This window comes from Bacillus yapensis, from assembly GCF_005280205.1.
Taxonomy (GTDB): domain Bacteria; phylum Bacillota; class Bacilli; order Bacillales; family Cytobacillaceae; genus Robertmurraya; species Robertmurraya yapensis.
Window position 1 is genome coordinate 1 of sequence record NZ_SUND01000024.1, and the last position, 53,477, is coordinate 53,477.

The window sequence follows — 53,477 nt, forward strand, 5'->3', positions numbered from 1 at the left end:
ATAGTCCGGTGGCGATAGCGAGAAGGTCACACCCGTTCCCATACCGAACACGGAAGTTAAGCTTCTCAGCGCCGATGGTAGTTAGGGGCTGTCCCCTTGTGAGAGTAGGACGTTGCCGGGCAAAATCGAAAGAGTATCCAATGAGGTACTCTTTTTTGTATGTGAAAAGATTGTCCGTAAGGACAATGAACAAATAGAAACAAAGTAAAAAGTAAAAAATCGAGGTTGGCTAGGACCAAGGAGGTCAAGGAAGCGAGGGAGAGAAGCCTGGAGCGTACGATGTACGCGAGGACTGAACGAGCGAAGCTGACGAAGAGATCCGACGGTCATAGACGACCGGAGTCCGAACGCGGAAGTTAAGCTTCGGCGCCAATGGTAGTTAGGGGCTGTCCCCTTGTGAGAGTAGGACGTTGCCGGGCAAAATCGAAAGAGTATCCAATGAGGTACTTTTTTTTTGATCGAAGCTTGAATAAAGATGAGTGTGAATTTATTACATTGAAAAATAGGAGGAAAAATTCCGGCTAAATCAGGAATTTGACTTACTGCTCTATAAATAAGCGGAATTTTTCCGGTTAAGCTATACATTTTTCAAGATTTTAAGGCTTATTAGGTTATTTAGCGGAAAATCTCCGCCTATTTCACGTAATATCTATTATTTTTTTAAAATAAACGGAATTTCTCCGGTTAAGTGGCTATAGTGACTACACCTGACGAAGAGATCCGACGCTCCCTAAAAAAAGCCCAAATCTTCTTAGTCTAGGAAAATAGAAGACTAATATCGACATGAAAAAAAGCCCCAATCAGGGCTACGTCTTTACGAATAAATTTCAGGTGTATTAATTTTCTTTAGTTTTTTTAAGTAATATTTATATTGAGGGTCTCTTGTATCCGTTGAAATAATGCTTTTTTCACAATGTGAGCAGATAAAAGATGTGTATAGATGAATGCCCTCATCTTTTGATTGATCGCAAATGACACATAATTCCCCAGGGTATTTTTTTGCTAATGACGAACTCAAGATAACTCCACCTCCACACAACTATTCTGCCCATAAATCCCCTATTCTATAACAATTTTTTGAATATTCGCGTGCTAAAAGGAGGATAAAGTCCATAATAAAAACTTGATGAAGAGGTTAATCTTAGTTTATGTTCCAAATTCGCATTCGTTGTATGTCTTCTTGAAGATTTTTAGATTAATTGTTCTTCATATTTGATAAAATGGATATTGGTGATAAAATGAATCAGTTTGATGTGCCTTTATTTGAGGCTTTGAGAAAACATAATGAAAAAAAGCCGATTTCACTACATGTTCCAGGACATAAAAATGGTTTGCTGTTACAGTCGACTCCCTTTTTTCAAGAAATACTGGATATCGATGTAACAGAATTAACGAATTTAGACGATCTTCATTCTCCTGAAGGAGCTATTTTAGAAGCTGAACAACTTTTAGCTGATGCATATAAGGCGGAGCGAAGTTTTTTTCTTGTGAATGGGTCTACAGTTGGCAACCTCGCGATGATGATGGCGACCCTGAAAAAAGGGGACATTGCTTTTATTCAGCGAAATTGTCATAAATCAGTACTAAATGGAATTGAACTAACGGGGGCACAACCTGTACTTCTTGGTCCAGAGCAGCATGAAGACTGCGGAGTGGCAGGAGGGGTATCTCTTGATACGATTAGAAAAGCCTATACGTTATACCCGGAATGCAAAGCGATTATTTTAACCTATCCGAATTATTATGGCATAACCTTTAATTTGAAAGAGATTATTCAATTTGCTCATGAAAAACATATACCGGTACTCATTGACGAGGCCCATGGGGCACATTTTATTGGAGGCGAGTATTTTCCGCCATCTGCTGTCGAACTAGGAGCAGATGTAGTTGTGCAATCTGCTCATAAAACATTGCCTGCGATGACAATGGGGTCGTTTTTGCATGTCAACAGCGAGTATGTTTCTATAGAGAGTGTGAATCACTATTTACGAATCTTACAATCAAGTAGCCCATCTTATCCGATCATGGCATCTTTAGATTTGGCACGGAGTTATATTGGAACCTTTGAAAAAGAGGACGAGCACTTTTTAAAAGAAACGATTGAAGCTTTTAAGAAGGAACTCAAAACTTTAGATTTTGTGAAGGTATTAGAATTCCCGATTCACCAAGGAGACCCATTAAAACTGACGCTGCAATCACGCTGCGATAAGACAGGCTTTGAATTACAGCGTATATTTGAGGAAAAAGGAATTTATACAGAAATGGCGGATCCGAATAACGTCTTGCTCGTATTGCCATTGCTGAAAAAGAATATGCTTTTTCCATTTGATGAAATCATGGAACAATTAAGGGCGATCAATCTAACAGCAATTCAAGAAGATCGAAAGAATGTTTATTTTTATAAGGAAAAAATCTCGACACTACATAGGGAGCATTCAAATCAGGAAGAATATGTTCCGATTGCGAATGCTGAGAACTCTATATGTGCAGATACGATTATACCTTATCCACCTGGAGTTCCACTTTTACTAAAAGGGGAAATGATCACAAAAGAGGATGTGAAAGGCCTCACTCATTTGTTGAATTCAGGAGCGAGATTCCAAGGTGGGCAGCAATTAACACAAGGAATGCTGAAAATTTTTTCACAGAAAGAAATTTAAGAATGACCTAGCGCCATGCGCTTTTCTTAGTAAAATTGGAGGATTACAATGACTAGAGGTTTATTTATTACGACAGAAGGTCCTGAAGGGGCTGGCAAAACAACAATTCTGCAGATGCTTATAGAGAAATTGCAAGCTGATGGCGTGAAGGTATTATATACAAGAGAACCAGGCGGAATTGAAATTGCTGAACAAATTCGCAATGTTATTCTGGATAAAAACAATATAGCGATGGATCCGAGAACGGAAGCTCTACTATATGCGGCAGCACGAAGACAGCATTTAGTGGAAAAAGTAGAGCCTGCATTAAAAGAAGGTTATATCGTACTATGCGATCGTTTCATCGATAGTTCTCTAGCCTATCAGGGGCATGCGAGAAAGCTAGGCATCGATGAGGTATATAGCATTAATCGTTTTGCAATTGATGATATGATGCCAAATCTAACTTTGTATTTTGATATAGAGCCGGAAGTCGGTCTTGAAAGAATTAATAAAAGCAGTGAGCGAGAGGTTAATCGACTCGATTTGGAAAACCTTCAATTTCATCAGGATGTGCGTGAAGGGTACCAAATTTTATTAAAGCGATTCCCAGAAAGAATGTATAAAATCGACGCTGGGCAAACCATTGATGTTGTATTAGAAACAGCTTATCAGAAGGTAAAGGGGTTACTTTAATCCTATTCCAGAACAGACATGTCTTAAAGTTGAATCTTTAAGGCATGTTTGTTTATATAGAATCTGTTGGTTTTGTAAATTCCTGTTATAATAGACATAATACAAACGGAAAATTAAAGGAGCTGGTATTATGAAGTTGATTATAGCAGTGGTGCAAGACAAGGACAGTAATCGATTATCAAGTGCCCTAATGGACCATAATTTTCGTGCGACAAAACTAGCAAGTACCGGCGGGTTTTTGAAATCGGGGAATACGACGTTCTTGATTGGAACTGAGGATATTCGGGTTGATAAAGCGTTACAAGTTATTAAAGAAAATTGTCAGGCACGGGAGCAAATGGTTGCTCCAGTTTCACCGATGGGTGGAAATGCCGATACTTATGTCCCGTATCCCGTCGAAGTAGAAGTTGGTGGAGCTACCGTGTTTGTATTGCCAATTGAACAGTTTCATAATTTTTAATCTGAAATAAATGTAAGAGAGATGATAGATGTGAGTACGTGGGATACCTTAGAAGAAATGCAGCCAAACGTTTTGAAAATGTTAAAGAATAGTATAAACAAAGGTCGGTTAGCCCACGCTTACTTATTCGAGGGGATGCGAGGGACTGGGAAGAAAGAGGTTAGTATGCTTCTTTCGAAGAGTCTTTTTTGTACGGCTCCAATTGATGGATACATGCCCTGTGAAGCTTGTCATAACTGTAAAAGGATCAATAGTGGCAATCATCCTGATATTCATGTGGTTGAGCCAGATGGGGCTTCCATTAAGAAGCATCAAATCCAGTCTTTGCAGGAGGAGTTCTCGAAAACAGGGGTTGAGTCGAAGCGGAAGGTGTACACGATTGTCCATGCTGATCGGATGACAGTAAACGCTGCGAATAGCTTGTTGAAGTTTTTAGAGGAGCCAACATCGGAGACGACAGCGATTCTATTAACCGAACAAGCCCAACAAATTTTACCAACCATTCTATCACGTTGCCAAATTGTGACTTTCAAACATTTATCTCCTGAGCATTTGATTCAAAAATTGATAGATCGAGGCGTTTCAGAAAGAAAAGCACCAATCATTGCACAACTTACCAATAATTTGGATGAAGGACTTCTTCTAAGTAATGATGAATGGTTTGCACAAGCCCAAAGCATAGTGGTAAAATTATATGAAGTATTAAGAAAAAATCCACTTGAAGCTTTGGTTGCGCTTCAAGAAAATTGGTTCTTACACTTTAAAGAGAAAGAGCAGATCGATCAAGGACTAGATTTATTACTACTAATCCTCAAAGATTTATTATATATACAGCTCGGGAAGCAAAACCAGGCTGTTTATTTGGACGAGAGCAGTCGTCTTGAACAATTTGCTTTGCAAACTTCTGGACAGCGTCTAGCCCATCAGATGACGGCTGTATTAGACGCTAAGAGAAAGCTGCATGCAAATATGAATCCGCAGCTGCTTATGGAGCAGCTTGTGCTAGAATTGCAGGAGGGATCTACCTTTGTATAATGTTGTAGGTGTCCGCTTTAAAAAAGCGGGGAAAATATATTATTTTGATCCCGGAGATCTCTTAATTCAGAAGGACGATTTTGTAATCGTGGAAACGGTTAGAGGAGTAGAGTATGGGAAGGTCGTCATTGGTCCTAAGCATGTTGAAGAACATGATGTTGTCCTCCCACTCAAAAAAGTTCTGAGAATTGCCGATCAAAAGGATCGTATGATCGTAGAGGAAAATAAGCAGTCCGCGAAGGAAGCTTATGAGGTTTGTTGTGAAAAGGTTGATCTTCATCAGCTTGATATGAAGCTTGTTGATGTCGAGTACACCTTTGATCGGAATAAAGTGATCTTTTATTTTACAGCGGATGGTCGGGTTGATTTTAGAGAATTGGTGAAGGATTTAGCTGCCATTTTTAGAACTCGCATTGAGTTAAGACAAATTGGTGTCCGCGATGAAGCGAAGATGCTTGGTGGAATTGGCCCATGTGGTCGTATGCTGTGCTGTTCTAGCTTCCTCGGTGATTTTGAGCCTGTATCCATCAAAATGGCGAAAGATCAAAATCTTTCTCTTAATCCAACAAAAATCTCTGGATTATGTGGTCGTCTCATGTGCTGCTTAAAATATGAGAATGATGAGTATGAATCAGCCAAGGAGCAGCTTCCGGATGTTGGTGAAATTATTGGCACACCAGCTGGTCTTGGCAAAGTTGTTGGTTTAAACATTTTAGAACGTATACTTCAGGTAGAAATGATAGATCAAGAGCGTGTCCTCGAATATACACTGGATGAAATATTAAAGGAAGGCGCTATGTAGGAATCCACAGACGATTGAGGTGGAAGCGTGAATAAAAAAGAAATCTTTGATTCAGTGAGTAATATGGAAGAGCGAATTGGGCAGCTGTATCAACAGCTTGGTGAGTTAAAAGAGCATTTAGCGGAAATACTGGAAGAGAATAACTCATTGAAGCTAGAAAATGTTCATCTAAGACGTCGGCTAGAACATACAACCTCTGATGTAGAGCAATTGGATCAAAATCAGAATCAAAAGAAATTATCTGGGAATCCAGATGAAAAAATCGTAGATATCGGGGAAGGATATGATAATTTAGCCCGACTCTACCAGGAAGGTTTCCATATTTGTAATTTACATTTTGGAAGTCCTCGTAAAGAAGGAGATTGTCTTTTCTGCCTATCTTTTCTTAATAAAAAATAAGTTGGTCTTCCCCACACGGGAAGGCTTTTTTTTCAACTAGGAGGTTCAAAATGGTTCAATTGAAAGATGATGAGCGTCTGGATTATTTATTGGCAGAGGATTTACGAATTATCCAGAGCCCATCGGTTTTTTCCTTTTCTTTGGACGCTGTGCTACTCGCAAGATTTGTCTATGTCCCCATTCAAAAGGGAAAGTTAATTGATTTATGTAGCGGTAATGGGGTGATTCCGCTTTTTCTTAGCGCTCGTACGAAGGGCGACATTACAGGGGTAGAGATTCAAGAACGACTCTATGATATGGCGCTAAGAAGCATTGAATATAATCAACTTGAAGATCGTATTCAGATGATTCATGGGGATATTAAGGATATGCCACGTGAGCTAGGGAACGGAAAATATGATGTGGTGACGTGTAATCCTCCCTATTTTCCAACGCCATCTAAGGAAGAGATTAATGCGAATGAACATCTGGCTATCGCTCGCCATGAAATTTATTGTACGTTAGAGGATACGATTCGTGTGGCAAGTCAGTTGGCTAAACAAGGTGGGAAGGTGGCCTTTGTTCATCGTCCAGGGCGATTAGTGGATATTGTCACGCTCATGCGTCAATATCGATTGGAGCCAAAAAGAATTCAACTTGTGTATCCAAAAAGGGGCAAGGAAGCAAACACTCTTTTAGTCGAAGCAATCAAGGATGGGAAATCTGATTTAAAAATACTTCCCCCGCTATATGTATACGAAGAGAACAATGAGTACACACCGGAAATAAAGGAAATTCTCTATGGGGATAAAGCATAGTAGAGAAAATAAAGAGATTTAGGTGAACGATAATGTGGCAGCAAAAAAGCTTTGAAAATGAACAAACGAAAGGGATATTATATTTAATCCCTACGCCAATTGGAAACTTAGAAGATATGAGCTTTCGAGCGATCCGACTTTTAAAAGAAGCGGACGTAATCGCAGCGGAAGATACAAGAAATACAAAAAAACTTTGCAATCATTTTGAGATTGCCACGCCAGTTGTCAGCTATCACGAGCACAATAAAGAGACAAGTGGAGAAAAGCTGATTGAGAGGTTGAAGGACGGTGCTAAAATTGCACTCGTGAGTGATGCCGGAATGCCAACGATCTCCGATCCTGGCTATGAATTAGTTGTAGCAGCAACAAATGAGAATTTAACGGTCGTGCCTCTTCCAGGAGCAAATGCAGCTCTTACAGCTTTGATTGCATCAGGTCTATCAACGCAGCCTTTTTACTTTTACGGTTTTTTACCAAGACAGAAAAAGGACAAGAAGCGGGAGCTGGAGGAGTTATCGAAATTAATGTCTACGGTGATCTTCTATGAGTCTCCGCACCGTTTAAAGGAAACGTTACAGCTTATGTTGGATGTGTTTGGAGATCGAAAGGTTTCGCTTTGTCGAGAGCTAACGAAACGTTATGAAGAGTTTATTCGTGGAACGATGAGCGAAGTTCTTGAATGGGCGCAATCTGATGAAGTTAGAGGAGAGTTCTGTATCATTGTTGAAGGAAGTCATGAGAGGGCAGAAGAAGCCAATGTATGGTGGGAATCTTTATCTCTAGTCGAGCATATTGAACACTATATTTCCGAGAAAAACTATTCCTCCAAAGAGGCGATCAAGCAAACCGCGAAAGATCGAAACTTGAATAAAAGAGAAGTATATCAGGCGTATCATATTGAAGAATAAGAAAGGCTCCTCATGAAAGAGGAGCCTTTGAATATTTAATTAAGCTTTAACAGTGAAAGCGTCTTGGATTTCTTTTACTAATTTTTCTGCACCGTCACGGCTTAAGATTAACTTACCGTCAGCGAATGTCATGTTGTCATCAGAAACTTCACCAGTTACTTGGCAAGTCATGTTTGGTAAGTATTTCTTTAGAATGATACGCTCGTCATCTACGTAAATTTCTAAAGCATCTTTTTCTGCAATTCCTAATGTACGTCTTAATTCGATTGGAATAACCACGCGACCAAGTTCATCAACCTTACGAACAATACCTGTAGATTTCATTTTAAAATCTCCTCTCAATCTCCAAAAATATATTTTTCTCTATCTATTTTTCGTCATAATTCGACAAATTTTTCTCTAATCCAATAATAACAGTAATTCCCATAAACGTCAATAATTTTATCTGTATTTTTTTAGTAATTATTGGATCATTTGTTACATAGATTTTACATCGGGTCTTTTGTATATTTCAAGAACAATGAATTAAATATCCGAAAAATTATTATATTCAGTAACTTGTTAAATCGATTCTGTTCGACAACTTTCGACATAATTCTTCGTTATTAGTGTTTGCTCATATGCACCTCCCTTTTGAATTGCAAGAATATACTTGTTCTGTTTGCACATTTTCTTATTTTTAGGTATATTTTGATGATAGAATAGGTAAAGATGACGAGTGTATTTCTTCATAAATATAAGAATGTATAATTCTCAACTTTGAGAATTGTCTAGCTCCAGCGCCTATCGCCTAGCAAACTTCGGGTCACCTCCCTACGATAAGTCAACTATGAATTGCTCACGCAATTCAAGTTTCCTTTATCTCAGTCGATGCCCCTCCAGTTTGTACGGCGATGAGCAAGGCGCTTGCGCTTTCCTATATAGAAAGTATTCGTCGAGACTATATTTTTTTTATCCCTATAAGGAGGGAAAATGATGCAGGAACATTCAAAAACGTTTTATCTAACTACCCCAATCTATTATCCAAGTGGAAATCTACATATAGGGCATGCGTATACGACAGTTGCTGGAGATGCGATGGCTCGTTATAAACGCATGTGTGGATTTGATGTCATGTACTTAACGGGTACGGATGAGCATGGTCAAAAAATCCAGAAAAAAGCAGAGGAAAAAGGTGTCACACCGCAAGCCTACGTTGATGAAATTGTGGCAGGTATCCAAGATTTATGGAAGAAGCTTGATATTTCTTACGATGATTTCATTCGAACTACTGAAGTTCGACACAAAGAAGTAGTAGAGAAAATTTTTGCTCAGCTATTAGAGCAAGGAGATATCTATTTAGACGAATATGAGGGCTGGTACTGTACACCATGTGAATCATTTTTCACGGAAAGACAATTAACAGACGGCAACTGTCCGGATTGTGGAAGACCTGTTGAAAAAGTGAAAGAGGAGTCTTACTTCTTTAAAGTGAGCAAGTATGCAGACCGCTTGCTACAATACTATGAAGAAAATCCAGAGTTTATCCAACCAGAATCTCGTAAAAATGAAATGATTAATAATTTCATTAAGCCAGGATTAGAAGATTTGGCTGTATCTAGAACGACATTTGATTGGGGCATTAAGGTGCCTGGCAATCCGAAGCATGTTATTTATGTTTGGATTGATGCCTTATCCAACTATATTACGGCATTAGGTTACGGTACTGACAATGATTCGAAGTATCAAAAGTTTTGGCCTGCTGATGTACACTTAGTCGGAAAGGAAATTGTTCGTTTCCATACGATTTATTGGCCAATTATGTTAATGGCTTTAGATCTACCGCTTCCGAAAAAAGTATTTGCTCATGGCTGGCTTTTGATGAAGGATGGAAAGATGTCCAAGTCAAAAGGGAATGTCGTTGATCCTGTGACGTTAATCGATCGTTATGGTTTAGATGCACTTCGCTATTATTTACTACGTGAAGTTCCATTTGGATCTGATGGGGTATTCACTCCAGAAGGATTTGTAGAGCGAATTAACTTTGATCTTGCCAATGATCTTGGAAATCTTCTAAACCGTACAGTTGCGATGATCGATCGCTATTTCGATGGTGTTATTCCAGCATACAAAGACTCAAACACAGAGTTTGATCAACAATTGCGTCAAGTGAGTGAAGAGACTGTTCAAAAATATGAAGAGTCAATGGAGAAGATGGAATTCTCTGTTGCGTTAACAACTGTTTGGCAGTTAGTGAGTAGAACAAACAAATATATAGATGAAACACAACCTTGGGTGTTAGCGAAGGAAGAAAAATTTGAAGAGCTAGGTTCTGTAATGGCTCATTTGGTTGAGTCTCTAAGAAGAACAGCGATTTTATTACAACCGTTCCTTACTCGTACTCCAGGAGAAATTTTCAATCAATTAAGTGTGAATTCTCCAGAACTTACTTCTTGGGAAAGCCTAGCTCAGTTCGGTGCGATTGGAGAAGGCGTCAAGGTGGCAAAAGGAAATCCTATTTTCCCACGTCTTGATATCGAAGAAGAAGTTGCTTTTATTAAAGAGAAGATGCAAGGAGCGCCAACTCCAGCCCCAGTGGAAGAGATAAAGGAAGAGAAGCCTGATAGTGAAGAAATCACGATTGATGATTTTATGAAGGTTGATTTACGTGTTGCTCAGGTGATTCAAGCAGAGCCGGTTAAAAAGGCAGATAAATTATTAAAGCTTCAATTAGATTTAGGATATGAAAAGCGCCAAGTGGTTTCTGGAATTGCTCAATATTATAAGCCAGAAGAGTTAGTAGGCCGCAAAGTCGTTTGTGTGACGAACCTTAAGCCTGTGAAGCTTCGTGGAGAGCTTTCTGAAGGAATGATTTTAGCAGGTTCTAAGGATGGACAGTTATCATTAGCAACCATTGCAGAAGCACTTCCTCTTGGTGCTCGAGTAAAATAAAGTTTTGTGATCTAGCTTCAGCGGCTAGCCCCTGGTTGAAAAATAAAGAACATTTTTCATTGGTCGCTTCAGACTAGAGAACGAGGTCAAAAAACGACCTCATCCTCTGGTCTTCCAGCGCTTGTCGGGGCTGGACGAGCCGCTTCCGCTTTTTGATAGACATAGAAATGTTTCACGTGTAACAATTTACGCGAGACATTTCTATGTTTTTCTTTTATAGGAATAATAATGACTGCTGTTAAAATAGGATTCTTGATAAAAGATGTATATATGGAGATAATTTTTGAGAGATAGGAACTATTTTATTGAGATAATGAAACGGAAGGTTATATAAAAGTAACTTAAGAGTAAAGAATGATACAAAAAAATAATATTAGTCTTGAAGGGAGAATTTTGATGTTATTTGACACACACGCACACTTAAATGCCGAACAATTTGACGAAGATCTACACGAAGTAATCGAACGAGCTCAACAGGAAGGCGTAGAGAACATGGTCATTGTTGGCTTTGATCGTCCAACGATTACAAGAGCGATGGAGCTCGTAGAACAGTTTGATTTTATGTACGCAGCTGTTGGTTGGCATCCTGTTGATGCAATTGATATGACAGATGAGGATTTGGCTTGGATTGAAGAGCTTGCGAACCATCCCAAAGTTGTAGCGATTGGGGAAATGGGGTTGGACTACCATTGGGACAAGTCTCCGAAGGACATACAGAAGGAAGTATTCCGAAAGCAAATTCAACTGGCGAAAAGAGTGAAACTTCCAATTGTCATTCATAATCGAGAAGCAACGGCTGATATTGTAGAAATCCTAAAAGAAGAAGGCGCTAGTGAAGTAGGGGGAATCATGCATTGCTTTAGCGGAAGTGTAGAAGTAGCAGAAGAGTGCATAAACATGAATTTCTATATTTCATTAGGTGGACCAGTTACATTCAAGAATGCACGGAAACCAAAAGAGGTAGCAGAAGCCGTTCCACTGGACAAACTTTTAATTGAAACAGATTGCCCGTATTTGGCTCCTCACCCTCATCGCGGAAAACGCAATGAGCCAGGTTATGTTAAATTAGTCGCAGAGGAAATTGCAGCTCTTAAAGGGATCACTTATGAAGAAGTTGCGAAAAAAACAACCGAAAATGCCAAGAAATTTTTCGGCATTAAATGATATAGAATGCTGTCGAATTAGGATGAGGCTTGTCCAATTAAATTCTCATTCTAAAAAGTTCTACATGTCTCCTTTTCTTCATAGGATAACCGTGTCGATAACTCTCTCTTTTCATCTATGGATAAATTTTGCATAATAGGGAATATGTTCAGGGGAGGAGTAGATGGGTTGACATCAAGAGGTTAAGTCTATATAATCACTCGAGAGAGAAGGAGGCGTTTTTCATCGTAATCAAAAACATGAAAAACCTGTTTTCCAAGTCTTTGAGTAAAAAGAAATTGACCGTTATTTTAGCTAGTTTCGTAGTTTTTGCTGCAGCCTTTGGGTTTGTATTCTACGAAACAACGAAAACAACAGTAGCACTTACGCTAGATGGTCAAGAAAAAGTCGTTAAGACACATGCAGCAACAATAGAAGAAGTATTAAAAGAGTTAGATATTTCACTTCACTCAGAAGACTATGTATCACCATCAGCCGATACGAAAGTAAAAGAGAATCTTAAGGTTGTATGGGAACCAGCAAAACAGGTCCAAATGGTAAAGGGAAACGAAAAGAAACAAGTCTGGACAACAGCCGATACGGTTGGAGAGTTTTTAAAAGAGCAAAAAATAACCTTGAGCGAGCATGATAAGGTTCAACCCACAATAGATTCAAAAATTAAAGACGATCTACATATTCAAGTAGATAAGGCTTTTTCTATAACACTCTCTGACGGTGGGAAAGAAAAGCAGGTATGGTCAACTTCGACTACGGTCGCTGACTTTTTATTACAACAAGGAATCACGCTAAATGAATTAGACCGTGTAGAACCAACTAAGGACGAATCCGTCACAGAAGAGACTAAAGTTATGGTCACTCGAGTTGAAAAAGTCACCGATGTAGTGGAAGAACCAATTAAATTTGCTGTTGTGACGAAGAAAGATCAAGCCCTGACAAAAGGAACAGAAAAAACAATTACCTCAGGTCAAGAAGGACTCGTTAAGAAGGAATTCGAAGTTGTTCTTGAGAATGGTAAGGAAGTATCGCGAACGCTACTGAATGAAACGACTGTGAAAGAAAAGCGTGATAAGGTAGTGGCAGTTGGTACAAAAGTAATTGCACAAACGGTATCTCGTGGTGCAGAAAACGTAAGTAAGGAATTCTATGTGAGCTCGACAGCGTATACAGCTAACTGTAATGGTTGCTCTGGAACAACGGCAACGGGTTATAATTTAAAAGCGAACCCGAATGCGAAAATTATCGCAGTTGATCCAAGTGTCATTCCATTAGGAACAAAGGTGTATGTAGAAGGGTACGGTTATGCCGTAGCTGCTGATACAGGTGGATCCATCAGAGGCAATAAGATTGATGTATTCTTTTCATCAAAATCAGATGCTTATCGATGGGGCAGAAAAACTGTAAAAATTAAAATTTTGAACTAGCTACTAATACATTTAGTTTAGATATATTTAAACCTTACTTACTATTAGGTTTGTTTTTGAGCAGGGGGGTATCCTCTGCTTTTTTTGTTATTTTTGTGATGTTCTTTGTTTTTTTGCTCATTTTTCATTACACTTATATAGACGAACAACATTACAAAAATGTTTCAATTATTTATCAATTTTTTCATAAAAAATGATCAAAGAAAAGCTTTCGAGATTTAATGGAGGAAATATGAAGATTAAAGAAATCATCGTCGTAGAAGGTAAGGATGATACGACAGCGATAAAAAGGGCTGTTGAAGCAGATACCATTGAAACCAATGGTTCGGCCATTAATGAAGAGACGATTGAAAAAATAAAGCTCGCTCAAGCAACAAGAGGCGTGATTGTTTTTACAGACCCGGATTTTCCTGGTCAAAAAATTAGACAAACGATAACTGCTCACGTGCCAGAATGTAAACATGCATTCATTCCCAAAGAAGATGCTCTGCATAAGCATGGTAAGGGAGTGGGCGTCGAACACGCATCACCTGAAGTCATACGCAATGCACTAAAGGATGCTCATCTGATGGCAGATGATGCAGTCGAGGAAATCTCTCAGGAGGATTTACTAATCGCTGGTTTGATTGGTGGTACTGGCTCAAAGGAGCGGAGAGAAAAGCTTGGGAAACTCCTTAAAATTGGTTATACCAATGGAAAACAGCTACATAAACGGCTTCAGATGTTTCAAATCACCCAAAATGACTTTGCGCAAGCGATAAAAGTGATACAGCAGGAGGAGAAAGATGAATAAGGATATTGCAACGCCTGTCAGAACGAAGGCAATCTTAGAAAAGCATGGATTTTCTTTTAAGAAAAGTCTAGGACAGAATTTCTTAATCGATACAAATATATTAAATCGGATAGTAGACCACGCCAATTTGACAGAAGAGTCAGGTGCGATTGAAATTGGGCCTGGTATTGGTGCTTTGACAGAACAATTATTACGTAGAAGTAAAAAAGTAGTCGCGTTTGAAATTGATCAGCGATTATTGCCCATTTTAGAGGAAACACTTGCCCCTTACCCAAATAAAAAAATCATTCATCAAGACGTTTTAAAAGCGGATGTAGCATCGATTGTTGCGGAGGAATTCGCTGGGATTGAGGATGTTATGGTAGTCGCGAATTTACCTTACTATGTGACCACGCCGATCATTATGAAATTGCTCGAGGACAAGCTTCCGATTCGAGGAATTGTCTGTATGCTACAAAAAGAAGTGGCGGAGCGTATTGCTGCGAAACCAGGGAACAAGGACTATGGTTCACTGTCGATCGCTGTTCAGTACTATACAGAAGCTGAAACCGTTATGATCGTTCCAAAAACGGTTTTTGTACCACAACCCAATGTTGATTCAGCAGTTATTCGTCTAACCGTTAGAGAGACGCCGCGCGTGTCTGTAAAGGATGAGGCATTTTTCTTCACTGTGACAAGAGCAAGCTTTGCTCAGCGGAGAAAGACGATCTTAAACAATCTTACGAGTCAGCTCCCTTCTGGAAAAGAGAAGAAGGAACAAATTCTCACTTCCTTAAGTGAAGCGAATATCGAACCAACAAGACGGGGAGAAACCCTCTCTATTGAGGAATTTGCAGTCCTTAGTGACGCGCTATATCCTTACTTTAACTAATTTCACTTTGGCTACACACTGGAGGTTCTTGATAGAGCCTCCTTTTTTTATTGTCCGACAAAAGCACATGTTTCTAGTCAAATGCATATTTTGAAATAAAGTGATCACTGTTTTTAGTGGAGTTACAGAGGGAAGGTTACCGACTATTACCTCTATGAATAAGAAGCTAGAAGGCTCTACTTGGACGAATTGGAGTGACTTTATGTGACGATTAACCTCATGGACATTGTCGGAAGAATTTCTTATAAATGCGATATTCTGTTCCGAGTCATTGATATTAAAGAAGAAAACGGTCAAAAAGTTGCTGTCTTGTATGGTGAGGATTTTCGTTTAATAGCTGATGCTCCTTATGAAGATCTGTTGGTCATTGACCAATCAAAGCGGATGCAACTGACACGAGAATTTCGCTCTCTTGAGGAACAGTCCTATCGGTTGTTCCAACAGGATATAGATTTGTTGCAACAGAAACAAGAGTATGCAACGACTGATGGCTATACAAAAAAGGTCAGCTATTTTCAAATGCCTGGGCGAGTCCTTCACATTGATGGGGATCCAACTTATTTAAAGAAATGCTTGAGCCTTTATGAGAGGATTGGTATTCCGGTAACAGGAATCCATTGCAACGAGAAAGAGATGCCTCAGAAAATTGGGCAGCTTATTGAATATTACCGTCCAGATATCCTAGTAATTACAGGACATGACGCTTATTCGAAATCGAAGGGCTCCATTACCGATATCAATGCATACAGACATTCGAAATACTTCGTTCAAACGGTTATAGAGGCGCGTAAAAAAATTCCTAATTTAGATCATCTCGTGATTTTCGCTGGTGCTTGCCAATCCCATTTTGAATCCCTTATTCATGCAGGAGCCAATTTTGCCAGTTCACCAACACGGGTGAATATACATGCTTTAGATCCTGTTTATATAGTGGCGAAAATTAGTTTTACCCCCTTCATGGAGAGAATCAACGTATGGGATGTGCTGAGAAATACGTTAACAGGGGAAAAGGGACTAGGTGGCGTCGAGACGAGAGGGATTTTAAGAACTGGAATGCCGTATACCGCAGAAAACCAAGAATAAATTTTTCGACAATAATGATTCAAAAAAACGAGTGGGGGAGTCTATCCTCCACTTTAGTTAAAATGCTATAATCCGCATCATTATACTATTTTGTATAGCTATACATATTCTTGTCAAAACAGGAAAGTATATTAAGGAAATGAGAGAAAACTTAAAGAGGTAAGTTATTTTCGCTAACGCGAAGTGAGAAGGAAGGTTATTTTCGCTAACGCGAAAAAACCTAATTGTAGAAAATTAGAAAAAAATGTGGAATAAAATATATTGACAATCATTTTTAAACACTGTTATAATTTATATTTTTGTGTTTGACTTTATTGTGTCAGTGTGTTATACTTTACATAGTGAGGTGGACCGAATGGCAAAAACTTTAGTTGATATTAAGAAAGCCCTTGATTCAAATTTAGGGAAAAGATTGTTGCTTAAGGCCAACGGTGGACGTAGAAAGACGATTGAACGTTCAGGTATTTTGGCTGAGACTTATCCATCCGTATTTGTGATTGAGTTAGATCAGGATGAAAATGCATTCGAACGTGTATCGTACAGCTATGCAGATGTACTTACAGAAACGGTTCAAATTACCTTCTATGAAGATACAACAGGACAAGTAGCGTTAAGCTAAGTTATATTTGAGTGAGCAGTGAACATAGGTTTGCTGCTTTTTATTTTTTTCAGAAGCTTAATTTCACGAATATGTAATCTTCTGTATTCTGCGCATCCACATCTAGCTCCAGCGCCTAGCCCCTCGAGGTCGCTTCAGACCAGATGATGAAGTTGAAGAACAAACTTCATTATCTGGTCTTCCAGCGCTTGTCGGGGCTGAGCAAGGCGCTTCTGCTTTTGAACTATTGCACATGTTTTATCCTTTCGTTATTCATAATAAGAGTACGTAGTGAAGAAAGGAGCTGTTCGTTTTGGGCAGAAGACGCGGCGTTATGTCAGAGGGCTTAAAAGAAGAGCTTGCGAAAGAGTTGGGCTTCTATGATGTTGTCCAGAAAGAAGGTTGGGGCGGCATTCGTGCAAAAGATGCTGGAAATATGGTTAAGCGAGCAATCGAACTCGCAGAGCAGCAACTAGCCAATAAGCAATAACCTTTTTAGAAAAAAATGAATTCACTACGTTAAAGCCAGGGCTACTAGCCCTGGCTTATTCTATTTAGTATACTTTCATAATGGAGAAGGATAGACTTATGCGAAAGGTTAAAGAAAGTTCTTTTTGCGAATTGTGAAGAAGAGCACGTCTATATAAATTGTTTTATGGTACAATAGGACGAAAAATGGATGAATTTCTCACGTCATGTCCATACATATAATATTAAGGTGGAAAAAAGGGGTTAGAGGAAAGCTATTTTCGCTAGCGCGAAAAAGCATAGCTATTTTCGCTAAGCCGAAAAAGCATTGTTATTTTGCTAACGCAAAGGATAAAGGAAAATTATGTTCGCTAATGCGAAAAATATTAAGGAAAGTTATTTTGCTAGCGCAAATATAAAGGAAAATTATTTTCGCCAAAGCGAAAAAATTCAAGTAGGTGGATTTTTTGAAGGTTTTATTGAAGGCACCAGCCAAAATTAATTTATCATTAGATGTTTTACATAAACGTCCGGATGGCTATCATGAGGTTGAAATGATAATGACAACGATTGATTTAGCTGATCGGATCGAACTCACGTTGTTATCTCAGGACACAATTAAGATTACTTCACAAAATCGTTTTGTTCCGGATGATCAACGTAATCTCGCTTATCAAGCAGCGAAATTATTGAAGGATAAATTTCAGGTAAAAGAAGGCGTGCAAATAAACATAGAGAAAACGATTCCTGTTGCAGCTGGCCTTGCAGGTGGAAGTAGTGATGCAGCGGCCACTTTAAGAGGGTTAAATAAGCTCTGGAAGCTTGGCTTGTCCATGGACGAGCTAGCCGTACTTGGTGCGGAAATCGGTTCGGATGTTTCTTTTTGTGTGTACGGTGGGACGGCACTCGCGACAGGCAGAGGAGAAAAGATTGAGCATCTTCCTGCTCCTCCAAGCTGTTGGGTCGTTCTAGCAAAACCATTGATTGGGGTTTCAACGGCAGATATTTATCGTCGCCTTCAAATGAACGGGGTTTCTCATCCCAATACAGCAGGGATGATTGAAGCGATTCGTCAGCAGGATTTTACAGGTGTTTGCAAAAATGTTGGCAATGTTCTAGAGGATGTTACGTTGAATGTGTATCCTGAGGTAGCACAAATCAAAGACCAAATGCACCGATTTGGTGCAGATGCTGTTCTGATGAGTGGCAGTGGACCAACAGTATTTGCCTTAGTCCAACATGATTCAAGAATGCATCGTTTATACAATGGATTAAGAGGGTTTTGTGACCAGGTGTTTGCGGTTAGAATGCTAGGGGAAAGGCATACTCTTGATTAGATCCGTATATTAGTGATATATTAACGATAAAATATTCGGATTAAAAGGAGGTTTGACCAGTGAAATTTCGTCGAAGTGAACGCCTGATCGATATGACGAATTATTTACTAGACCACCCTAGAGAACTCGTATCTCTGTCATTTTTTTCAGAAAAGTATGGGTCAGCAAAATCCTCTATTAGTGAGGATTTAGGAATTATTAAAGAAGCCTTTGAGCATAGGGGTATCGGCACATTACAAACGGTTCCAGGAGCAGCAGGTGGGGTTAAGTTTTATGTGAAGGTTTCGGAAGAGGAAGCAAGACCCTTTGTTCAGGAACTATGTGATTTAATTGCGAATCCTGATCGCCTTTTACCTGGAGGGTATTTGTACATGATGGATCTATTAGGAGATCCTTCTATTTTACAAAGAGCAGGACGACTCCTAGCGTCTGCTTATATCAATACTAAAATTGATGTGGTAATGACAGTTGCTACTAAAGGTATTCCGCTAGCTTACGCGGTTGCGAGTCAGTTGAATGTTCCAGTTGTGATCGTTAGAAGGGACAGTAAAGTAACGGAAGGCTCAACAGTAAGTATCAACTATGTATCGGGTTCTTCAAAAAGAATTCAAACGATGCTACTTTCAAAAAGAAGTTTAGAAGAGGGCTCAAGTGTGCTGATCGTGGATGATTTCATGAAAGCAGGCGGAACGGTTAATGGCATGATTAGCTTATTAGATGAGTTTAACGCATCTGTAGCGGGAATTGCTGTATTAGTAGAAGCAGAGAAAACGGAAGAACGACTAGTGGACGATTATCTATCTCTTGTTAAACTTTCTGATGTCGATGTGAGAGAAAAAAAGATCACAGTTAGTGAAGGAAACTATTTTCAAAAGATAGAATCTTTATTAGTATAAAATTGTTAGGGGGCTTAACAAATGAAAGTCGTGCAAACAAATCTGGCACCAGCTGCGATCGGTCCTTATTCTCAAGGGATTGTCGTAAATAACTTGTTTTATAGCTCAGGACAAATTCCGTTAACTGCTTCAGGTGAAATGGTAGTAGGCGATGTGAAAGATCAAACACATCAAGTATTTAAAAACCTCCAGGCTGTCTTACAAGAAGCAGGGGCTTCATTGGAGACAGTGGTAAAGGCAACCGTATTTATTAAGAGTATGGACGACTTTGGGGCGATCAATGAAGTATACGGTGAGTATTTTTCAACTCATAAACCAGCTCGTTCTTGCGTTGAAGTTGCAAGACTGCCAAAAGATGCATTAGTCGAAATCGAAGTAATCGCTCTAGTAAAATAAAGATCCTTCTTAATGAGGATCTCCCTTTTCTAGTAGTTTTTGAAAGCGGGTTCACAATTTAGACCCAATTTTTAAAAAATTTTTACAGAAAAGAAGGATTAATAGAAAATATGTGGAATTAATTAACTAGATTTGTATCTATTTGCAAAGGTGGTGAACAAAATGGAAGTAACTGACGTAAGACTTCGCCGTGTAAATACAGATGGACGTATGAGAGCGATTGCATCGATTACACTTGATAATGAGTTTGTTGTTCATGACATTCGCGTCATCGACGGAAACAACGGTTTGTTCGTGGCTATGCCTAGCAAACGTACTCCGGATGGTGAATTTCGTGATATCGCTCATCCAATCAATTCTGGAACACGCGGTAAAATCCAAGAAGCTGTTTTGGCTGAATACCACCGTCTAGGTGAATTAGAGGTTGAATTTGAAGAAGCCGGAGCTTCATAGGATATAGCAACAAGGGCCTACTGCATCAAGTAGTGCCTTTTTTTATGGGGATTATTTTCATTCTTCACCTCGAATTCATACCCGAATTTCTCCATTCATAAACCCCCGTTAAAAATTTTTTGAACAAATCCTCCAAAAGTTATATTTCTTAAAACGCACCTTTCGTCCCAATTAGCGCTAGGATGGACACTTCGCCTTCATGAGCTGACAATTATTTGTACTTTGTGATATTTCCTTGAAATAGTTGTGTATTTAGGATATATTCTTAATGGATTAAATTAAATTTTTTGCAGAAAAATCAAGCATAGTTGCTTTAATTTTTCTTTTCAATATTTTAGGTTAAATGGAGGACTGTCAATGTCTAAACGTTATGCGGTCGTTTTAGCCGCAGGTCAAGGGACAAGGATGAAGTCAAAGCTTTATAAGGTTTTACATCCCGTATGTGGCAAACCAATGGTTCAACATGTTGTTGATCAAGTTTCAAAGCTTGATATGGACCATATTGTCACTGTGATTGGCCATGGTGCAGAACTAGTGAAATCTCAATTAGGTGACCAGTGCAGCTATGCATTACAAGCGGAACAGCTTGGAACTGCTCATGCAGTGATGCAAGCGCAAGAAATGCTCGAAGGCAAAGAGGGAGTAACACTAGTTGTTTGTGGAGACACTCCTTTAATTAAAGCTGAAACAATGGAAGCTCTGTTGAAACAACATGAAGAGACAAATGCTAAAGTAACAGTCTTAACTGCTTATACAGATGATCCAACAGGCTATGGTCGTCTTATCAGAAATGATAAAGGCTTCGTTGAAAAGATTGTCGAGCACAAGGATGCGTCAGATGAAGAGCGTAAAGTCAAAGAAATTAACACAGGTACATATTGTTTTGACAATCAAGCGCTATTTGATGCGCTCAAAAATGTTTCTAATGAAAATGTCCAAGGTGAGTATTATTTACCAGATGTGATCGAGATTCTAAAAAATCGTGGTGAAATCGTAACAGCTTTCCAGACGGATGATTTTGATGAAACGCTTGGCGTGAATGATCGAGTTGCTCTTTCACAGGCTGAAAGTACGTTAAGAAATCGAATCAATGAATTCCATATGCGTAATGGCGTAACCATTATCGACCCGAACAATACGTATATTGATGCTGATGTAGAAATTGGTCAAGATACGATTGTTTATCCAGGAACTGTCCTTACAGGACATACAAAAATTGCTTCAGATTGCCAAATTGGACCGAACAGTGAGATTAAGAATTGTCATATTGGTGAAGGTACTATTGTTCGACAATCTGTCGCGCATGATAGTGAGATTGGTGCACAAGTGAATATTGGGCCTTTCGCTCATATTCGCCCGCAATCAGAAATACATGATGAAGTAAAGATCGGTAACTTTGTAGAAATTAAGAAAACTGTATTTGGTAAAGGCAGCAAGGCATCACATTTGAGCTATATTGGAGATGCTGAGGTTGGTCGTGATGTGAATATTGGTTGCGGCTCTATAACTGTTAACTACGATGGTAAAAATAAATTCCTAACGAAGATTGAAGATGATGTGTTCATTGGTTGCAATTCTAATTTAGTCGCACCTGTGACCGTTGGAAAAGGGGCGTATGTTGCCGCTGGTTCTACAGTCGTTGAAGATGTCCCAGGGAATGCACTAGCTATTGCACGAGCTCGTCAGGTTAATAAGGAACAGTACGCAGAAAAAATCAGAAATAAATAAGCGGCTCTTTTCTTTCAGAAGACAGCCAAAATAAAAGAAAGCAATTGGAGGTTCATCATGTCAAACCAGTATTTAGATCCGAATTTAAAGGTGTTTACGTTAAATTCAAATCCGGAGCTTGCAAAAGAAATCGCAAAAGTAATCGGGGTAGAATTAGGTAAGTGTTCTGTTCAGCGTTTTAGTGATGGTGAAATTCAAATCAACATCGAAGAAAGTATTCGTGGTTGTGATGTGTTCATTATCCAATCAACAAGTTCTCCCGTAAACGAGCATTTAATGGAATTACTTATTATGATCGATGCTTTAAAACGAGCTTCTGCGAAGACAATTAATATTGTTATGCCATACTACGGCTATGCACGACAAGATCGTAAAGCCCGTGCTCGTGAACCAATTACTGCAAAGCTTACGGCGAATTTACTTGAAGTTGCTGGAGCAACTCGTGTTATTACACTTGATTTACATGCTCCGCAAATCCAAGGTTTCTTCGATATCCCTACGGATCATTTAATGGGCGTTCCGATTTTATCTGAGTATTTCAAGAGCAAAGAGTTTGACAGAGATATTGTCATCGTCTCTCCTGACCATGGTGGCGTAACTCGTGCTCGTAAGATGTCAGAACGTTTGAAAGCTCCAATTGCTATTATTGATAAACGCAGACCTAAGCCAAATGTGGCCGAAGTGATGAACATCGTCGGGAACATTGAAGGCAAAGTGGCTATTTTGATTGATGATATCATTGATACAGCAGGTACGATCACTCTTGCTGCCAATGCGTTAATCGAAAACGGTGCTGTGGAAGTTTATGCGTGCTGTACACACCCTGTATTATCAGGTCCTGCGATTGAAAGAATTGAAAACTCTAAGATTAAAGAGTTGGTTGTGACAAACTCCATCAGACTTTCCGAAGAAAAATTATCCGGAAAGATTAAGCAACTATCTGTTGCTGCACTAATCGGTGAAGCGATTATCCGCGTTCACGAAGACCAGTCTGTAAGTACATTATTTGATTGATTTTTATAAAAAACGAGGGCTTGCTTTTCATAAGCAAGCCTTTGCTTGATCAAAAAATTAATGTTTATTCCTTACTTCTTTTGGGCATTTTTTATAAAGGAGAGTCTATTTCGAGAAGTTCTTTTCGAAAAGACTCAAGAGGATATGCACCAATAGGAAGGGGATCATACAATGAGTTCTGCTTTACAGGCTGTTGAGAGAACGGAATTTAGAAATTCTGCTTTAACGAAGATTCGACAAGAAGGGAATATCCCAGCCGTTGTGTATGGAAACAAACTAGAGAGTACCTCCGTTTACATAAATGGAGCAGACTTTTTGAGAACCATGCGCGAAGTTGGTAGAAATGGCGTCTTTCCATTAAACTTGAATGGGAAACAAGTGAATGTCATCTTAACCGATTATCAATCTGACCCCATCAAGCGTGAAATCGTTCATGCTGATTTACTTGCAGTCGATATGTCGAAGGAAATTCAGGCTGATGTGCGAATTACTTTAATTGGAGAAGCAGAAGGGGTAAAAGATGGCGGCGTCATGCAGCAGTCCCTCCATGAAGTGACCGTGACCGCGACACCATCTAATATTCCGCAGGCGATTGAGGTGGATGTTACTCAACTACAAGTCGGCGAGACGATTACAGTTGGCGATATTACAAGTGAGCAAGGATACACTATTAATACAGAGGCAGAGCAAACGATCGTCTCGATCCTTCCACCAAAAGTCGAAGAGGAAATTGATTCTGGAGAGCAACAAGAAGAAGGTGCTCCGGATAATCAAGAAGGCAGAGAAACAGAACCGGAATCCACTGATTCATAATTAAGTATATGTATTGATGAGGGACTGACTATGTAAGTCAGCCCCTTCATGTATAGCAATCGTCTCTTTTAATTACATATGCTTTTTTTGAGCGGCTTGATTATAATTTAGATAGGACAAGTTTTAGAATTTTGTTTTAAAAGTTTGATATTGCTAACTAAGTTGATTGGAGCGAAAATCAACCTGGGATAAGAAAAACCAATAAGAAAAGAGCGAATAAGGGTGAGATTATGAAATTGATCGTGGGGTTAGGGAATCCTGGGAAACAATATGAAAAAACGAGGCATAATATAGGGTTTGAAGTCATTGATTATTTATCAGAGCAACTGCAAATTCCCCTCGACCAAGCAAAGCACAAGGGTGTATATGGTGTGGGGAATGTTCGCGGAGAAAAAGTATTCTTGTTAAAACCTTTAACCTATATGAATTTATCTGGTGAATCAGTACGTCCACTTATGGACTATTATCAAATAGATCTTGAAGATCTAATTGTTATTTATGATGATCTCGATCTACCAGTCGGAAGAATCCGCTTACGACAAAAAGGAAGTGCTGGTGGCCACAATGGCATGAAATCTATTATTGCTCATGTAGGTAGTCAAGAATTTAATAGAATACGAGTTGGCATCAATCGCCCTTCAAACGGTCAGCCTATTGTGGACTACGTGTTAGGACGATTTTCGAAGGAAGAACAGCCCCTAATCGAAGAGGTTGTGAAAAAGTGCTCGGAAGCTTGTGATGCCATTCTAGAGAAACCATTTTTACAAGTAATGAACGAATATAATCAGTAACGCAAAATTGCAATTGATTCATAGAATAAAAATGAATAAAGCCCCTTTTAAACGGTCAATAATAATAGCAAAGAGTCGTTTAGAAGGAGGGCTTTAAATGGCCTTAAAATACCATTGCCGCCACTGTGGAGTTCATATAGGTACAATTGATAATTTATCTGTGGATACTGAAAAGTTGGGCTTGCATAAACTGACCGATGAAGAACGGATGGATATGGTCTCCTATGATTTAACGGGAGATATAAACATTACCGCCATTTGTGAAGATTGTCAGGAATCGCTCGAACGGAATCCAGCTTATTATCAAAATGATTACCTTATTCACTAGAAACAAGCTTTGGACGATATTCCAAAGCATTTTTCTGTTTGAACTTGATGAATTTTTTTGCCATTGGAAAAGGGAGGAGGAGTCTTGTGTTCGGTCTGAAACAGCTTTTTATCGGGCAGGATGATACCCGTTCGGTTATAGCAGGAATTGAAGGCGGCCTTAGAGAGCAATTGGTTGCTGGATTGTCTGGTTCTGCTAGAACGGTATTTTTAGCATCCGTATACAACGAAACAAAAAAGCCATTATTAATTGTTACTTATAATCTTTTACAGGCTCAAAAGCTGTATGATGACCTCATCCAGCTTGTTTCTGAGCAGGAAGTATTTTTATACCCTGCGAACGAATTAATTGCTGCCGAAATGAGTGTCGCAAGCCCTGAATTAAAAGCACAGCGTATTGATGTTTTAAATCATTGGAGTAGAAATAATAAAGGGATCATCGTGGTTCCTATTTCAGGATTAAGAAAAATCGTCCCACCAAAGACTCTTTGGAAAGAACAACAACTAAAATTAGCGGTTGGGGAAGATATAGATGTTGAGCGTCAACTCCTAAGATTTGTTGAAATGGGTTATGTAAGAGCGGAAATGGTCTCTTCACCAGGAGAGTTCAGTGTTCGTGGTGGAATTATTGACATTTATCCACTAACCGAATCAGATCCGATTCGAATCGAATTATTTGATAATGAAATTGAATCGATTCGCTCATTTTCTCTAGAGGACCAGCGATCTCGAAATAAAATGAAGGACATATTAATTGGTCCTGCAACAGAAATACCTTTCCAAGCCGAACATTATGAAAAAGTAGCAGCCAAGCTTGAAGAAGGATTGGGAAAAAGCTTAAAAAAGATTAAAGATGAAAAGGCTAAACAGCTCCTGGCACAAAATATCAGCTACGAGATTGAACAATTAAAGAATAAACAAAAACCAGAGCAGGTTTTCAAATATCTATCATTTGCCTATGAAGAATCTAATAGTCTAGTTGACTACTTACCAGAGAACGCATTGATTTTTGCAGACGAAATTAGTAGAGTTCAGGAAATGAATGATTCGTTAGAAAAAGAGGAAGCCGAGTGGTATACGAGCCTCTTAGGGGAAGGCAAAATGATTCACGATGTCTTGATTAGTCATCACATTCAACGGATGGTGCAAAAAGCAAGACGACGCCTGATATATATGTCCTTATTCCTAAGGCATGTTCCGGGTACGAATCCGCAAAATATTATTAATATATCCTGCAAGCAAATGCAGAATTTCCACGGTCAAATGCATGTGTTAAAAACTGAAATTGACCGGTTGAAAAAAGGGAAGTATGCGATTCTTTTTCTTGGAGCAGATAGTAAACGGGTAGATAAGCTTGAAAGTGTACTTGAGGATTACGGAATTGAATCGACGATTATCCAAGGGCATCAGGATCTCTTGCCTGGGAAAGTTCAAATCATGGAAGGGGATCTTCAAACAGGGTTTGAACTTCCGATTCAAAAAGTTGCTGTGATTACGGAAGAAGAGCTTTTTAACAAAAAGCCGAAAAAAGCCCGTCGTAGTCAAAAGCTATCCAATGCGGAACGGATCAAGAGTTATTCAGAGTTAAAAGTGGGCGACTATGTTGTTCACGTTAATCACGGGATCGGAAAATACTTAGGAATTGAAACGTTACAAATTAACGGGATTCATAAGGATTATTTGCATATTCGTTATCAAGGCAGTGACAAGCTCTATGTTCCAGTAGAGCAGATTGATCTTGTGCAAAAATATGTAGCCTCTGAAGGAAAAGAGCCGAAGGTCTATAAGCTTGGCGGAAACGATTGGAAGAAGGTTAAGAAAAAGGTTCAATCTTCTGTTGAGGATATTGCCGATGATTTAATCAAGTTGTATGCAGAACGTGAAGCGACAAAGGGTTATGCGTTCTCTCCGGATGGAGAAATGCAAAGAGAATTCGAATCTTCTTTCCCATATCAAGAAACCGAAGATCAGATCCGCTCCATTATCGAGATTAAAAAGGACATGGAAAGAGAACGTCCGATGGATCGTCTCCTTTGTGGTGATGTTGGGTATGGAAAAACAGAGGTTGCGATTCGTGCTGCCTTCAAAGCGATTGCTGATGGAAAACAAGTCGCGATTCTTGTTCCAACGACGATCTTAGCACAGCAGCATTATGAGACAATGCGTGAGAGATTTCAAGATTACCCGATTAACATTGGGCTGTTAAGTCGCTTTCGAACAAAAAAGCAACAAACTGAAACGATTAATGGCTTAAAAAATGGAACGGTCGATGTGGTAGTAGGTACGCACCGTATCCTCTCGAAAGATATTATCTATCGTGATTTAGGATTGCTTGTCATCGATGAAGAGCAACGATTTGGTGTAACCCATAAAGAGAAGATTAAGCAATTAAAAACAAATGTGGATGTTTTAACATTAACAGCGACGCCGATTCCGAGAACGCTGCATATGTCGATGCTGGGAGTACGAGACTTGTCTGTAATTGAAACGCCACCTGAAAATCGTTTTCCTGTCCAAACCTATGTGATGGAGTACAATGGCGGATTGGTACGCGAGTCAATTGAACGTGAACTAGCTCGTAATGGCCAAGTCTACTTCCTTTATAATAGGGTTGAAGATATTGAGCGAAAAGCAGAAGAGATTTCTATGCTCGTCCCGGATGCTCGGGTGACATATGCACATGGGAAAATGAGTGAAAATGAGCTCGAATCTGTCATGCTAGGATTTTTAGCTGGTGAATTTGATGTTCTTGTCAGCACGACAATTATTGAAACCGGCGTCGATATTCCGAATGTAAATACATTAATCGTGTTTGATGCAGACCGCATGGGATTATCACAGCTTTATCAGCTTCGTGGTCGAGTCGGTCGTTCTAATCGTGTTGCCTATGCTTATTTTACGTATCGAAAAGATAAGGTTTTGACAGAGGTCGCAGAAAAAAGACTTCAGGCAATCAAGGAATTTACGGAGCTTGGATCTGGGTTCAAGATCGCCATGCGAGACTTATCTATTCGAGGAGCGGGAAATATTCTCGGTGCTCAGCAGCATGGATTTATTGACTCTGTTGGATTCGACTTGTATTCTCAAATGCTGAAAGAAGCAATTGAAGAGCGTAAAGGCGAATTTGAGAAAATTGAACAGAAGAGCAGTGTGGAAATTGATGTTGAGATTGATGCGTACATTCCAGATGCTTATATTTCTGATGGACATCAAAAAATTGAAATGTACAAACGATTCCGGGCGGCAACATCCATGGAAGAAATAGAGGAGCTGCAGGAAGAGATCGTGGACCGCTTTGGGGAGTATCCAGAAGAGGTTTCGTATTTATTCCAAATTGCTGAAATCAAGGCTCATGCCTTAATGGTCGGTGTAGAGTCTATTAAGCAGGTAAAGAATGAAGTGACGATTCTTTTATCAGAAGAAGAAAGTGCACGAATAAATGGACAAAAGATATTCGAAATCAGTAATGAATTTCGCAGAATGGTCGGTTTAGGGATGGAAGGAAATCGTCTCAAAATCGTTCTGCACATTAAGGGTGTAGAAGTAGCCCATTGGCTTCAAGCTGCTTTCAAAATGGTTCAAGGCCTCCAAGAAGCAAAAAGAGATGAGGAAAAGACGGTATCTTAATAGGAAAGAACTTTTTATACGAAATAGGTCATATCGGACGTTTCATTTCGCCATGAGAAGGGAATTAAAGAAGAACACTGGAATCATTTTACTCTAATGGAACATTTACCATATAGGAGAAAAATTTTTGTTTGTGTATAGAACTTTCCATATGAAAGATACTAAGTTCAAACATGACAAGATTTCACATCAGTTGAAATTCATGTCAGTCTTTAAAATCATCAGATGAAAGTGAGGCAACGTTGGATGAAAGCAACTGGTATTGTTCGTCGAATCGATGATTTGGGTCGTGTCGTTATTCCGAAGGAAATTCGCAGAACCCTTCGCATTCGTGAAGGGGACCCGCTAGAAATATTCGTAGACCGCGATGGTGAAGTCATTTTAAAGAAATATTCTCCCATCAGCGAGTTAAGCGATTTTGCTAAAGAGTATGCTGAAGCTTTATTTGATAGTTTGGGAAATCCAGTATTAATATGTGACAGAGATACTTATATTGCTGTAGCAGGTGGATCGAAGAAGGATTATTTAAATAAGAACATCAGTGGAACGATAGAAAAAACGATGGAAGATCGAAACTCTGTTTTGAAAACGGAGCAAGGTGGACTTTCGTTAGTAGATGGAAACGAAGAAACGATATCTTCCTATGTAGTCGGTCCGATTATTGCCAACGGGGATCCAATCGGGGCAGTCATTATTTTCTCAAAAGAAGGTTCGCTCGGAGAAGTGGAACAAAAAGCAGTCGAAACAGCAGCGGGATTCCTAGCAAGGCAGATGGAATCTTAAATAGAAATGCGGAAGCGGCTTGAACAGCCCCGACAAGCGCTGGAAGGCCAAAGGTTGAAGTCGTTCTTTGACTTCAGACTTTGGACTGAAGCGACCTCGAGGGGCTAGCCGCAGGAGCTAGACAGAACGGAGCCTCATCCATAACATCAAAAAGGTAGCTTGCTGGCTACCTTTTTCTTATGTCTTGAAGGTTCAGCAATCCCACTTATGCTATAATACAGGCAGTTGAAATCGTGTTCTGGAAGGAGTTCGGCTTGTGCAGCCTGTTAATCAATCAAAATCTTTAGTAAAAGGAGCCCTTGTCCTAACGGTTGCCGCACTCATCATCAAAATATTAAGTGCAGTGTATCGGATACCCTTTCAAAATATTGTTGGGGATACGGGCTTTTACATATATCAACAAGTCTATCCACTGTATGGAGTTGCCTTGGTGCTTGCAACTACGGGCTTTCCTATAGTTATTTCAAAGCTTTATACAGAACAAAAAAGTCGAGAAGACCAGCAAAAATTACTCGTTATTTCAGCCATCTTTCTTCTTATCCTTGGCATCTTATTGTTTGCCTGTTTATATTTTGGGGCTGAGTGGATCGGGAAGCAAATGAACGATCCAAAGCTATCGATCTTAATTCGTGTGATTTCTGTTGTCTTTTTAATTACTCCAATTACCGCACTACTAAGAGGCTATTATCAAGGGATTGGAAACATGATACCAACAGCTACTTCACAGGTTGGAGAGCAAATCATTCGAGTCGGAACCATTTTAGTCACCGCTTTTGTCTTTGTGAAAGCCAATTACAGCATGTATGAGGTGGGGGCAGGAGCAGCATTTGGCTCGGTGACAGGTGGATTAATCGGAGCATTGATTTTGGTCACTTTCATATGGGTAAAAAAAGATTATAAATCCATTCAGGTTCGAAAAATTATACATAACTTAAAATTTAAAGAAGCCAGTCAGATTTTTAAGCTTTTATTTGTGCAAGGCTTTGCTGTTTGCGTTAGTGGCATGCTCCTTCTTCTCCTTCAGCTCGCTGATTCTTTGAATTTATATTCCTTGCTCATAGCAAGTGGTATAAATGGAGAAGATGCTAAAGTACTTAAAGGCGTTTATGATCGGGGACAACCATTGATTCAGCTAGGAACCATCGTGGCTACATCAATGTCACTTTCTCTTGTCCCTCTCATTGCAAGTGAACGCATGAAGAAAAATATGCAAAGTTTGAATGAAAAGGTTCATTTATCGCTCAGAGTAAGTGTTGTAATCGGACTAGGAGCAACCGTAGGATTAATGACCATTATGGAGCCGACAAATATTATGTTATTTGAAAACAGCAATGGCTCAAATGTTCTCGCTCTGTTAGGCTGCACCGTACTTTTCGGTTCGATCATTCTTACCCTAATTGCTATTTTTCAGGGCTTTGGCTACACCCTATTCCCGGCAATAATCGTCTTAGTTGGTTTCGGAATGAAATATGCGCTCAATCTAGTCCTTGTTCAAAAGTTCGGAACGATGGGGGCGGCGTGGGCATCCAATGGTGCATTAGCCCTTATTATGGTTATTCTCTTAATTAGATTACAAATATTGATGCAGCACCGTTTGAAGCTTGGAACATTTTTGGTGAAGGCGGCCGCATCATCGATCGCGATGTTTTTTGTGTTAAAAGGATTTATCTATTTAACGGATTATCTATATTTGTTTGGCCATGAACGTCTAATCGCTACGATACAAGCACTGGGTGCCGTCGCATGTGGAGGGCTCACCTATCTTCTCGTTGTGATTCGGACGAGAATTTTTACAAAGGAAGAATTAACGCTACTGCCCTTTGGGAGCAGAATCATATATTTATTTCCAAGTAGAAAAAGGAGATGAAGGAAGTTTTGAATAAAATTGTTGTCATTGGTTTAGGGGCTGGCGATTTAGACCAGCTCCCATTAGGGATTTATCGTTTGCTAAAGGAATCGAAGCATATATATTTGCGCACAAAGGAACATCCAGTAATTGAGGAATTAGAGCAAGAGGGACTTTCTTTTGCGTCCTTTGATGAGACTTATGAAAAACATGACACCTTTGAAGCAGTATACGAGGAAATAACGCGTGAATTGTTTCATCTTGCAGAAAAGGATTCGATTGTTTATGCCGTACCAGGACATCCGCTTGTAGCAGAACGCACAGTGCAGCTGCTATTAGAACGAGAGGAAGCGCAAGGAATCAAGATAGAAATTAGTGGCGGACAAAGCTTTCTGGACCCTCTTTTCCAGGCTGTTAAAATTGACCCAATCGAAGGCTTTCAGCTTTTAGACGGGACGAGCCTTCATCGAGATGAAATCGAAGTTCGTCAGCACATGATCATTGGGCAGGTATATGACACATTTATCGCGTCCGAAGTAAAATTAACTTTAATGGAGAAGCTTCCAGATGATTATGAAGTATATATTGTTACGGCTGCCGGAAGTAAAGAAGAAAAGGTGACGAAGGTTCCTCTGTATGAGCTGGATCGGGAAGTAACACTTAATAACCTTACTTCGGTTTATGTTCCACCTATATCAGATGAGACGATTCTTTATAAGGATTTTTCAAAGCTTCGTCAAATTATTGCCACGCTACGTGGGCCAAATGGTTGCCCGTGGGACAAAGAGCAAACCCATGAATCGTTGAAAAAGTACTTAATCGAAGAAGTCTATGAACTGATCGAGGCGATCCACGAGGAAGACATCGACCATATGATTGAAGAGTTAGGGGATGTGCTCCTACAGATCATGCTCCATGCCCAAATTGGAGAGGATGAGGGGTATTTTTCCATTTCGGAAGTCATTGAATCAATTAGTGACAAAATGATTCGACGTCATCCTCATGTATTTGGCGATGTACAGGCAGAAACGGCCGATGATGTAGTGAAAAATTGGCAGGAAATCAAGCGGGAAGAAAAAGGAGAAGAAGTTACAGCTTCTCTTTTAGATAAGGTTAGTAAACACCTTCCGAGTACGTTGAGAGCTTATGAATTGCAAAAGAGTGCAGCAAAAGTTGGCTTTGACTGGGAGCAAGTAGAAGATGCTTGGCTCAAAGTAAAAGAAGAGCTACAAGAATTCGAACAAGAAATGAAATCAAACGACCAAGAAGCACTCATCAAGGAGTTTGGAGATATCCTCTTCGCGCTCATCAACATAGCCCGCTTCTTAAAAATCAACCCAGAAGAAGCACTACTGAGCACCAACCAAAAATTCACCCGTCGTTTCGCTTACGTTGAAGAACGTGTCAAAGAAACTGGCAAAGAGTTCAGTGATTTCACTTTGATGGAACTAGACAATTTTTGGAACGATGCTAAGAGTAAGGAATAACAAATATATAAGCAATAGTTAATTATAATTGGGAGTGAATTTCATGCGTCTAGACAAATTTCTAAAAGTATCCAGACTAATCAAAAGAAGAACCCTAGCAAAAGAGGTCAGTGACCAAGGAAGAATCACAATCAACGGAATCGTCGCCAAAGCAAGCTCAATCGTAAAAGTCGGTGACGAACTCTCCGTTCGCTTCGGCCAAAAAAGAGTCACCGTCAAAATCGAAAAACTTCAAGAAACAACCAAGAAAGAAGAAGCAGCTGGAATGTACTCCGTTGTCTCTGAAGAAAAGCTTAGCGACACAGAAGAGTAACCTCCTTCTACACTGAAAGCTTGTTCTATTCCTTCATACTTCCTCATACACTTGTACAAAAGCGTATTTGGAAAAAGTGAGGGATGAATAAATGAGCCAATATTACGATACGAATACAACAAAAGCCCCTGTACAAGAACATGATATTATCATGAGGGGAAGAAGACTACTAGATATAACAGGAGTAAAGCAAGTAGAGAGCTTTGACAATGAAGAATTTCTCCTTGAAACGGTGATGGGCTTCTTAGCGATAAAGGGTCAAAATCTACAAATGAAGAACCTTGATGTTGACAAAGGAATCGTGTCTATTAAGGGGAAAATCTATGATCTTGTTTACCTTGATGACCAGCATGGGGAGAAGGCTAAAGGCTTCTTTAGCAAGTTGTTCCGATGACACTTTCGACGCAATTTTTAACCATGATCGCGATGATCGGGATGGGAAGCTATTTTGGAGCGGCCCTCGATACATACAACCGTTTTTTGCAAAGATCCAAGCGACAAAGCTGGTTGGTATTCATAAACGACATCCTTTTCTGGTTCCTTCAAGGCTTATCTATTTTCTATGTTTTGTTCCTAGTTAACAAAGGAGAATTAAGGTTTTATATTTTTCTAGCCCTATTATGTGGATTTGCAGCCTATCAAAGTCTACTGAAACGAGGATACTTAAGATTACTAGAGATTGTCATTTCGATGGTAATCTCTATTTATCGGTTTTTCGTCAAAGCTTTCCACCTTTTGATCTATAAACCAATCTATTCTATCGTCCTCGCGATAATTTCTTTAATAATTATGTTAGGAAAGGGACTTTATGCCCTTGTGAAATGGATTTGCAAGGTCTTATTATCTGTTATAAGGGTATTTTTAAAGCCATTTGGGTGGCTAATGATTCTTTTATGGAATTTATTGCCGAAAAAGATTAAAAAAATGCTCGAGAAGTTATATAATAAATTTGCAGGATTTTTCCAAAAAACAAAGAATATCATTATTAAACTACTTTCCAAGTGGAAAAAATATAAAAAGTAAAGGAGGGTGCGAAAGTGGGTGCAATGAATAATCGCAGTGTAACAAAATTACAGTCAGGCTATGCTTTAGAGCAAGAAAGAAATGAAATTGGGGCAAAAAGAAGAAAAAAACTCTTAATTCGTAGATTAGTTGTTTTCTTCCTTTTTGCTGGAGTGATGTCGTATTTTATGATTTCCACCCTCATTTCGCAGGCCTCCTCTTTAGATGAAATTAAGCAGGAACAAAAACAGTTAAACGCTGAGCTTACTGGTCTAAAGAAAGATGAGAAGATTTTAAAGGAAGAAATTGTAAAATTAAACGACGATGAGTACATCGCGAAGCTTGCTCGTAAGGATTATTTCCTTTCAGAAGAGGGAGAAGTTATTTTTAATATCCCAACAAAGGAAAAAAAGGAAAAAACAACCGAATAGCTTGTATTATTGACACTCTTTTTTCCTATTCTGTATAATATATAGTAGTGATCAATTTCGTTATTATTATATTTATTGGAAGTTGACCCAAGTAAGATTTCTTAAATTCTTAAGGAGGAAAAATTTTTTTATGTCAATCGAAGTAGGCAGCAAGTTACAAGGAAAAGTAACAGGCATTACTAATTTTGGGGCGTTTGTAGAATTATCAGAGGGTACAACAGGACTTGTCCATATTAGTGAAGTCGCAGACAATTATGTAAAAGACATCAATGACCATCTTAAAGTAGGTGACCAGGTTGAGGTGAAGGTCATCAACGTTGAGAAGGATGGGAAAATTGGTCTTTCCATTAAGAAGGCAATAGATAAACCTGAAAGACCAGCTAGACCTGAAAAAAGCTTTAGAGGTGGAGATTCAAGAGGTCAGGGAGGACGTGCTCGTCAAGGAAGAACGAACGATAGCCGCGCTCCTAAAGAAAATTTTGAATCAAAAATGGCTCGGTTCTTAAAGGATAGTGAAGACCGCCTATCTTCTTTAAAACGTAACACAGAATCAAAGCGTGGCGGAAGAGGCGCTAGAAGAGGCTAACTTGCTGCTGAATTGAATATATATTTAGTTTTTTCTATCGTAAAAGCAAGTCTACATGACTTGCTTTTTTTGTTTGCAAAATGCTGTTTTCGCAATGGTTGTGGTTTTTTTCGTAAATGTCCTAATTTTTTTCTTTGAAAAAAATCTAAGGCCGACATTTACACTCTCTATTGGATTTAGAGACACACATCATTTTTGCACGGCACTTTTCGCTTCTCTCATATGTTTTTTAGGTAAAACAGGAAATTTGTATGCCAATCTACGATTCAAAAGCAACAAGTTTTTTTCGAAAGAAAATAAACAATGTCTGCGATAAGAGCCTTGTAAAATATAGTATTTTAGACCTGTAATTCATTTATAAATCAGCAAAATCTCTAATTGTGAACGATGCATAAGTCCTGATTCCTGCGAATACGGGGCTGCATTTTGTTTCCTTTTCGTGGATAAACATGAAATCAGTCGAACAAAAAATAAAAGCTTGTCCATAATTTTGACAAACTTCTGAAATGATCCTCCTTATAATAAGCAACAACTATTAAATTTCATAATGTTTAAATATGAAACGAGAGACGGATGATTGGAACGGTTCGATTTTTGAATATTTGCTAATGCAGATATTGCTACAACGAACGTGATAATAGTCCGTTTTGATGTCATTATGATGTCGATTACATTAAAAAGTGAGGAGTGGAATTTTTATGGACAAGGTAGAACGGATGCTCATTGAGTCTGTCGGTGGTTTAAATTTAAATAGAAAAACAAGACTGGACTTATCTGGTTTGATGAAAAAGCTCCAGTTAAAGCTAGACACCTTCTTTTTAAAGAAAGGATATATCCTGTTTATTATCGGATTCTTGCTTGGTCGAGCTTTAATTTTGTCAACATTAACCCCATTTATCCTTCCGTTTTTTGCAGCTGTCTATTTATTGAAGAGAGAACGCACCCCAATTACATTACTTGGTCTGGTAGCAGGAGCTGCCACTCATACAATTGTAGATGCGGTATACGCATTTAGTATCTCGCTCGCTTTCCTAATCTTTTATCGTATTGCTCTTAACTGGTTGAAAAATGAATTTAGGGCGTTACCATTCTTTGTTTTTTTTACCATTCTACTTAGTAAGCTAGCAAAAATCTTCGTTATGACGGAGCAAATTTCTCTCTATGAGGGAATGATGGCGGGAGTTGAAGCGAGCTTAGGGTTTATCCTGACATTAATCTTTCTACAGAGTATCCCATTAATCTTGACGAATAAGAGAAGACAAACATTGAAAACGGAAGAAGTAGTATGTCTTATTATTATGCTCGCTTCTGTCATGACCGGAACGATTGGTTGGTCCATATATGATTTATCGTTGGAGCATGTCATGGCACGTTACCTAGTTCTCGTCTTTGCTTTAGTAGCAGGAGCTGCGGTGGGCTCAACCGTAGGTGTTGTAACAGGTCTTATTTTTAGTTTGGCCAATGTTTCTAGCTTCTATCATATGAGTCTGCTTGCTTTTTCCGGCTTATTAGGTGGGCTTTTACAAGAAGGGAAAAAGATTGGAGTGGCAATTGGTCTTTTCATTTCTACTCTACTTATTGGGATGTACGGAGATGGAAGTGCGAATCTCGATAAGAGTCTATTAGAATCGGCAGCAGCCATCTTGTTATTCTTACTCACGCCGCAAAGCTTGACCTCAAAATTGGCAAAATTCATTCCTGGAACATCAGAATACGCAGCAGAACAGCAACACTATATGAGGAAAATGCGTGATGTTACAGCAAAAAGAGTCGAACAGTTTTCATCCGTTTTTCAAGCGCTTTCAAATAGCTTTGCATCCTATGATGAATTGAATGAAGGGCAAGATCGCGATTCGAAGGATATTGATTATTTTCTTAGCAATGTCACGGAAAAAACGTGCCAAATGTGTTTTAAGAAAGATTATTGCTGGGCAAGGAACTTTAATACAACCTATGAATATATGAAAGACATTATGCATGAAATGGATGAAAATGATGGACAAATTTCTCCTAAGCTTTCGCGCGAATGGAATAAGCATTGTTCTAAGTCGCAGAAAGTAATCAATACCGTTCAACAAGAACTTACGCTCTTTCAAGCAAATCAAAAGCTTAAGAAACAAGTGCAGGAGAGTCGAAGACTTGTAGCAGATCAGTTGCTAGGGGTGTCGACGGTGATGGGGAATTTCGCGAAGGAGATTCAAAGAGAACGAGATAACCATCATCATCAGGAAGAACAAATCTACGTATCCCTTCAAGAATTTGGAGTTCATATTGAACATGTAGAAATTTATAGCTTGGAGCAAGGCAATGTCGACATTGATATGACAATCCCATACTGTAATGGACATGGAGAGTGCGAGAAACTTATTGCTCCAATGCTTTCAGATATTTTAGGAGAAACGATTATTGTGAATTCGGAAGAATGTGCAGCTTACCCAAATGGTTTCTGTCACGTTACGTTCCGCTCTGCTAAGGCTTATACAGTTGAAACAGGAGTTGCTCATGCGGCGAAGGATGGAGGGTTTGTATCGGGAGATAGCTATTCGATGATCACGTTGAACGGTGGGAAGCACGCGGTCGCCATAAGCGATGGGATGGGAAATGGTGAGCGGGCTCATATTGAGAGTAATGAAACATTGAAACTTTTACAAAAAATTCTTCAAACTGGAATTGAAGAGAAACTAGCCATTAAATCGGTCAATTCGATCTTGTCGCTACGTACAACGGATGAAATCTTCTCGACTTTGGATTTGGCGATGATTGACCTGCAGAATGCCTCCGCAAAATTTTTGAAGGTAGGCTCAATCCCGAGCTTCATTAAAAGAGGCAATACTGTGAAAAAAATTCAGGCTAGTAATTTGCCGATGGGAATCTTACAGGATTTTGAGGTAGAGGTGGTGAACGAGCAGCTAAAAGCTGGCGATTTATTAATCATGATGAGTGATGGGGTGTTTGAAGGACCTAAGCATGTAGAGAATTATGATTTATGGATGAAGCGGAAAATAAGTGAGCTTGCGACAGATGATCCACAGGCAGTGGCCGATTTGATTATGGAGGAGGTTATTCGCTCGCGAAACGCAATTGAAGACGATATGACGGTCGTCGTTACGAAAATTAAGCATAATACACCGAAGTGGGCCACAATTCCAATTAATAAATATCGTAAAAAAGCGAATTAAGGGGGCATTAGCCGAGAATAGAATCCCTTAATAATGAGTAAACTAATCCGTTTCTTTATGTATATTTCCTCTTCTATGTGACGAAAATGGTAACAACCTGTGAAGAGGAGGAGAAAGGATGAATCCAGGAACGATCAAGCAAATTTTATTGATTACGGATGGCTGCTCAAATCAAGGGGAAGATCCGATTGCGATGGCCGCTCTGGCAAAGGAGCAAGGCATAACAGTGAATGTGATTGGAGTGATGGAGCACGATACAATTGATGAAAAAGGAATGAAGGAAATAGAAGGCATAGCGATGTCAGGTAGCGGTGTCAGTCAGGTTGTCTATGCGCAAAAATTATCTCAAACCGTGCAAATGGTAACAAGAAAGGCTATGACGCAAACATTACAAGGTGTGGTGAATAAAGAGCTTCGACAAATCCTTGGTGATTCGAAGTCGGTTGAGGATTTGCCGCCAGAACAAAGAGGCGAAGTCATGGAAGTTGTCGATGAGCTTGGTGAAACTGTGAATTTGGACGTGTTGATTCTTGTCGATACAAGTGCCAGCATGAAAAATAAACTTCCGACCGTCAAAGAAGCCTTATTGGACCTGTCTTTGAGCCTTAATGCCCGCTCGGGGAATAATCAGTTCGGTGTATTTGTATTTCCCGGGAAAAAGAAAGATGTCGAAAAATTGCTGGACTGGACACCACAGCTTGAATCATTAACAAGCATTTTCCCTAAGCTGACAACGGGTGGGATTACACCTACAGGTCCTGCTATTCGTGAAGCTTGTGCCTATTTTAAGAAAAAACGTTCTCTAAGGAGTCTATTATCTCGTGATGATGAACAGTACTTTGAAGAATCTATGTAAGGTTAGTCCAGGGACAATTATCGAAGGGAAATGGCACCATCATCGTTATACGATACTAAAAGAATTAGGATTTGGGGCAAACGGAATTGTTTATTTGGCACAATTTCATAATCAAAGGGTAGCGCTTAAAATGAGCGACAACGGAATGTCGATTATATCGGAGGTCAATGTCCTCAAATCCTTCGCAAAGGTCCAAGGGTCATCCCTGGGGCCTTCTTTAGTTGATGTAGACGATTGGGTTCAAAGAAATCATACAATCTCCTTTTATGTAATGGAGTACATTGAGGGTCCGGATTTGCTCTCTTTTATCCAACAGAAAGGAAATGGGTGGACAGAAGCTCTTGTACTCCAATTGCTTTCTGATCTTGACACCTTACATAAGCAAGGTTGGGTTTTTGGTGATTTGAAGCCGGAAAATTTAATTGTGATGGGCCCACCACCGCGAATTCGTTGTATTGATGTCGGCGGCACCACGATCCAGGGGAGAGCGATTAAAGAATTCACTGAGTTTTATGACCGAGGGTATTGGGGATTGGGGTCACGAAAAGCAGAACCAACCTATGATCTATTTGCTGTAGGTATGATTATGATCAATATGGCCTATCCAAAACGATTTAATAAGACAACAGGAGGGTTGAACCAGCTAAGAAGCATGATTCAACAAAAGCCAGAATTAAAAAAGTATGAAGACATCATATTAAATGCGCTTCAAGGGAAATATCAGTCGGCAAAACAAATGAGAATGGACATACTCCAAGGAATAGGGAGTCAGGCGAAATCTGTAGTTCCGCCCGCACCACAGCAAAGAACCAGAATCAGTGTTAAAACTCAGAGATATTCGCCTAAACCGTCTAAAAGAAGAAAGGGAGGCTGGGTTGAAACGACTCTAATAGTGACGATTGTATCTGTACTCTACTTTCTCTATATATTTGGAATATAATTTTGGAGTGAAAATAAACCTGCAAAAATTTGAAACAAAATGAAGGTGTCATACGTACTCTACCTAGGAAGATTATGTGTTTATTTTTAGTTGCGGAAACGTTCATGTGAATTGTTTTGATTTGATCTTCATTAGTGGTAAGCTTAATAGTGAATAGTAAGCTTTAGAAGGAAGCGAAAAATATGTTAGAAAGAAAAGTAGAGGCTTTCCTTAAAAAGAGGCAATTCCCTATTAATAATATAGGTATTTTAGTAGGGGTTTCTGGTGGTCCAGACTCGCTTGCACTTCTCCATTTTTTGTGGAGTCAAAAAGGTAAATGGAATGTAGAGATTTATGCTGCCCATGTTGATCATATGTTTCGAGGGAAAGAATCAGAAGAAGAAGCTCTTTTTGTCCAACGTTTTTGTGAAGACAGAAAAATTCCTTTTGAAATGACACAAATGAATATTCCTGACTATATGGAGAAAACAGGGTTAAGCTCTCAAGTCGCTGCTCGAGAGCGTAGGTATGAATTTTTTCAACAAGTGATGGATAAATACAACCTGTCCACTCTGGCTCTTGGACATCATGGTGATGACCAAATTGAGACGATTTTAATGCGATTAACAAGAGGTAGCGCTGGGAAAGCTAGAGCTGGAATTCCTTTTTCACGAATATTCCACGACAGAGTGCTTGTACGTCCCTTTCTTTGTTTAAACAGGGAAGAGATTGAGGAGTACTGCCTGCTTCATCAATTAGAACCGCGAAGAGATCCGAGCAATGAAAAGGATGTGTATAGCCGAAATCGATTTCGAAAATACATTCTTCCTTTTTTAAGAAAAGAAAATCCGCAGGTTCATGAGCAGTTTCAACGGTTAAGCGAGGAGCTAGAAAGCGATGAAGAGTTTCTTGTCCAGCTAACAGAAGAACGTTTGAAATCGGTTATCACGGAGAAAAGGGATGCGCGAATTTCCATTGATATTGAAGCATTTAATCTAATGCCTTTGCCTTTACAAAGAAGAGGGATTCAACTAATATTAAACTATCTTTATAAGGTAAGACCTGCTTCATTATCCGCCATACATATTGAAAAGATTTTTTCTATTTTAAAAAGTCCTCATCCTTCAGGAACATTAGATTTTCCAAATGGGTTAAAGGTAGTTCGTTCCTATCAGGAATGCTCCTTTCAATTCCATATACAAACAAATCAAACATCCTATAATCTAGAGATGAGTAAGCCTGGAGAAGTTTTTTTGCCAAATGGAGACATACTAATGATGGAAGTTCTCCATGGTGAAGAAATGAGAATTACTAGTCCTGCTCAAATTCTCCTTTATATGGAGGAGGATGTTCTACCTTTGGTGATTCGTACTCGTAAAAACGGGGACCGGATGACCATTAAAGGGATGAATGGAACGAAAAAATTAAAGAATCTTTTTATCGATGAAAAGGTTCCGATACATATGCGGAATGGTTGGCCCATTGTCACCGACCGAAATGACCAGATCATTTGGGTTCCAGGGCTAAAAAAATCGAATCTTTATTCGGTTCGTGATTATGAAGTGAGTCAAAGAATAATTCTTTTAACGTATATAAGCAATGATCTTCTAGGGGGCACAGCAAAACATGAAAAATGATATTGAAAAAATATTAATTACTGAAGAGGAAATTCAAGCGAAAATTAAAGAGATGGCAAAGCAATTGACTGAAGATTATCAGGATACTTTCCCATTAGCGATTGGTGTTCTAAAGGGCGCCATGCCTTTTATGGGTGACCTTTTAAAAAGAGTGGATGCCTATTTAGAAATGGATTTCATGGATGTATCAAGCTATGGAAATTCTACTGTGTCTTCAGGTGAAGTGAAAATCATTAAGGATTTAGATACTTCTGTCGAAGGTCGCGATATTTTAATTATCGAAGATATCATCGATAGTGGTCTAACGTTAAGTTATTTAGTGGAACTATTCCGCTATCGTAAGGCGAAGTCCATCAAAATCGTCACACTTCTTGATAAGCCAACTGGAAGAAAAGCGGATATCAAAGCTGATTATGTATGCTTCAATGTTCCTGATGCCTTTGTTGTAGGATATGGACTTGATTATGCAGAAAAGTATCGTAACTTACCATATATTGGTGTTTTAAAACCAGAGGTATATACGACGAAAGAAGAAGCGTAAAATAATAACATTATTTTTCAATTCCTATTATAAAATATAGGCATAGACACGCTTGAAAATTAAGGATTTATCAAAAAGGAAAATCCTTGGTTTCAAATAAATCACTATGATACTAGTTAGTATAGTTGTTTACCGTGGGAGGAGGTAAGGGATGAATCGCATTTTTCGCAATACCATCTTTTATTTACTGATATTTTTGGTCATTATTGGTGTTGTAAGTTTCTTCAATGGAAATAATGAGCCGACAGAAGATATGTCTTATGATGAATTTATTACCCATTTACAAGCAGGTGATGTAAAGGAACTCAGCATTCAACCTGAAAGAGGGGTATATGAAGTAAAAGGAAGCCTTGAAAGTTATGAAGAAGGAAAGACCTTTATAACATATGTATGGAATAGCGAACAGCTATTACAAGAAGTGGATAAAGCAGCGGCAGCGTCAGAAGTAAAAGTGATGCCTGCTAAGGAAACAAGTGGTTGGGTAACCTTCTTCACTTCCATTATTCCATTTATCATTATTTTCATCTTATTCTTCTTCCTATTAAACCAGGCTCAAGGCGGCGGAAGTCGTGTTATGAACTTTGGTAAGAGTAAAGCTAAGCTTTACAACGATGAAAAGAAGAAGGTCCGCTTCAAAGATGTTGCGGGTGCAGATGAAGAAAAGCAAGAGCTTGTAGAGGTTGTTGAATTCTTGAAGGATCCTCGAAAGTTCGCAGAACTAGGTGCAAGAATTCCTAAAGGGGTGCTCCTTGTTGGACCTCCAGGGACTGGTAAAACATTGCTTGCTCGCGCTGCAGCAGGGGAAGCGGGAGTACCGTTCTTCTCTATCAGTGGTTCTGATTTTGTTGAAATGTTTGTTGGGGTCGGGGCATCCCGTGTTCGTGATTTGTTTGAAAATGCGAAGAAAAATGCGCCATGTATTATTTTCATTGATGAAATTGATGCGGTTGGTCGTCAGCGTGGAGCTGGTCTTGGTGGAGGTCACGATGAACGTGAGCAAACTCTTAACCAATTGCTTGTTGAAATGGATGGTTTCGGAGCAAATGAAGGAATTATCATCATTGCTGCGACAAACCGCCCAGATATTTTGGACCCAGCGTTATTGCGTCCAGGGCGCTTTGACCGTCAAATCACAGTGGACCGTCCAGATGTTATTGGACGTGAAGCGGTATTGAAAGTACATGCTCGAAATAAACCGTTAGATGAATCAGTTGATCTAAAAGCTATTGCTGCTCGCACACCAGGTTTCTCTGGAGCAGACTTAGAGAATTTATTAAACGAAGCAGCGTTAGTAGCCGCTCGTCGAAATAAGAAAAAAGTCGATATGGATGATATCGATGAGGCGACAGACCGTGTCATTGCAGGTCCAGCTAAAAAGAGCAGGGTAATCTCCAAGAAGGAGAGAAACATTGTTGCTTTCCATGAGGCTGGCCACACTGTCATTGGTGTTGTCTTAGAAGAAGCAGATATGGTTCATAAGGTAACAATTGTACCTCGTGGTCAAGCTGGTGGATATGCTGTAATGCTTCCGAAAGAAGACCGCTACTTTATGACGAAGCCTGAGCTTCTTGACAAGATTGTCGGATTGCTAGGTGGACGTGTTGCAGAGGAAATTGTATTTGGCGAAGTAAGTACAGGTGCACATAACGACTTCCAACGCGCAACAGCCCTTGCACGTCGAATGGTTACTGAGTTTGGTATGAGTGATAAATTAGGACCGTTACAATTTGGTCAACCACAAGGTGGTCAAGTGTTCTTAGGTCGCGACCTTCATAATGAACAGAATTACTCAGATGCAATTGCCTATGAAATTGATCTAGAAATTCAACGCATTATTAAAGAATGCTACGAAAAAGCGAGAACTATCCTCACTGAGAACCGTGACAAACTTGATTTAATCGCAAATACTTTATTAGAAGTAGAAACATTAGTTGCTGAACAAATCAAACATTTGTTTGACCATGGTACAATGCCTGAACGAAAGACATCTACGGATGACGACGTTAAGGTAAATATCAGCGTCAAGAAGGATGAGGAAAGCACAGAGAAGCCTGAAGCTGTTGATTTAGGAAAAACAGATGATGGTTTTGAGGTTCCGCCAACTTCAACTGATGAAGATAAAAAAGAGTAAATGAATGAGGTGCCCTAAATATGGGGCACCTTTTGTGTTGTGAGAATGAGGAATTTGTCTTTCTGGCGAGATTTCCGCATTCCATTAAAGCAACATGTTGCGAAAAATGGCTTTATTTGTGTTAAAATGTTGGCAGAATATGAATGTTGTGCCTTTAATTTAGATAAAGTGGTGATCCGGGTGATTTTTGTTTTTGATGTTGGTAATACAAATATGGTTCTTGGCGTTTATGATAAAGATGAATTGAAGCACCATTGGCGAATTGAAACCAATCGAAATAAAACCGAAGATGAATATGGCATTGTGATTAAAAGTTTGTTCGACCATGTAGGGCTAGAGCTTTCTGCGATTAAAGGAATTATTATTTCCTCAGTCGTTCCTCCGATTATGTTAGCGTTAGAAAGAATGTGTGAACGCTATTTCCATATTAAGCCACTTGTAGTAGGGCCGGGAATTAAGACAGGGTTAGATATAAAATATGAGAACCCGCGTGAGGTGGGGGCAGACCGTATCGTGAATGCCGTCGCTGCGATTCATGAATATGGTAGTCCGCTGATTATCGTTGATTTTGGAACAGCGACAACGTATTGCTATGTAAATGAACATAAGCAATATATGGGCGGGGCGATTGCGCCAGGCGTGAATATTTCTACGGAGGCCCTTTATCAAAAGGCAGCGAAGCTTCCTCGTATTGAAATTGTGCCACCACCTGAAGGTGTTGTCGGGAAAAATACTGTTGCGGCAATGCAAGCAGGCATTTTATATGGTTATGTAGGTCAAGTGACAGAGATTGTGAAAAGAATGAAGCAACAGAGTAAAGAAACCCCACAGGTGATTGCAACGGGTGGACTTTCTGAGTTGATTGCTAAAGAAACAAACGTTATTGATATTGTCGATCCTTATTTAACATTAAAAGGTCTACAGCTCATTTATAAACGAAACATGGAAACGATAAAGAAATAAGCTTGTATTAGGCTTGAGGATATTTTAAATACAGCTAATGAAATGCATCTTGAAAGGGGCAAAACAATGAGTGATTATTTAGTAAAAGCACTGGCCTATAATGACCAGGTACGTGCTTATGCTGTTCGTAGTACAGAAACGGTAGGAGAAGCACAAAGACGCCATCAAACATGGCCAACGGCTTCAGCTGCTCTGGGTCGATCCATTTCAGCTGGAGTGATGATGGGTTCTATGCTGAAGGGCGAAGAAAAGCTAACAGTCAAAGTGGAGGGAGATGGCCCACTCGGTCCGATTCTTGTTGATGCGGATGCGAAGGGACATGTAAGGGGTTATGTAACCCATCCTCAAGTTCACTTTGATTTGAATGAACATGGGAAACTTGATGTTAGAAGAGCTGTGGGTACAAGTGGCTTCCTATCAGTTGTTAAAGATATAGGTTTAAGAGATTATTTCACTGGGCAAGTTCCGATTGTATCAGGGGAGCTCGGGGAAGACTTCACCTATTATTTTGTAAAATCTGAGCAAGTTCCATCTTCTGTCGGTGTAGGTGTATTAGTGAACCCAGATAATACAATTCTTGCTGCTGGTGGATTTATTATTCAGTTATTACCAGGGACAGAGGATGAAACGATTACTCAAATTGAAGAACAATTAAAAACAATCCCGCCAATCTCGAAGTTGATTGAAAAAGGACTAACGCCAGAAGAAATTTTAGAAGCAGTGCTAGGCAAAGGGAATGTCCGTTTTCTTGAAACACAACCGGTTTCTTTTACATGCTCATGCTCAAAAGAGCGATTTGCTGACGCGATTGTGACCCTTGGAAAAGAAGAGATCCAAGATATGATCGAAACAGATGGCAAAGCAGAGGCACAGTGCCATTTTTGTAATGAGACCTATCTGTACACAAAAGAAGAATTAGAAAATTTAATAGAGGAAGCAAAATAGACCATGATTCAGATCAATTTTTGGAGGAGAATCGGTTTGGAAAAAAAGTTGGAGAAAAAGCAGCTATGGTTGATAATCGCTGGCCTTATTTTGATCAATTGTCTAACCGTTGCTTTTTTTCTAACTAAACAGGGGACAGGCTTTGGTTCAGGTGAGGTTGTTGCAACGGTAGGCAAAGAAGAAATCACGAGACAAGACTGGCTGAATGTCATGGAATCAAGATATGGTAAGGATGTACTCAAGGAGCTTATCGATCAAAAGGTTGTTGAGTCGTTGGCGAAAAAATACGATATTAAAGTGTCCGAAGCAGCGATTGATCGGGAAATGCTTTTAGTCAAAACGATGTATGGGAATTCAACAGAGGCGTCAAGTGAAGAAGAGTGGCGGAAGCAAATCGAAGCAAGCTTGCTGTTAGAAGAGATTTTAACAAAGGATGTTGAAATTCCAGAAGCTGAATTAAAAGCTTATTACGAGGAAAACAATAGTCTATATAACATACCAACTTCCTATCATGTCTCACAGATTGTTGTAAAAACGCTGGATGAAGCGAAACAAGCGGTCAAGGAATTGGAACAAGGATCAAATTTTTCTACATTGGCGATGGAAATGTCGATTGATGAATTTAGCGCGAGTCAGGGTGGCGATCTGGGATTCGTTCGAGCAGACGATGAGTATTTGCCCCCAAAATACATAGAGGCAATCGAGAAATTGAAGCCAGACAAATGGAGTGAGCCGATTCAAGTCGAAGAAGGTTATGCGATCGCATTGCTACATGAGCGTATTGAAGGAAAGAAATATGGTTTTAAAGAAGTGAAGGATGAAATTAGAAGAGTGATTGCTCTAGAGGAAATGCAAGGGCATTCGACTGTAGAAGATTTTTGGAATGAAGTGAAAGTCGACTGGTTTTACGGTGAACAATGAGGGATGAAAACACGGGCTTGTGCTCGTGTTTTTTACTAGATTAGAAGGAGCCTGAATTGTTGATTTTGTGAAGATTTTTTGAATGAAAAATATTCAGTTTTTTTAATGTAAAATGATTGACAATTTAGGCTGGGATTGATAAATTTGAATTAATCCAATAAAAATACTCGGAAATAGAGGTGTCGTAATGGTACGTATAGCCAATTCAATTACAGAATTAGTAGGTCAAACGCCAGTTGTAAAATTAAATCGTCTTGTTGATGAAAACAGCGCAGATGTGTATTTGAAATTAGAGTACATGAACCCGGGAAGCAGCGTAAAAGACCGTATCGCTTTGGCGATGATCGAAGCAGCAGAAGAGCAAGGAAAGCTGAAAGCTGGAGATACAATCATTGAACCAACGAGCGGTAATACAGGAATTGGTTTAGCGATGGTCGCTGCAGCAAAAGGCTATAAAGCGATTCTTGTCATGCCTGAAACGATGAGCTTGGAGCGTAGAAACTTACTTCGTGCTTATGGAGCAGAGCTTGTATTAACTCCAGGGCCTGAAGGAATGGGTGGAGCGATTCGTAAGGCGACTGAACTTGCTGAAGCAAACGGTTATTTCATGCCTCAACAATTTGAAAACTTTGCGAACCCAGAGGTACACAAAAGAACAACAGGTAAAGAAATTGTGGAGCAATTCGGTGACCAGCTTGATGCCTTTATTTCTGGAATCGGAACAGGTGGTACAATTACAGGAGCTGGTTCTGTACTAAAAGAAGCATATCCTGATATCAAAATTTATGCGGTTGAGCCAACTGATTCTCCAGTTTTATCTGGTGGAAAGCCTGGCCCTCATAAAATCCAAGGAATTGGAGCAGGGTTTGTACCAACTGTATTAAATACAGAAGTTTACGATGAAGTAATTCAAATCACGAACGATGAGGCATTTGAATATGCTCGCCGTGCTGCAAAAGAAGAAGGGATCCTAGGTGGTATTTCTTCTGGAGCTGCGATTTCAGCTGCACTAAAAGTGGCAAAAGAGCTTGGAAAAGGGAAGAAAGTATTAGCGATTATCCCAAGTAACGGAGAACGCTACTTAAGTACACCATTATATTCTTTTGAGTAATGATATATTTGTGCGAGGAGCAATAGTCGGTTGACTATTGCTTTTTTTGTTTTATGAAGTTGTCACGCAGTTTACCGCTTACCCTTATGAGGGGAAATCAAGGACTTTTCATTGTCGCTCCTTTTTACGGGTTTTCCTAGTCCTCAAAAGGTTTTAGAAATGACTTCTAAAATGCTACAATAAACGAAAGCGAAAGTTTTGGAGGATAAGAATGTCAGAATTACAAAATCAAAGGATTGAATGTGGACCGTACACGTTAGACTATCGTAATAAGACGTTAATTATGGGGATATTGAACATAACGCCTGATTCTTTTTCTGATGGTGGGAAATACAATCAGATCGAACAAGCGGTCATTCGTGCTAAGCAAATGGTGGAAGCTGGTGCTGACATTATTGATATTGGCGGTGAATCAACGCGACCAGGCTATGAAAGAGTTTCGGATGAGGAAGAGATCGCACGGGTTGCTCCGGTGATTGAAGCCATCTCGAAGGAAATTCAAGCTCCGATTTCCATCGATACATATAAATCTGCCGTGGCAGAGGCAGCACTTCAAGCGGGTGCTCATATTCTTAATGATATATGGGGCGCAAAAGCAGACCCTCGTATGGCTACGCTTGCTGCAAATTTTAACGTTCCGATTATTTTAATGCATAACCGTGATAATCGTGATTATAGCCATTTTTACCGTGATGTCGTCAATGATTTATTTGAGAGTATCCAGATCGTAAAGAATGCAGGGGTGAAGGATGATAAGATTATTTTAGATCCAGGCATTGGTTTTGCGAAAGATCTCTCTGAGAACATCGAAATGATGAGGCATTTGGATAAGCTTGTCGACATCGGGTACCCAGTCCTTTTAGGGACTTCGAAAAAATCACTGATTGGACAAGCGTTGAATCTCCCGGTAGATGAAAGAGCAGAAGGAACTGCCGCTACTATCTGTTACGGAATTCAGAAAGGCTGCCAAATTGTCCGTGTTCACGATGTGAAGGAAGTAAGTAGAATGGCGAAAATGATGGACATTCTTATTGGAAAGGGACAGATTCATGGATAAAATCTATTTAAATAAAATGGAGTTCTATGGCTATCATGGAGTTTTTCCTGAAGAGAATCGCTTAGGACAACGATTTATCGTCGATTTAGTGGTGAACGTCGATTTGAGACGAGCTGGGGAAACGGATAACCTTACGTATTCTATAAACTATGGAGAATTATATGAGGTATGTAAGAAGATTGTTGAAGGGGAACCGTTTAAGCTAGTAGAAGCGGTCGCTGAAAAAATTGCCGACACATGTCTTTCTCAGTTTACAAGAGCGGCTGCTTGTACGGTCAAGGTGATAAAGCCAGATCCACCAATCCCAGGCCATTACGAGTCAGTTGCAGTGGAGATTACAAGGAGTAGATAATTTATGAATCGAGCGTTTCTTGCGATTGGAACAAATATCGGTGATCGGTATCAAAATATTGGTGATTGCTTAACTCTGTTACATGAACATCCTCATATCGATTTGGTACAAGCTTCATCTATTTATGAAACAGATCCGGTAGGATATACGGAACAAGATCCATTTTTAAACATGGTAATTGAGATCAAAACAGCTTTGACACCTGTAGAATTACTGGATAGTTGCTTAGAAATCGAACATAGTCTTGGGAGAAAAAGGATAATTAGATGGGGACCGCGAGTCATAGACCTTGACATTCTACTGTATAATCAAGAAAATATTGAAACAGATAGGCTTTTTGTTCCTCATCCAAGAATGCAAGAAAGAGCTTTTGTATTAATTCCACTCCTAGAGATTAGTCCGGACGAGAAGCTACCAAGGACGAACCAACCTTTACGGAACTGTTTAGATAAAATATCTGATAGAGAGGGAGTACGGATATGGAAGCAGAAAAATGGGGAAGACGTATTCGCGCTTTTCGCAAACTAAAAGGTTTTACGCAGGAAGGTTTTGCGGAAAAGCTAGGTGTATCAGTTTCTATTTTAGGAGAAGTAGAACGAGGGAATCGCATGCCAACAACGGAGCTTGTGGCACAGGTTGCTGAAATACTACAGATTAGTATAGATGATTTAACGCCACCAGAAGAATAGTGTGGTTGGAAGGAGATATTCAGTGCTTAAAATTGGTAATATCGAAATGAAGAACCAAGTGGTCCTAGCGCCGATGGCAGGCATTTGTAACTCAGCCTTTCGTCTAACTGTTAAGGAATTTGGTGCAGGGTTAGTATGTGCTGAAATGATCAGCGATAAAGGGATTGTTTTAAAAAACGCAAAAACAATGAATATGTTATATATTGATGAACGAGAGAATCCATTAAGCCTCCAAATCTTTGGTGGTGAAAAAGATACGCTGGTTGAAGCGGCAAAATTCGTCGATAAGAATACAAATGCAGATATTATTGATATAAACATGGGGTGCCCAGTACCGAAAATTACAAAATGTGATGCAGGTGCAAAGTGGTTACTTGACCCCGACAAAATCTATGAAATGGTTTCTGCGGTAGTAGACAATGTCGACAAGCCAGTTACGGTAAAAATGCGCATGGGCTGGGATGAGGAACACATTTATGCTGTGAAAAATGCCCAAGCGGTTGAGCGAGCAGGCGGAAGTGCGGTATCTCTACACGGACGTACGCGCGTTCAATTATATGAGGGACAAGCAAACTGGGACATCATCCGTGAAGTAAAGCAGTCGATTAATATTCCGTTAATCGGAAACGGTGATGTGCAATCACCTCAGGATGCTAAGCGTATGTTAGAGGAAACTGGTTGTGATGGCGTCATGATCGGAAGAGCGGCATTAGGTAATCCGTGGATGATTTATCGTACAGTTCAGTACCTGGAATCAGGGGAGCTTATCGATGAGCCCTCAGTAAGAGAAAAAATTGCTGTGTGTATTCTTCATCTTGATCGTTTAATTGCTTTAAAGGGTGAATATGTCGCTGTTCGTGAAATGCGTAAGCATGCAGCTTGGTATTTAAAAGGAATCAAAGGAAATGCCAAAGCGCGTAATGCGGTTAATTTATGTAACACGAGAGACGAACTTGTGAATTTATTAAATGAACTTGTTTTAGAGCAAGAGGCAAAAGAGCTAAGTCAAGCCCAATTGGTTTAGCGATTGACTTCTGTAGCTTCTTTCATTATGATGGAAAAGAAAACTGCCGGTCATTACTGGCAGTTTTTTATTCTATTTAAATTACGTAATAGGTGTCTCTTTCACATATTTTGTGTAAAATAGTATAGTATGATTTTTTGTATTTATGTGCGTACCTTAATCAATTATCATTTTGAAATACATAGCTGTAATGGAGATGATGAATATGAGTCAGGAAGAATTAAATGACCAATTGATAGTTAGACGAGAAAAAATGAACGATTTACGTGAAAAAGGGCTTGATCCTTTTGGTAAACGTTTTGAGCGTTCTCATTTAACAAGTGAGATCACAGAGGCTTATGAGGGTCTTGAAAAAGAAGAGCTTGAGCAAAAGAATGTTGCAGTAACAATTGCGGGCCGCATCATGACTAAACGTGGTAAAGGAAAAGCTGGGTTTGCTCATTTACAAGACTTAACTGGACAAATCCAAATCTACGTTCGTGTAGACGCTGTTGGCGAAGAACAGTACGAACTTTTTGGAAGTACAGATTTAGGAGATATCGTGGGTGTTACCGGTACTCTATTTAAAACGAAAGTTGGAGAACTTTCTATTAAAGTTCAAGAATTCCAACTCTTAACGAAAGCTTTACGTCCGCTACCAGATAAATTCCACGGTCTAAAAGATGTGGAACAAAGATACCGTCAACGCTATCTTGATTTAATCAGTAGTGAAGAAAGCAGAACTACATTTATTACCCGAAGCAAAATTATTCAAGTGATGAGACGTTATTTAGATAACAATGGTTATCTAGAAGTAGAAACTCCGATGATGCATGCGATCGCCGGTGGAGCATCGGCTCGTCCATTTATTACACATCATAATGCATTAGACATGCAGCTTTATATGCGTATTGCGATTGAGCTTCATCTAAAACGTCTTATTGTAGGTGGTTTAGAGAAGGTCTATGAAATTGGACGTGTATTCCGTAATGAAGGAGTGTCAACAAGACATAATCCAGAATTTACGATGATTGAACTCTATGAAGCTTATGCAGATTATAGAGATATTATGAGCCTAACGGAAAATCTGATTGCTCATATTGCCCAAGAAGTATTAGGAACGACTACAATACAGTACGGCGAATATACAGTAGAGTTGAAGCCTGAATGGAAAAGACTTCATATGGTAGACGCTGTTAAAGAATATACAGGCGCGGATTTCTGGAAGGAAATGACCGTTGAAGAAGCAAGAGCTCTTGCCAAAGAACACGGAGTCGAGATCAAGGATTCTATGTTATATGGACATATTGTCAATGAGTTCTTCGAGCAAAAGGTTGAAGAAAAGCTAATTCAACCAACATTTATCTACGGACATCCAGTAGAAATCTCACCACTAGCGAAGAAAAATGAAGAAGATCCACGCTTCACAGATCGTTTCGAGTTATTTATCGTCGCTCGTGAGCATGCGAATGCTTTCACTGAATTAAATGATCCGATCGATCAAAGAGAACGCTTCGAAGCTCAATTAAAAGAAAGAGAGCAGGGAAATGACGAAGCTCATATGATGGATGATGATTTCATTGAAGCATTAGAATACGGAATGCCTCCAACAGGTGGATTAGGAATCGGTATTGACCGATTAGTAATGCTTTTAACGAACTCACCATCGATTCGTGATGTATTATTATTCCCATTAATGCGTCATCGTTAATATGTTAAAAGAGAGCAGATTTGCTCTCTTTTATTTTTCTTAAAGATTTTCGAAAAAAAGTGTTGCCTCGAAATTATTATCGTGGTATATTATTATCTGTTGCCGCTAAGACTAGCGACAGACAATAAAAGATTTTTAAAAAAAGATATTGACGCAGAAAGTCATTTCTGCTAATATTAAAAAGTCGCCTTTGAGCGATGAACGAGATGTTTTCTCTTTGAGAAAACACAAAGGAATGATATTTTCACTTTCGTGAAAAATCATTATTGTACTTTGAAAACTAAACAAATCATACGTCAACGTTAGTTTAATTTAAAGTTTTATTTAAGAGCTAATCTTACTCTTTATTGGAGAGTTTGATCCTGGCTCAGGACGAACGCTGGCGGCGTGCCTAATACATGCAAGTCGAGCGCTTGCATATTGAAAGCTTGCTTTCAATATGCTTGAGCGGCGGACGGGTGAGTAACACGTGGGCAACCTGCCTGTAAGACTGGGATAACTTCGGGAAACCGGAGCTAATACCGGATAATGCTTTTGAACTCATGTTCGAAAGCTGAAAGATGGTTT

General features: G+C 39.4%; 53 protein-coding genes and 2 rRNA genes. 53 read left to right on the forward strand and 2 right to left on the reverse strand.

What is annotated here, in order from left to right:
• The first annotated feature begins 4 nt into the window (after positions 1-4).
• Positions 5-121: ribosomal RNA gene (rrf, locus tag FAR12_RS21320) — 5S ribosomal RNA — on the forward strand.
• A 693-nt stretch (positions 122-814) separates the two neighbouring features.
• Here the strand turns inward: rrf and FAR12_RS21325 are convergent.
• The gene (locus tag FAR12_RS21325) at positions 815-1,018 is read right to left on the reverse strand and encodes a sigma factor G inhibitor Gin (RefSeq protein WP_126410780.1); all 204 of its coding nucleotides are present in this window, start codon (positions 1,016-1,018) and stop codon (positions 815-817) included.
• 181 nt (positions 1,019-1,199) lie between these two features.
• Between FAR12_RS21325 and FAR12_RS21330 the strand changes: the two genes are divergently transcribed.
• The 8 genes from FAR12_RS21330 (at position 1,200) to rsmI (ending at position 7,736) form a co-directional block, all read left to right on the forward strand.
• Positions 1,200-2,660: an aminotransferase class I/II-fold pyridoxal phosphate-dependent enzyme gene (locus FAR12_RS21330; RefSeq protein WP_342772339.1), complete on the forward strand. Its 1,461-nt coding sequence runs from the start codon at positions 1,200-1,202 to the stop codon at positions 2,658-2,660.
• Positions 2,661-2,708: 48 nt separating this feature from the next.
• A complete protein-coding gene (gene tmk, locus FAR12_RS21335; protein WP_126410782.1) occupies positions 2,709-3,335 on the forward strand; it encodes a dTMP kinase in 627 nt (208 codons plus the stop codon).
• 130 nt (positions 3,336-3,465) lie between these two features.
• Positions 3,466-3,795 (forward strand): cyclic-di-AMP receptor, encoded by a 330-nt coding sequence (locus FAR12_RS21340; protein WP_126410783.1) that lies wholly within the window; start codon positions 3,466-3,468, stop codon positions 3,793-3,795.
• A 21-nt stretch (positions 3,796-3,816) separates the two neighbouring features.
• Positions 3,817-4,830: a DNA polymerase III subunit delta' gene (holB, locus tag FAR12_RS21345; protein WP_126410784.1), complete on the forward strand. Its 1,014-nt coding sequence runs from the start codon at positions 3,817-3,819 to the stop codon at positions 4,828-4,830.
• Entirely contained in the window at positions 4,823-5,632 is an 810-nt protein-coding gene (locus FAR12_RS21350) for a PSP1 domain-containing protein (RefSeq protein ID WP_126410785.1), read from the forward strand. The genes holB and FAR12_RS21350 overlap by 8 nt, the downstream gene beginning before the upstream one ends.
• Before the next feature lie 27 nt (positions 5,633-5,659).
• The gene (yabA, locus tag FAR12_RS21355; RefSeq protein ID WP_126410786.1) at positions 5,660-6,031 is read left to right on the forward strand and encodes a DNA replication initiation control protein YabA; all 372 of its coding nucleotides are present in this window, start codon (positions 5,660-5,662) and stop codon (positions 6,029-6,031) included.
• Between the two features lie 50 nt (positions 6,032-6,081).
• Positions 6,082-6,828 (forward strand): tRNA1(Val) (adenine(37)-N6)-methyltransferase, encoded by a 747-nt coding sequence (locus tag FAR12_RS21360; protein ID WP_126410787.1) that lies wholly within the window; start codon positions 6,082-6,084, stop codon positions 6,826-6,828.
• A gap of 32 nt (positions 6,829-6,860) precedes the next feature.
• Positions 6,861-7,736, forward strand: coding sequence for a 16S rRNA (cytidine(1402)-2'-O)-methyltransferase (gene rsmI / locus FAR12_RS21365; protein ID WP_126410788.1), 876 nt, complete (start codon positions 6,861-6,863; stop codon positions 7,734-7,736).
• A 39-nt stretch (positions 7,737-7,775) separates the two neighbouring features.
• Here rsmI and abrB read toward each other — a convergent pair whose 3' ends face one another.
• Positions 7,776-8,060, reverse strand: coding sequence for a transition state genes transcriptional regulator AbrB (gene abrB, locus FAR12_RS21370; RefSeq protein ID WP_126410789.1), 285 nt, complete (start codon positions 8,058-8,060; stop codon positions 7,776-7,778).
• A 651-nt stretch (positions 8,061-8,711) separates the two neighbouring features.
• Between abrB and metG the strand changes: the two genes are divergently transcribed.
• The 44 genes from metG to FAR12_RS21585 form a co-directional block, all read left to right on the forward strand.
• Positions 8,712-10,667, forward strand: coding sequence for a methionine--tRNA ligase (metG, locus tag FAR12_RS21375; RefSeq protein WP_126410790.1), 1,956 nt, complete (start codon positions 8,712-8,714; stop codon positions 10,665-10,667).
• Between the two features lie 396 nt (positions 10,668-11,063).
• Entirely contained in the window at positions 11,064-11,831 is a 768-nt protein-coding gene (locus FAR12_RS21380) for a TatD family hydrolase (RefSeq protein ID WP_126410791.1), read from the forward strand.
• Positions 11,832-12,070: 239 nt separating this feature from the next.
• The gene (locus tag FAR12_RS21385; RefSeq protein WP_126410792.1) at positions 12,071-13,252 is read left to right on the forward strand and encodes a resuscitation-promoting factor; all 1,182 of its coding nucleotides are present in this window, start codon (positions 12,071-12,073) and stop codon (positions 13,250-13,252) included.
• A gap of 232 nt (positions 13,253-13,484) precedes the next feature.
• Complete coding sequence (rnmV, locus tag FAR12_RS21390; RefSeq protein ID WP_126410793.1) at positions 13,485-14,045, forward strand: ribonuclease M5; 561 nt, start codon at positions 13,485-13,487, stop codon at positions 14,043-14,045.
• Positions 14,038-14,916 (forward strand): 16S rRNA (adenine(1518)-N(6)/adenine(1519)-N(6))-dimethyltransferase RsmA, encoded by an 879-nt coding sequence (gene rsmA, locus FAR12_RS21395; RefSeq protein ID WP_126410794.1) that lies wholly within the window; start codon positions 14,038-14,040, stop codon positions 14,914-14,916. The genes rnmV and rsmA overlap by 8 nt, the downstream gene beginning before the upstream one ends.
• A gap of 204 nt (positions 14,917-15,120) precedes the next feature.
• Positions 15,121-15,999, forward strand: coding sequence for a sporulation peptidase YabG (gene yabG, locus FAR12_RS21400; protein WP_126410795.1), 879 nt, complete (start codon positions 15,121-15,123; stop codon positions 15,997-15,999).
• Between the two features lie 355 nt (positions 16,000-16,354).
• Positions 16,355-16,618 carry a biofilm formation stimulator Veg gene (veg, locus tag FAR12_RS21405; RefSeq protein WP_126410796.1) on the forward strand — a complete coding sequence of 88 codons (264 nt, stop codon included), beginning with the start codon at positions 16,355-16,357 and terminating at the stop codon, positions 16,616-16,618.
• Positions 16,619-16,910: 292 nt separating this feature from the next.
• On the forward strand, positions 16,911-17,087 hold the full coding sequence (locus FAR12_RS21410) for a small, acid-soluble spore protein, alpha/beta type (RefSeq protein WP_126410797.1): 177 nt from the start codon (positions 16,911-16,913) through the stop codon (positions 17,085-17,087).
• A 342-nt stretch (positions 17,088-17,429) separates the two neighbouring features.
• A complete protein-coding gene (locus FAR12_RS23620) occupies positions 17,430-17,567 on the forward strand; it encodes a hypothetical protein (RefSeq protein WP_170972287.1) in 138 nt (45 codons plus the stop codon).
• Positions 17,533-18,402, forward strand: coding sequence for a 4-(cytidine 5'-diphospho)-2-C-methyl-D-erythritol kinase (gene ispE / locus FAR12_RS21415; protein ID WP_126410798.1), 870 nt, complete (start codon positions 17,533-17,535; stop codon positions 18,400-18,402). Before FAR12_RS23620 ends, ispE begins: the two co-directional genes overlap by 35 nt.
• 59 nt (positions 18,403-18,461) lie before the next feature.
• Positions 18,462-19,298: a pur operon repressor gene (gene purR / locus FAR12_RS21420; protein WP_126410799.1), complete on the forward strand. Its 837-nt coding sequence runs from the start codon at positions 18,462-18,464 to the stop codon at positions 19,296-19,298.
• A 21-nt stretch (positions 19,299-19,319) separates the two neighbouring features.
• On the forward strand, positions 19,320-19,694 hold the full coding sequence (gene ridA / locus FAR12_RS21425; protein WP_126410800.1) for a 2-iminobutanoate/2-iminopropanoate deaminase: 375 nt from the start codon (positions 19,320-19,322) through the stop codon (positions 19,692-19,694).
• 162 nt (positions 19,695-19,856) lie between these two features.
• Positions 19,857-20,147, forward strand: a complete 291-nt coding sequence (gene spoVG, locus FAR12_RS21430; protein ID WP_003347151.1) for a septation regulator SpoVG — start codon at positions 19,857-19,859, stop codon at positions 20,145-20,147.
• Between the two features lie 357 nt (positions 20,148-20,504).
• A complete protein-coding gene (gene glmU / locus FAR12_RS21435) occupies positions 20,505-21,875 on the forward strand; it encodes a bifunctional UDP-N-acetylglucosamine diphosphorylase/glucosamine-1-phosphate N-acetyltransferase GlmU (protein WP_126410801.1) in 1,371 nt (456 codons plus the stop codon).
• 57 nt (positions 21,876-21,932) lie between these two features.
• The gene (locus FAR12_RS21440; RefSeq protein WP_126410802.1) at positions 21,933-22,889 is read left to right on the forward strand and encodes a ribose-phosphate diphosphokinase; all 957 of its coding nucleotides are present in this window, start codon (positions 21,933-21,935) and stop codon (positions 22,887-22,889) included.
• A gap of 171 nt (positions 22,890-23,060) precedes the next feature.
• Complete coding sequence (locus FAR12_RS21445; protein WP_126410803.1) at positions 23,061-23,702, forward strand: 50S ribosomal protein L25/general stress protein Ctc; 642 nt, start codon at positions 23,061-23,063, stop codon at positions 23,700-23,702.
• Between the two features lie 230 nt (positions 23,703-23,932).
• The gene (gene pth / locus FAR12_RS21450) at positions 23,933-24,493 is read left to right on the forward strand and encodes an aminoacyl-tRNA hydrolase (RefSeq protein WP_126410804.1); all 561 of its coding nucleotides are present in this window, start codon (positions 23,933-23,935) and stop codon (positions 24,491-24,493) included.
• A 97-nt stretch (positions 24,494-24,590) separates the two neighbouring features.
• On the forward strand, positions 24,591-24,821 hold the full coding sequence (fin, locus tag FAR12_RS21455) for an anti-sigma-F factor Fin (protein WP_126410805.1): 231 nt from the start codon (positions 24,591-24,593) through the stop codon (positions 24,819-24,821).
• An 86-nt stretch (positions 24,822-24,907) separates the two neighbouring features.
• Positions 24,908-28,447, forward strand: a complete 3,540-nt coding sequence (mfd, locus tag FAR12_RS21460; RefSeq protein ID WP_126410806.1) for a transcription-repair coupling factor — start codon at positions 24,908-24,910, stop codon at positions 28,445-28,447.
• 246 nt (positions 28,448-28,693) lie between these two features.
• Positions 28,694-29,230 (forward strand): stage V sporulation protein T, encoded by a 537-nt coding sequence (gene spoVT / locus FAR12_RS21465; RefSeq protein ID WP_126410807.1) that lies wholly within the window; start codon positions 28,694-28,696, stop codon positions 29,228-29,230.
• Between the two features lie 256 nt (positions 29,231-29,486).
• Positions 29,487-31,097 carry a putative polysaccharide biosynthesis protein gene (locus FAR12_RS21470; protein ID WP_126410808.1) on the forward strand — a complete coding sequence of 537 codons (1,611 nt, stop codon included), beginning with the start codon at positions 29,487-29,489 and terminating at the stop codon, positions 31,095-31,097.
• Between the two features lie 8 nt (positions 31,098-31,105).
• Positions 31,106-32,563: a bifunctional methyltransferase/pyrophosphohydrolase YabN gene (gene yabN / locus FAR12_RS21475; protein WP_425456226.1), complete on the forward strand. Its 1,458-nt coding sequence runs from the start codon at positions 31,106-31,108 to the stop codon at positions 32,561-32,563.
• A 43-nt stretch (positions 32,564-32,606) separates the two neighbouring features.
• A complete protein-coding gene (locus tag FAR12_RS21480; protein ID WP_126410810.1) occupies positions 32,607-32,876 on the forward strand; it encodes an RNA-binding S4 domain-containing protein in 270 nt (89 codons plus the stop codon).
• A gap of 91 nt (positions 32,877-32,967) precedes the next feature.
• Positions 32,968-33,270, forward strand: a complete 303-nt coding sequence (yabP, locus tag FAR12_RS21485; RefSeq protein WP_126410811.1) for a sporulation protein YabP — start codon at positions 32,968-32,970, stop codon at positions 33,268-33,270.
• Positions 33,267-33,899: a spore cortex biosynthesis protein YabQ gene (gene yabQ, locus FAR12_RS21490; RefSeq protein ID WP_126410812.1), complete on the forward strand. Its 633-nt coding sequence runs from the start codon at positions 33,267-33,269 to the stop codon at positions 33,897-33,899. The genes yabP and yabQ overlap by 4 nt, the downstream gene beginning before the upstream one ends.
• 14 nt (positions 33,900-33,913) lie before the next feature.
• Positions 33,914-34,309 carry an FtsB family cell division protein gene (locus FAR12_RS21495; protein WP_170972288.1) on the forward strand — a complete coding sequence of 132 codons (396 nt, stop codon included), beginning with the start codon at positions 33,914-33,916 and terminating at the stop codon, positions 34,307-34,309.
• A gap of 130 nt (positions 34,310-34,439) precedes the next feature.
• A complete protein-coding gene (locus FAR12_RS21500; protein WP_126410813.1) occupies positions 34,440-34,895 on the forward strand; it encodes a S1 domain-containing RNA-binding protein in 456 nt (151 codons plus the stop codon).
• Positions 34,896-35,593: 698 nt separating this feature from the next.
• Positions 35,594-38,074, forward strand: a complete 2,481-nt coding sequence (spoIIE, locus tag FAR12_RS21505) for a stage II sporulation protein E (protein ID WP_126410814.1) — start codon at positions 35,594-35,596, stop codon at positions 38,072-38,074.
• Positions 38,075-38,192: 118 nt separating this feature from the next.
• Positions 38,193-38,930, forward strand: coding sequence for a vWA domain-containing protein (locus FAR12_RS21510; protein ID WP_126410815.1), 738 nt, complete (start codon positions 38,193-38,195; stop codon positions 38,928-38,930).
• Positions 38,899-39,870 carry a serine/threonine protein kinase gene (locus FAR12_RS21515; RefSeq protein ID WP_126410828.1) on the forward strand — a complete coding sequence of 324 codons (972 nt, stop codon included), beginning with the start codon at positions 38,899-38,901 and terminating at the stop codon, positions 39,868-39,870. The genes FAR12_RS21510 and FAR12_RS21515 overlap by 32 nt, the downstream gene beginning before the upstream one ends.
• Before the next feature lie 182 nt (positions 39,871-40,052).
• Positions 40,053-41,486, forward strand: a complete 1,434-nt coding sequence (gene tilS / locus FAR12_RS21520; protein WP_126410816.1) for a tRNA lysidine(34) synthetase TilS — start codon at positions 40,053-40,055, stop codon at positions 41,484-41,486.
• Positions 41,476-42,027, forward strand: coding sequence for a hypoxanthine phosphoribosyltransferase (gene hpt / locus FAR12_RS21525; protein WP_126410817.1), 552 nt, complete (start codon positions 41,476-41,478; stop codon positions 42,025-42,027). The genes tilS and hpt overlap by 11 nt, the downstream gene beginning before the upstream one ends.
• A 151-nt stretch (positions 42,028-42,178) precedes the next feature.
• On the forward strand, positions 42,179-44,158 hold the full coding sequence (ftsH, locus tag FAR12_RS21530) for an ATP-dependent zinc metalloprotease FtsH (RefSeq protein ID WP_126410818.1): 1,980 nt from the start codon (positions 42,179-42,181) through the stop codon (positions 44,156-44,158).
• Positions 44,159-44,338: 180 nt separating this feature from the next.
• The gene (locus FAR12_RS21535) at positions 44,339-45,121 is read left to right on the forward strand and encodes a type III pantothenate kinase (protein WP_170972289.1); all 783 of its coding nucleotides are present in this window, start codon (positions 44,339-44,341) and stop codon (positions 45,119-45,121) included.
• Between the two features lie 66 nt (positions 45,122-45,187).
• On the forward strand, positions 45,188-46,066 hold the full coding sequence (gene hslO / locus FAR12_RS21540; protein WP_126410819.1) for an Hsp33 family molecular chaperone HslO: 879 nt from the start codon (positions 45,188-45,190) through the stop codon (positions 46,064-46,066).
• A gap of 36 nt (positions 46,067-46,102) precedes the next feature.
• On the forward strand, positions 46,103-46,987 hold the full coding sequence (locus tag FAR12_RS21545) for a peptidyl-prolyl cis-trans isomerase (RefSeq protein ID WP_246010472.1): 885 nt from the start codon (positions 46,103-46,105) through the stop codon (positions 46,985-46,987).
• A gap of 187 nt (positions 46,988-47,174) precedes the next feature.
• Positions 47,175-48,098, forward strand: a complete 924-nt coding sequence (gene cysK, locus FAR12_RS21550; protein WP_126410820.1) for a cysteine synthase A — start codon at positions 47,175-47,177, stop codon at positions 48,096-48,098.
• Between the two features lie 211 nt (positions 48,099-48,309).
• Positions 48,310-49,155 carry a dihydropteroate synthase gene (gene folP / locus FAR12_RS21555; RefSeq protein WP_126410821.1) on the forward strand — a complete coding sequence of 282 codons (846 nt, stop codon included), beginning with the start codon at positions 48,310-48,312 and terminating at the stop codon, positions 49,153-49,155.
• Positions 49,148-49,507 carry a dihydroneopterin aldolase gene (gene folB, locus FAR12_RS21560; protein WP_126410822.1) on the forward strand — a complete coding sequence of 120 codons (360 nt, stop codon included), beginning with the start codon at positions 49,148-49,150 and terminating at the stop codon, positions 49,505-49,507. The genes folP and folB overlap by 8 nt, the downstream gene beginning before the upstream one ends.
• A 3-nt stretch (positions 49,508-49,510) precedes the next feature.
• On the forward strand, positions 49,511-50,035 hold the full coding sequence (folK, locus tag FAR12_RS21565; protein ID WP_126410823.1) for a 2-amino-4-hydroxy-6-hydroxymethyldihydropteridine diphosphokinase: 525 nt from the start codon (positions 49,511-49,513) through the stop codon (positions 50,033-50,035).
• Positions 49,987-50,196, forward strand: coding sequence for a helix-turn-helix domain-containing protein (locus tag FAR12_RS21570; RefSeq protein WP_126410824.1), 210 nt, complete (start codon positions 49,987-49,989; stop codon positions 50,194-50,196). Before folK ends, FAR12_RS21570 begins: the two co-directional genes overlap by 49 nt.
• Before the next feature lie 22 nt (positions 50,197-50,218).
• Positions 50,219-51,220: a tRNA dihydrouridine synthase DusB gene (gene dusB / locus FAR12_RS21575; protein WP_126410825.1), complete on the forward strand. Its 1,002-nt coding sequence runs from the start codon at positions 50,219-50,221 to the stop codon at positions 51,218-51,220.
• A 196-nt stretch (positions 51,221-51,416) separates the two neighbouring features.
• On the forward strand, positions 51,417-52,910 hold the full coding sequence (gene lysS / locus FAR12_RS21580) for a lysine--tRNA ligase (protein WP_170972290.1): 1,494 nt from the start codon (positions 51,417-51,419) through the stop codon (positions 52,908-52,910).
• 344 nt (positions 52,911-53,254) lie between these two features.
• Positions 53,255-53,477: ribosomal RNA gene (locus tag FAR12_RS21585) — 16S ribosomal RNA — on the forward strand; the annotation flags it as partial.

Bases quoted from the DNA above. Each gene is read 5' to 3' on its own strand.
- tmk (WP_126410782.1), top strand. From the start codon at position 2,709: ATGACTAGAGGTTTATTTATTACGACAGAAGGTCCTGAAGGGGCTGGC.
- lysS (WP_170972290.1), top strand. From the start codon at position 51,417: ATGATGAATATGAGTCAGGAAGAATTAAATGACCAATTGATAGTTAGA.
- folP (WP_126410821.1), top strand. From the start codon at position 48,310: ATGTCAGAATTACAAAATCAAAGGATTGAATGTGGACCGTACACGTTA.
- cysK (WP_126410820.1), top strand. From the start codon at position 47,175: ATGGTACGTATAGCCAATTCAATTACAGAATTAGTAGGTCAAACGCCA.
- FAR12_RS21440 (WP_126410802.1), top strand. From the start codon at position 21,933: ATGTCAAACCAGTATTTAGATCCGAATTTAAAGGTGTTTACGTTAAAT.
- rnmV (WP_126410793.1), top strand. From the start codon at position 13,485: ATGAAGATTAAAGAAATCATCGTCGTAGAAGGTAAGGATGATACGACA.
- pth (WP_126410804.1), top strand. From the start codon at position 23,933: ATGAAATTGATCGTGGGGTTAGGGAATCCTGGGAAACAATATGAAAAA.
- FAR12_RS21445 (WP_126410803.1), top strand. From the start codon at position 23,061: ATGAGTTCTGCTTTACAGGCTGTTGAGAGAACGGAATTTAGAAATTCT.
- ftsH (WP_126410818.1), top strand. From the start codon at position 42,179: ATGAATCGCATTTTTCGCAATACCATCTTTTATTTACTGATATTTTTG.
- FAR12_RS21500 (WP_126410813.1), top strand. From the start codon at position 34,440: ATGTCAATCGAAGTAGGCAGCAAGTTACAAGGAAAAGTAACAGGCATT.
- spoVG (WP_003347151.1), top strand. From the start codon at position 19,857: ATGGAAGTAACTGACGTAAGACTTCGCCGTGTAAATACAGATGGACGT.
- yabP (WP_126410811.1), top strand. From the start codon at position 32,968: ATGAGCCAATATTACGATACGAATACAACAAAAGCCCCTGTACAAGAA.
- glmU (WP_126410801.1), top strand. From the start codon at position 20,505: ATGTCTAAACGTTATGCGGTCGTTTTAGCCGCAGGTCAAGGGACAAGG.
- folB (WP_126410822.1), top strand. From the start codon at position 49,148: ATGGATAAAATCTATTTAAATAAAATGGAGTTCTATGGCTATCATGGA.
- FAR12_RS21510 (WP_126410815.1), top strand. From the start codon at position 38,193: ATGAATCCAGGAACGATCAAGCAAATTTTATTGATTACGGATGGCTGC.
- FAR12_RS21480 (WP_126410810.1), top strand. From the start codon at position 32,607: ATGCGTCTAGACAAATTTCTAAAAGTATCCAGACTAATCAAAAGAAGA.
- hslO (WP_126410819.1), top strand. From the start codon at position 45,188: ATGAGTGATTATTTAGTAAAAGCACTGGCCTATAATGACCAGGTACGT.
- rsmI (WP_126410788.1), top strand. From the start codon at position 6,861: ATGTGGCAGCAAAAAAGCTTTGAAAATGAACAAACGAAAGGGATATTA.
- tilS (WP_126410816.1), top strand. From the start codon at position 40,053: ATGTTAGAAAGAAAAGTAGAGGCTTTCCTTAAAAAGAGGCAATTCCCT.
- FAR12_RS21360 (WP_126410787.1), top strand. From the start codon at position 6,082: ATGGTTCAATTGAAAGATGATGAGCGTCTGGATTATTTATTGGCAGAG.
- FAR12_RS21570 (WP_126410824.1), top strand. From the start codon at position 49,987: ATGGAAGCAGAAAAATGGGGAAGACGTATTCGCGCTTTTCGCAAACTA.
- rsmA (WP_126410794.1), top strand. From the start codon at position 14,038: ATGAATAAGGATATTGCAACGCCTGTCAGAACGAAGGCAATCTTAGAA.
- metG (WP_126410790.1), top strand. From the start codon at position 8,712: ATGCAGGAACATTCAAAAACGTTTTATCTAACTACCCCAATCTATTAT.
- fin (WP_126410805.1), top strand. From the start codon at position 24,591: ATGGCCTTAAAATACCATTGCCGCCACTGTGGAGTTCATATAGGTACA.
- yabQ (WP_126410812.1), top strand. From the start codon at position 33,267: ATGACACTTTCGACGCAATTTTTAACCATGATCGCGATGATCGGGATG.
- folK (WP_126410823.1), top strand. From the start codon at position 49,511: ATGAATCGAGCGTTTCTTGCGATTGGAACAAATATCGGTGATCGGTAT.
- ridA (WP_126410800.1), top strand. From the start codon at position 19,320: ATGAAAGTCGTGCAAACAAATCTGGCACCAGCTGCGATCGGTCCTTAT.
- veg (WP_126410796.1), top strand. From the start codon at position 16,355: ATGGCAAAAACTTTAGTTGATATTAAGAAAGCCCTTGATTCAAATTTA.
- FAR12_RS21380 (WP_126410791.1), top strand. From the start codon at position 11,064: ATGTTATTTGACACACACGCACACTTAAATGCCGAACAATTTGACGAA.
- FAR12_RS23620 (WP_170972287.1), top strand. From the start codon at position 17,430: ATGTTCGCTAATGCGAAAAATATTAAGGAAAGTTATTTTGCTAGCGCA.
- holB (WP_126410784.1), top strand. From the start codon at position 3,817: ATGATAGATGTGAGTACGTGGGATACCTTAGAAGAAATGCAGCCAAAC.
- FAR12_RS21385 (WP_126410792.1), top strand. From the start codon at position 12,071: ATGAAAAACCTGTTTTCCAAGTCTTTGAGTAAAAAGAAATTGACCGTT.
- spoVT (WP_126410807.1), top strand. From the start codon at position 28,694: ATGAAAGCAACTGGTATTGTTCGTCGAATCGATGATTTGGGTCGTGTC.
- FAR12_RS21340 (WP_126410783.1), top strand. From the start codon at position 3,466: ATGAAGTTGATTATAGCAGTGGTGCAAGACAAGGACAGTAATCGATTA.
- hpt (WP_126410817.1), top strand. From the start codon at position 41,476: ATGAAAAATGATATTGAAAAAATATTAATTACTGAAGAGGAAATTCAA.
- spoIIE (WP_126410814.1), top strand. From the start codon at position 35,594: ATGGACAAGGTAGAACGGATGCTCATTGAGTCTGTCGGTGGTTTAAAT.
- FAR12_RS21515 (WP_126410828.1), top strand. From the start codon at position 38,899: ATGATGAACAGTACTTTGAAGAATCTATGTAAGGTTAGTCCAGGGACA.
- abrB (WP_126410789.1), bottom strand. From the start codon at position 8,060: ATGAAATCTACAGGTATTGTTCGTAAGGTTGATGAACTTGGTCGCGTG.